This window comes from Devosia pacifica (assembly GCF_014652635.1).
GTDB lineage: Bacteria > Pseudomonadota > Alphaproteobacteria > Rhizobiales > Devosiaceae > Devosia > Devosia pacifica.
In genome coordinates this window covers 229,690-286,741 of record NZ_BMZE01000001.1, presented here as the reverse complement: position 1 = coordinate 286,741, position 57,052 = coordinate 229,690, and the positions used below count along the sequence as shown (strand labels likewise).

Below are 57,052 nucleotides of genomic sequence, written 5' to 3'. Positions count from 1 at the left end.
GGCTCGACCGCATACCACTGCCCTCATTGTAGCTGCTGGAAAGGGTGCGCGCGTCGACCCGTCCGAGGACGCGCTGCCGAAACAGTATCGGCAGCTGGCTGGCAAGGCGGTGCTGCAACGCTCGATCGAGGCGTTTCTGACGCTAGACTACGTCGACTCGGTAATGGTGGTGATCAATTCCGAGCATGTGCCGCTCTATAATGGTCTTCCAGTCAAACACTCGGGAAAATTGCTGCCCCCGGTGCACGGGGCGCAGACGCGACAGGAGTCAGTTCTGGCAGGTCTCGAAGCATTGGTGAAAATCGCGCCGGACCTGGTGCTGATCCACGATGCTGCCCGCCCCCTTGTCTCGCAGCAGGTTATTGGGGATGTCGTTGCGGGTCTCATCCGAGCACAAGGCTGTATTCCGGCTCTTCCCATAACCGAGACGGTCAAGCGTTCTCAAAACGGCGATGGAATCGATGCGACCGAGGACCGCCGTCAGCTTTTCACGGCGCAGACGCCACAAGGCTTCAAGTTCAAACAGATCCTCGCAGCACATCGTGACGCGTCTGCTATCGACCGCGCATTCACCGACGACGCGGAAATCGCCGAGTGGGCGGATATGCCTGTAAGCATGGTCACGGGTGACCGGGCCAACATGAAAATCACGCACCCCGAGGATTTTGTGCGGGCTGCGCAATTGCTGCGCGGAGAGGCTTTAATGGAAACGCATATTGGCAGCGGCTATGACGTCCACTCATTTGAGCCAGGGGACGCCGTGTGGCTGGCGGGTGTAAAAATTCCGCATCACGCCAAGCTCAATGGACACTCGGATGCGGATGTCGCCTTACACGCGCTCTGTGACGCGATTTATGGGGCACTCGGAGAAGGCGATATCGGTACGCATTTCCCGCCCAGCGATGCGCAGTGGAAGGGGGCTTCTTCCACCGTGTTTCTGGAGCATGCCTCAAAGCTGGTGGAGGCGCGCCGGGGCCGGATTGTCAATCTGGACGTGACAATCGTATGCGAGGCGCCGAAGATCAGCCCACACGTTCCCGAGATGCGAGAGGTGATCAGCCGCTCGTGTGGAATCGGGGCAAACCGCGTTGCGATAAAGGCAACCACAAACGAAAAGCTCGGCTTTGCTGGGCGCGAGGAGGGAATTTTCGCCATGGCCACTGCATCGATTGAACTGCCGAGACAGGACTGAACATGGCAAAAGCCGGTGAAGACAGGGCAAAAGCCATCATCGACAACCTGGCCAATCGCCAAATGACAATTGCTACAGCGGAAAGCTGTACCGGCGGATTGCTCGCCGTAGCGCTAACCGACGTGCCAGGCGCCTCGGCTGCCTATTACGGCAGCTACATCACCTACGCCAACAGTGCCAAATCGAAGATGATACGCGTGCCCGCCCGGTTGATACGCGACTATGGCGCGGTCTCGAACCAGGTAGCCCGGGCTATGGCTGACGGAGCCCGCAACGCTGCGCGGGTCGATTTCGCAGTGTCCGTCACGGGCGTCGCAGGTCCCGATGGCGGTACTGACAAGAAGCCGGTTGGGCTGGTTTATGTCGCCGTATCTTCGGAGTTGGCAACGGTTGTGATCGAGCACAAGTTCGGCACGTTGAGCCGCTCAGAAATCCGTCGCAAGAGCGTCGATGCCGCGCTCGAACTCGTCTGGCAAGTGTTGACTAGCAGTGAAGGAGACTGAAGTCGCTCACTTGCCGTAGCGCCGGTCCGCTTCTTCGACGAACGCGTTCATGATCTCTTCTTGCTTTGCTGCGAAGGCCGGCTCGGCGACCGCAGCAATGAAGGGGTTGGAAATCTTGAAATCGAGTTCGAACCGAACGCGCGTGCCCATTCCCTCCTTCTCAAAGCGCCAAACGCTATCAAGATAGGCGAAAGGACCATCTGTCGCTTTCGCGGTGATGGTATTGTCGTCCGTGTTTTTCGTGACGCGGCTGGTATAACCCTGCGTGATCGGGCCGAAGCTCAGCGTCATCGTTGCAAACCGCGCGTTCTCCTTTTCTGCCGGACGCACCTTCATCGATCGACAATTGGGAATGAATTCCGGGTACGACTCGAGGTCTGCAACAAGTTCGAGCATCTTTTCAGGAAGATGCGGGACGTGACGTTCAAAGTAGCGTTTCATCAGATGCCAAGTTTTGCCTTGCGAGCGGCGCGGAGTTGTTCGAAGTCCTCGCCGGCGTGATGCGAGGACCTGGTCAGCGGACTAGCCGAGACCATCAGAAAGCCTTTGGCACGCGCGACCGTGGCGTACGACTTGAACTGCTCGGGGGTGACGAAATCCATAACCGGATGATGCTTGCGCGTGGGCTGCAGGTACTGGCCAATGGTGATGAAGTCCACCTCCGCGCTGCGCAGATCATCCATCAATTGAAGGACTTCGTTTCGCTCCTCGCCAAGCCCGACCATGATGCCGGATTTGGTAAACATCCCCGGATCCAGCTCCTTGACCTTTTGCAGAAGGCGGATCGAGTGGAAGTAGCGGGCGCCCGGCCGAACCTTGAGATACTTCGACGGCACCGTCTCGAGATTGTGGTTGAACACATCGGGCTTCGCCGCGACGACGACTTCAAGCGCACCGTCCTTGCGCAGGAAGTCGGGTGTCAGGATCTCGATCGTTGTATTCGGGTTACGCGCACGGATGGCGAGGATCACGTCGGCGAAATGCTGAGCTCCGCCATCGGACAGATCATCGCGGTCAACCGAGGTTATCACGACATGCTGCAGCCCGAGCTTCTCGACCGCGTTGGCGACGTTGTCTGGTTCATTGGGATCCAGAGGGCCAGGAAGACCGGTGCGGACATTGCAGAAAGCACATGCGCGGGTGCAGATTTCTCCCATGATCATCATGGTGGCGTGCTTCTTTGACCAGCACTCGCCAATATTGGGACAACCCGCCTCTTCACATACGGTGACCAGAGAGTTGTCGCGGACGATCTTGCGCGTTTCCTGATAGATAGGAGACCCAGGCGCCTTAACGCGGATCCAATCCGGTTTCCGCTTGATCTCGTTATCCGCGCGATGTGCTTTTTCGGGATGACGCGGGCTGGTCGCCCGGCTTTCGATCAAAGTGACCACTCAACTCATCCTTGGAAACGGCCTAAATTCCGCTTCTTCATATAGGCATAAACGGCCTATTGCCCAAGGACTTCGCTGCAACCCTGCCCTACGCTTGGGGCAACGCCGCAAGATTTGGGAAGGCTCGAAAGCCTTCCCAATTATCCTCAGGATCGGCCGCGTATGGCTCTTACGATCCAGATCAGGAGGCAGGCGCCGACCACGGCGACGATAAGCTGGCCAATCCAGCCCCCAAGGGTATTTCCGAAGACGAACACCAGGATAGCGTTTGCGATCAACGCTCCCAAAATGCCCATGATGATGTTCATGAGCAGATTGTGGTCTGTCTTCATGATCTTCTCGGCGATCCAACCGGCAATCCCGCCGATGATGATCGCCCCAATCCAGCCTATTCCTTCCATGATCAGCCCTCATGTTAGATTATGGTGACTGATCAACGCCACAAACTGGCCTAAAGATGCGCAGACTATGGCAAAAATTACGCCAGAATCTCCTCGATTGAGACCCAATCGCCATTGCGCGAAGCCGACAGAATATTCGCCTGGACTAGTGCCAGGCTCTTCAGATTGTCCTTGCCCGAGCTGAACCGCGCCGGGCTCTTGCCGGTCTCGATAACGCGGGCGACAGTCGCCAAAGTGCCCTTGCGGTCGGTGTATGCCATGTCTTCGAGCTTCATCGGCTCGGGCTGCCCATCGAGAGGACGAAGCTCGACGATATCCGGGCGATCTCCCTCTGCCCGCGTGTCGCGCGAGGTCCACCAGATTTCGCCTTCGGCGCAATCCATCGTCCACTCGCCTGCCCACGGCGTATTCTTGCCGCTCGAAACCCATGATGCGCGGTAGCTGACTACGGTTCCGCTACTGAATTCAATCAGTGCCGCGCCCGTCGGATGATAGGCGAATGGGCTTCCTTCCGGATTCCACGTGCGGCACGAGACGCGCACCGGGTCGTCATTGAGCACCATCCGCATAAGGTCGAAATGGTGGATCGACATGTCCGCCAGGAGCGGGTCCGGCATATCCCAATAGCGATAGCCCTGCGTCGGCGCATGACGCCTGAAATCGATAGAAACCTGATTGATCGGACCGAATTTCTGCGTAGCCATCAGCTGCTGCACCGCTATGGGTGCCGGGTAGAAGCGGTAATTCTGGCTGACCATCAGTACACGCTGCTGAGACTCGGCAAGGGCAACGAGTTCCTTGGCTTCCGCAACGGTCGAGGCGAACGGCTTCTCGACAATCACGTTATAGCCGAGCTGCAAAGCCTGCTTCACAACAGGATAGTGCGCATCGGTGCGAAGCGTTGCGATCACGAGATCGGCGTCAACCGCCTTGTCGGCGTCTTCAAGGCTTTGAAAGCACATGCCTGCCGAGGCGCCGAGCTTGGTCTGGACGCGCTCGGTCGCTTCCGGATTGGCGTCGACATAAGCAACGATCTCGACTTCGGAAACAGCCGGGATGACTTCCTGGCTCCAATTGAAGCCCCAACCGCCGAGTCCGACCTGAATGGCTCTAACCATGCAACGTAATCCTGTGAATTCTAGATGTTGAGCGCGCGCCCGTAGGCATCCAGCACGCTTTCCTTCATCGTCTCGCTGAGCGTGGGGTGCGGGAAGATGGTGTGCATCAGCTCTTCTTCCGTCGTCTCAAGATTCATCGAGACGACAAAGCCCTGTATGAGCTCGGTGACTTCAGCGCCGATCATATGCGCGCCCAAAAGTTCGCCCGTCTTGGCATCGAAGATGGTTTTCACCAAGCCATCGGGCTCGCCAAGGGCAATGGCCTTACCATTGCCCACAAACGGGAACCGACCGATCTTCACGTCGCGGCCGAGCTCTTTGGCCTTCGCCTCGTTGAGGCCAACGCTGGCAATCTGTGGCTCGCAATAAGTGCAGCCCGGTACCTTCAACTTATCGAGCCCGTGTACTTTGTGCCCAGCCATTGCCTCGACGGTGATGACGGCTTCATGTTCGGCCTTGTGCGCAAGCATTGGCGCGCCAGCGACGTCGCCGATGGCCCAGATGCCATCGACGCTCGTGCGACCGTGCTCATCGATGACGATGGCACCGCGCTCGATCTTTACGCCAAGCTTGTCGAGGTTGAGGCCTTCAGTATTGCACTGAACCCCGATGGCAGAGATCAGTTTTTCGCCTTCGACCTTCTGGGTCTTGCCGTCCTTCGTCTCGACATGAGCCGTGACGCCGGATTTCGACTTGTCGACTTTCGTCACCTTGGCTTCGGTGAGAATCTTGATGCCGCGTTTTTCGAAGCGCTTGCGTGCCATCGCGGCGATCTCGGCATCCTCGACCGGCAGGATCTGCGGCAGCAATTCGATGATCGTGACCTCTGCGCCCATGGAGCGGTAAAACGAGGCAAATTCGACACCGATCGCGCCAGAGCCCATGACGACGACAGATTTCGGCATTGTTTCGGGCTTCATTGCCTCGAAATAGGTCCAAATCTGCTTTCCATCCGGCTCGATGCCCGGAAGCACGCGCGGACGCGCACCCGTCGCGATGATGATGTTCTTTGCCTTGTAGGTACCCTCGCCCAAGGTGTTCTTCGGCACCGGCCCCATTGGCTGCATCGGCTCCTTGGTGGGCTTGCCGACCTTGATCTCACCGGGCTTGGTGATCTGCGCTTCGCCCCAGATGATGTCGACCTTGTTCTTTTTCATAAGGAACTGGACGCCATTGTTCATCTGCGCGGCGATATCGCGCGAGCGTTTGACTACTCCCGAGATGTCGAAGCCGAATTTTTCGGCTGTGAGACCGTAATCCTTGGCGTGGTTCATGTGGCCATAGATCTCGGCAGAACGCAGCAATGCCTTTGTGGGAATACAGCCCCAGTTGGAGCAGATGCCAGCCATGTGCTCGCGTTCGACGATTGCGACCTTCATGCCAAGCTGTGCGCCGCGGATCGCGGCGATATAGCCGCCGGGACCGGCGCCGATGACGATGAGATCGTATTGATCAGCCATGTGGCCTCTCCGAACTGGTTGGGATGCGGCGGCTATAGCGCCAGCAGAGATTTTACGACCGGCACCAGGCCAGTGCCGATGGCGCGGGTGTTCTCCGCGTCGAGGTGCACACCATCGCGGGCATCGGCTGTCGCGACAGTGGCGGCGTTGAAATATCCGGCACCGGCCTCCATGGCGACACGACTGTAGTAGTGGTCGAACAGCTTTGCCTCATCCGCGCGGGGGGCAAACATAGCGTGCAGATCCGCATTGTCGGTTTCGACCGTTAGCGGCGGGGCGACGACAACAACCTGCGGCACAGGCTGGCCCGCGTCATAAGGATGCTGGCGCACGATCTGGATGAGACGCTTGATGCCCATCGCGGCGCCGAACGCGGTGCCATTGATGTAGATCTTCAGATCATTGGTGCCGAGCATGATGATCACCAGATCAAGCGGCTTGTGGCTGTCGAGAAGCGTCGGCAGCAAGCGGGCGCCATTGCGGTCCGCAAGGCTCGAATGATCATCGAAAACAGTGGTGCGCCCGCCCAGGCCTTCGGCAATCACCCGAGCAGACCCGCCAAGTGCGGCTTCGAGCGCAGTCGGCCAGCGATCTTCGTAGGCGTGACGCGGGCCATCCTTTATGGGGCTCGCGCCATAGGTCAGGCTATCGCCATAGGCCAGAATGGTCTTCATGGCTTGATCCTCACGCCAACATCATGACGGGATTTTCAATCAACCCGCGGAAGACGCCAAGCACCTCGGCACCCAGCGCGCCGTCGACCGAACGGTGGTCGCACGAGAGCGTGCAGGTCATGAACTGCCCGGTTTTGATCTCGCCTTTTTCCGCATAGACGCGCTCCTCACCGGCGCCAACCGCGAGGATCGTGCCGTGCGGCGGATTGATGACGGCGCCGAAATGCTTGATGCCGTACATGCCGAGATTGGACACCGAAGTCGCACCACCCTGGTATTCATGCGGCGCGAGCTTTTTCGAGCGGGCGCGGGACGCAAGATCCTTCACTTCATCCGAGATCTGGCGCAGGGTCTTGGTATCGCACGATTTCACCACCGGCGTGAACAGGCCACCGGGCACAGCCACGGCCACGGCCACGTCCGAGCGCTTGTGGTAAAGGATCGAGTCGCCGGCCCATGTTGCATTTGCCGCAGGGACACGCTGTAGCGCAACGGCCCAGGCCTTCATGATGAAGTCGTTGACCGACAGCTTGTATTCCGGCTTGCCGTCCTTGTTCTTCGGCGCCTGAGCGTTGATCTGTTCGCGCGCCTGCATCAGCTGGTCGATGCGGCAATCGATTGTGAGGTAGAAGTGTGGCACCGTCTGCTTGGACTCGGTCAGACGCGCAGCGACTGTCCGGCGCATGCCGTCGTTCGCTACCACTTCGTAGCTGCCCTCTTCGTAAAGGGCCATGACCTGGTCCTTCGACATACCTCCTGCGGCGGCTGCCGGTCCGGGTGCTGCACCCTTTGACGGTGCCGGCTTTGTCTCGAGCTTGCCGGATTTTACAGCCTCAACATCCGCCTTGATGACGCGTCCTTTCGGACCGGATCCGGGGATGGAGGCGATATCGACGCCAGCTTCTTTCGCAAGGCGACGAGCCAGGGGAGAGGAGAATACGCGTTTTTCGTCTCCCGACGCAGAGGGTGCAGACTTCTCCGGGGACGCAGCCTGCCCATTGGTGGTGGGCTGGCGCGACTCGCTCGGCTTTGCCGGCGGCTCGAAACCTTCGGGTTGTTCCGAGTTCGGCTCCTTGGGGCTGTCTTCCTTGGCGTCTTCCGGTTTCTCGCTGGAGCCTTTATCGGAAGACTTCTCCTCAGAGGCCTTTTTGCCGGCAGTGTCGCTCTCGCCTGAGCTTGCGATATCGCCTTCGCTCTCACCCTCCTGAAGCAGGACGGCAATCACGGCGTTGACCTTGACGTTCTCGGTGCCCTCGGCGACCGAAATCTTGCCGATAGTGCCTTCGTCGACGGCCTCGACTTCCATCGTGGCCTTATCGGTTTCGATCTCGGCAATGACGTCTCCAGCGGAGACCGTATCGCCTTCCTTGACGTGCCATTTCGCGAGCGTCCCCTCCTCCATCGTGGGAGAGAGCGCCGGCATGGTGATATCTATCGGCATGGCGAGGCTCCTTAGGACCGGTAGGTCACGGCGTTCACCGCCGCGATGACTTCATCGACGTTCGGCAGGGCCATTTTTTCGAGGTTCGCGGCGTAGGGCAACGGAACGTCCTTGCCGGTAACACGGGTAACCGGCGCATCGAGATAATCGAAGGCCTGTTCCATCAGGCGGGCAGCAATTTCGGAACCGACCGAACCCTGCGGCCAGCCCTCTTCCACCGTGACGCAGCGACCCGTCTTCTTGACGCTTTCCAGCACGGTGTCGAAATCCATCGGCCGGATGGTGCGTAAGTCGATCAGTTCGACATCAACACCGGCCGCGACCAGCTTTTCGGTAGCCTGCGTGGCGTAGCGCATACCCATCGAGAACGAGACAATGGTCACGTCCTTACCTTCGCGGGCGATCCGAGCCTTACCGATCGGCAGGACGAAATCGTCCATCTTCGGCACTTCACCGGAAGAGCCGTAGAGGATTTCGTTTTCGAGGAAGATCACAGGATTGGGATTGCGGATCGCGGCTTTCAGGAGCCCCTTCGCGTCGGCGGCGCTATATGGCGCAATGACGATCAGGCCAGGAACGTGGCTGTACCAGGCGGTGTAATCCTGGCTGTGCTGTGCACCAACACGTGCTGCAGCACCGTTCGGGCCGCGGAACACCATCGGTGCCGTGACCTGACCACCAGACATATAAAGCTGCTTGGCAGCAGAGTTGATGATCTGGTCGATCGCCTGCATGCCGAAATTCCAGGTCATGAACTCGACGATGGGCTTCAACCCTGCAAAGGCGGCGCCGACGCCCAGGCCAGCAAAACCATGCTCGGTAATGGGAGTATCGACAACGCGACGCGGACCGAATTCCTGCAGAAGGCCCTGCGTGATCTTGTAGGCGCCCTGATACTCGGCAACTTCCTCGCCCATGATGAAGACATCTTCATCGCGGCGCATTTCTTCAGCCATCGCTTCGTTCAGAGCCTGACGGACGGTCATCTCGACCATCTCGACATCGTCCGGCAGGTCAGGGTCTGCAGCCGGCTTGAACTTGGGCGCATCCGGTGTTGCCGCAGTCTTGGCACCGGGCTGCCCGGATTCTGCTTCGGCGCGGACGTCTTCCTCGTCCTTTTCCGCCTTCTCGCCATCCTCGCTCTTGTCAGCGTCCTCCCCTGCGTCCTGCTTCGGCGTCTCGTCGCCGGCTGGCGCCTCCTCACCCTCAGCCAGCACCAGAGCGATGGGGGTATTCACCTTCACGCCTTCGGTGCCTTCCTCAACCATGATCTCTTTCACAGTGCCGGAGTCTACCGATTCGACTTCCATAGTTGCCTTGTCGGTCTCGATCTCCGCCAGAACATCACCGGGGTTGACGCTATCGCCGACCTTTACCAACCACTTGGAAAGTTTGCCTTCTTCCATCGTTGGAGAAAGCGCAGGCATCAGAATATTTGGCATCAATGGTCTCCAAAGACGCTTAAGGGCACGGGTAGGCGCGCAATGCGCAGCCAATCCCCGAAATCAGTTGGCGATGGTGATGTCGGTCCATAGTTCGGACGCATCGGGCTCGGGCTCATTGGTCGCAAATTCGGCGGCTTCAGTGACGATCGCGCGAATTTCCTTCTCGATCTCCTTGAGCTCGTCCTCGGTCGCATACTTCTTCTCGATCAGGCGGGCTTTTACCTGCTCAATCGGATCGCGTTCCTGCCGGTACTGCGTGACTTCGTCCCGCGTGCGGTACTTAGCCGGATCGGACATCGAGTGGCCGCGATAGCGGTAGGTGAGCATTTCGATGATATAGGGGCCGTTCCCCTCGCGAGCGTGCTCGATGGCGCGCTTGGCGGCATCGAACGTCATGCGGACGTCCATCCCATCCACCTGCTCGCCCGGAATATCAAAGCTGAGGCCGCGCTGAGACAAATCGGTGGTCGCTGCCGACCGCTCAACCGATGTGCCCATGGCGTACTTGTTGTTCTCAATGATGTAGACAATCGGGAGCTTCCAGAGCTTGGCCATGTTGAAGCTCTCGTAGACCTGGCCCTGATTGGCAGCTCCGTCACCAAAGTAAGTAAGGCTGACGGTGTCTTCGCCGCGATATTTCGCTGCGAAGGCGAGACCGGTGCCAAGCGAAACCTGAGCGCCAACGATACCATTGCCGCCGTAGAACCGATGTTCGTTTGAGAACATGTGCATGGAGCCGCCCTTCCCCTTGGAAAGGCCGCCCTGCCGTCCGGTCAGCTCGGCCATCACCCCTTTCGGATCGAGGCCCATGGCCAGCATGTGCCCGTGATCGCGATAGCCGGTTATCTGTGCGTCTTCGCCCTTGCGGCTGGCTAGCGTAACACCGGCCACAACCGCTTCCTGACCAATATAGAGGTGGCAAAAGCCGCCGATCAGGCCCTGGCCGTACATCTGGCCGGCCTTCTCCTCAAACCGCCTCACAAGCAGCATGTCCCTGTAGACCTGCCTTTCCTGATCTTCTGTCAGTTCGGGCAGGTTGGACTGCGCCTTGGCCTTTGAGGCCGCCGCCTTACGCGCCATTAGTTACGCTCCATGTGCAATGGGCCGGAGTATGGAAATGAGTGTGGATTGGACACCCATATGCAGGTTAGCGCAAGCGTGGGGCCGTCCGCAACGTGGTGTTGCAGCCGCCAACGCCGCACAAGCCCTTGAAACTGCTATCTAGTTATCAGTTAACTGATCTCCGGATAATTCCTGTAGTGAACCGTATTTTGGTTCACCTGAGGATGGATCGACCATGACCAGCAGGTCGTCGGGGTGCGCCATGCTCAGCTGGGCGCGAGCCCCTTCATCGAGAATATCCGGGTCCAGCCTGTTGGCATCGAAAAGGGTTGCGCGATGGCGATAAGAATCGATCTCGGCTTGCAGGGCCGCGCTGCGTGCCTCCAGCGTCGCCATATCGATGACCATGTCCTCGCGGCTGTCGGTGCCAAACTGGCCATTGACTGCGGAATATCCGAGGTAACCGAGAAAGGCGATCATACCGGCTGTAAGGGCCAGATGGCGCCAGAATGGGGGGCGTTTGAGGCGGGTGGGCATATGCTACAACCTGCGTGGCAGATGCCCTACCCTACCCTTGAGCGGTTAACTTGCGGTTGCGCCCACGCTATCCCAAGGCTTCTGTCGCCGCGATCGCCGCGAGGTTGACGATGCCACGGCTTGTCGTCGATGGCGCAAGTATATGCGCTGGCGCGCTGGTGCCCATTAAGAGCGGCCCAACCGAAAGCCCGCCGTTCATTTCCTTCAGCAAGGTCATGGACAGGTTCGCAGCATCGAGATCCGGGAAGATCAGAAGGTTCGCCTCGCCGGTAAGCACGGAATCGGGAATGTAACGTTCACGAAGATCGTGGTTGAGCGCGACGTCACCCTGCATCTCACCCTCAACGACCAGATCCGGTGCGATCGTCTTCAGCTTCTGATAAGCCTCCCGCATCTTGAACGCGCTTTCGCCGTCGCGAGAACCAAAGTTCGAGTAGCTCAATAGAGCGATCTTGGCCTCGATGCTGAAGCGCTGCAGGTGGTCCCGAGCCTGAAGTGCGATCGCGACGATCTCGTCCGCACTCGGGTTCATGCTCACATAGGTGTCGGCGAGAAAGAATACGCCTTGCGGCAGGATGAGCATCGACATGGCGGACACATCCGTGACACCATTCTGCAGGCCAATGATTGAGCGAATGTCACGCACATGCTTGATGTAGCGGCCCTGCAGTCCGCAAATCAGCCCGTCGGCTTCGCCGCGCTTGACCGCCAGGGCGCCGATCACCGTGGTATTGGTCCGCACGATTGTGCGGGCGGTCTCCGGCGTAACCCCATCGCGACCAACCAGCGAGTGGAACAGCGAGACGTAGTCACGATAACGCGGATCGTCTTCGGGATTGATCACCTCGAAATCTTTGCCCGGTCTGAGTTTCAAGCCGAACCGCTCTATCCGCGATTCGATGACGCTGGGGCGGCCGATCAGGATCGGGCGTGCAATCTGCTCTTCCAAGAGAACCTGTGTGGCGCGCAGCACGCGCTCTTCTTCACCGTCGGCAAAGGCGATCCGCTTGTCCTTGCCACGTGCCATATCGATGATGGGCTTCATGACGAGGCCAGACCGGAAAACGAAACGCGTCAGGCTGTCTCGGTAGGCCGCAAGATCTTCGATGGGACGTTTCGCGACCCCGCTTTGCATCGCTGCTTCGGCGACTGCGGGGGCGATGCGCAGAATTAGCCGCTGGTCGAACGGATTCGGGATGATGTGTTCCGGCCCGTAAACGGCCGGCTCGCCGGTTGGCGAGACTTCAAGCCCCGGCTCGTGCGCAAGCTGGGCAATAGCGCGCACCGCCGCCAGCTTCATCTCCTCGTTGATCGTTGTTGCACCGACATCGAGAGCACCGCGGAAGATGAACGGGAAGCACAAGACATTGTTGACCTGATTCGGAAAATCGGACCGTCCGGTACACACCATGGCATCGGGACGCGTCTGCTTGGCCAGCTCGGGCATGATCTCCGGCACTGGATTGGCCAAGGCCAGAACCAGGGGCCGGTCTGCCATCTTCTGCAGCATTTCCGGCTTGAGCACTCCCGGTGCCGACAGCCCCAAGAAAATGTCCGCGTCATCGATAACTTCAGCAAGGGTTGTGGCATCGCTTTTCTGCGCGAACTGGCCGCGCCAGCGATCCCTCAGATCGGTGCGGTTCTCCGTGAGCAGCCCATCCTTGTCACCGACCCAGATGTTCTCCTGCTTCGCGCCGAGGGCGAGAAGGACGTTGAGGCATGCGATGGCAGCAGCACCAGCGCCAGAGGTGCAGATCTTGACGTCCTCGATGCGCTTGCCGGCGAGTTCCAGCCCGTTGAGAACCGCAGCCCCCACAATGATGGCGGTACCGTGCTGATCGTCGTGAAAGACGGGAATCGGCATGCGCGCCCGCAGGGCCTCTTCGATCTCGAAGCAGTCCGGCGCCCTGATGTCTTCAAGGTTGATGCCACCGAAGGTCGGCCAGAGCGGGGCGACCGATTCGATGAACTTGGCGGGGTTCGTTTCATCAATCTCGATATCGAACACATCGATGCCAGCGAATTTCTTGAAGAGCACCGCCTTGCCCTCCATCACCGGCTTCGAGGCGAGCGCGCCGATATTACCGAGGCCCAGAACCGCAGTGCCATTGGAGATGACGGCAACGAGATTGCCGCGGGAGGTGTAACGCGTGACAGCTTCGGGATTCTGGGCGATCTCTTCGCACGGCGCCGCAACGCCTGGGGAATAGGCGAGCGCCAGATCACGTTGGTTGCCGAGGGGCTTGGAAGGATTGACCTCAAGCTTGCCGGGCTTCGGGTATTCGTGAAAGTGCAGCGCAGCTTCTCGCAATGCCCGCGTCTGCTCGTTCATCTCGCTGGCCATGATCCCCTCCGGACTATCGTGGTCCGTTAGGTGCCACTATTTTCGGCGTGATGAAAGACCTTGCTTGTCAGGCGGCAGACATCTGCGGGCTATCATAGCCCGGCGTCGGAAGGGCTTTCGTCAGCTCCAGGAAAGCAGATGCTTTCAACGCGGGCGAGAACAGGAAGCCCTGTGCCTGGTAGACGCCGCGCGACCGCAGATAAAGCGCCTGCTCAGCGGTCTCGACGCCCTCTGCGACGATCTCGGTATCTAGATCTCGGGCCATGGTAATGAGCCCGTCGAGCACAGGCACCTGCGAGACGCCTGGTTTGATCATGTCGATGAACACGCGGTCGATCTTGATGATGTCGACGCCAAGAGTCGCCATGAACGCAAGGTTGGAGTGGCCGGTGCCGACATCATCCATCGCGAGGCGCGCGCCCAACGCGTGCAGCCCCGATATCACACTGGTGCTCTGCAGCGATTGCTGGATCGGCTGACGCTCGGTGATCTCAAAGACCAGCTGTCCATAGCGGATCGAGGAATTGCTGAAAATGGCCTGGACGTCGTCGACGATCGAGGCATCGCGGAAGTGCCCATCGAACAGGTTTATGGCAATTTTCATTTGCGGGCGCTGCTCGGCTACCTCGCCAAGGTCGGCCTTGACCTGCTCCATCAGCGAAAGAGTCATCGGCACAGCAAGGCCAGACGCTTCGGCCTGCTCAATAAACTGGCCCGGGGGGATGACTTGACCGTTGCGCCGGACCCAGCGGCAAAGCACTTCGCAGCCGAGCAATTCACCGGTGCGCAGATTGATCACTGGCTGGTAGTACGGCTTGATTTCACCACGAGAGATGGCGCGTTCGAGATTGAAGACGGGCGGTTGCGTGCTCCGCACGTATTGCAGCGACAGAAACAGGAACGCCGCGCACAGTAAGGCGGTGACGACCGTAAGGCCGACGTCGAGATCGCCATATTCTGCGCGCAGGTGCGGAAAGGACGCAGCAGCCTCGAGCGTAAGCGGCAATTCTTCGACGTATGCATTCGCCTTTACCGCGTCGCTGGACTCCATGATGGCCATGTCACCATAGCTGTTGACCTGCCGACCATCGGCGAGAACGAGGCGAATGGCGGTGGCGTCTTGCAGATCGCCGCCCAGCATAGCGAGGCTCTGGCGCAAAGACGGCACGAAAGCAGAGACGACACGGTCTGCGCCGACCGGCAGCGACAGTTTGAAGACCGGCCGCTCGTAGGTATCGATCATCACGAGCTGCAGCGACTCGGCGCGACCGGGCAGTGGAAAAGGCTCTGAAACAGGCGAATAGGTGAAGTCGCTCTGGAAGGCATCACAATAAAGAACACGATCTGCATTCTCGACCGTGATCTGCTTGAGGGCCACACTGCCCTGGACTTCACGCTGTGCCTGGTCAACGAATGTGGAGGTGCACAGGGAGGCGCCATCTGCGACCAGAGATTGCAGACTGTCGAGCACGCCAACCACATTGTCGTGGACGCTGGCGGCCAGCATATCGGCACGCTCCTGCAGCCGATTGGTCGAGCTGGTATGCACGTGGTTGTCGATCAGGACATCGACTGCAAGTATCGGCAGGAATGCCAGAATTGCGCTAACCAGCGTAAGAGTGTTGGAATAGCGAGAGTGCAAACGGAGCCGCCTGTGGTGCAGAAGCCTTTTGCCTGACTATGAGGTGTCAGGCATTAAGCTTCCGCAAACATTCCACAATTTCGACTGAGGCGCTGTCGCACGCGCCCGCTGTTTACTTCGACGGCGGATTGACGCGCAGGTGAAGCTCTCGCAACTGCTTGGGTGCCGGCTCCGAAGGTGCTCCCATCAACAGGTCTTCGGCCTGCTGGTTCATCGGGAACGGGGTGATCTCGCGCAGATTCTCAGCACCACAGAGAAGCATGATGATGCGATCGATGCCGAACGCGGCGCCACCATGCGGCGGCGCGCCGTACTGGAAGGCCCGGTAGAGACCGCCAAACTGGCTTTCCACATCCTCGCGGGAGAGACCAACGAGCTCGAAGGCACGCAGCATGGTCTCCGGCTCCTGATTACGTATCGAGCCCGACGCGATTTCGTAGCCATTGCAGACGGCATCATACTGATACGCCTTCAACGTCAGCGGGTCGGCGTTGTTCAGGGCCTCGAGGCCCCCTTGCGGCATGGAGAATGGATTGTGCGCGAAGTCGACGCGCTTTTCTTCTTCGTCCCACTCGTAGAACGGGAAATCGACAATCCAGCAGAGCTCGAAGCGATCCTTATCAACGAGGTCCAGTTCGGTGCCGGCGCGGGTGCGCGCCTCGCCGGCAAACCTGTAGAATTTGTCCGGACGCCCGCACACGAAGAAAACGGCATCGCCATCCGACAAGCCGAGTTGCTCACGGATTGCGGCGGTCCGCTCTTCGCCAATGTTCTTGGCAATTGGTCCGGAGCCCTGCCCTTCCTTGAAGAAGATGTAGCCAAGCCCCGGCTGCCCTTGCCCCTGCGCCCATGCATTCATCCGGTCGCAGAAAGCGCGGCTGCCGCCGGTCGGCGCCGGAATAGCCCAAACTTCGACTGCATCGTCAGCAGCGATCTGGTTTGCAAAAACCTTGAAACCCGAGCCGGCGAAATGCTCCGTTACGGGTTGCATCTCTATGGGGTTGCGCAAATCGGGCTTGTCCGAGCCGTACTTGCGGATCGCGGTTTCGTACGGGATACGCGGCCAATCCTTGGTGACCGGCTTGCCCTCGGCGAACTGCTCGAACACCTGGGTGATGACCGGCGTCATCGTGTCCCAAACGTCTTCCTGGGTAACAAAACTCATTTCCAGATCGAGTTGATAGAACTCGCCCGGCAGGCGATCAGCACGCGGATCCTCGTCGCGGAAACATGGCGCAATCTGGAAGTAACGGTCGAAACCGGCCACCATCAGCAATTGCTTGTATTGCTGCGGCGCCTGCGGGAGGGCAAAGAACTTGCCCGGGTGCAGACGGCTCGGTACCAGAAAATCGCGCGCGCCTTCCGGCGACGAGGCGGTCAGGATCGGCGTCGAATACTCGGCAAAGCCCGCAGTATTCATGAGCCGACGCATTTCGGCGACGATGCGGCTGCGCTTCGCGATGTTGGCGTGCAGCGTCTCGCGCCGTAAATCGAGGAAGCGATACCGCAAACGAACTTCTTCGGGATAGTCGGGCTCGCCGAATACCGGCAGCGGTAGTTCTTTCGCCGACGACAGCACCTCGATCTCGCGAATGAACACTTCGATCTCGCCGGTCGGCAGGTTGGAGTTTACCGCCTCGGGAGCACGTGGCTTCACCTCGCCATCAATCCTTACCACCCACTCGGAGCGGACCTTCTCGACGTCTGCGAAGGCTGCCGAGTCGGGATCAACGACGCATTGCGTCATTCCGTAATGATCGCGAAGGTCGATGAACAGAAGGCCGCCATGGTCGCGAACGCGATGAACCCAGCCGCTCAGGCGAACCGGATTGCCGGCGTCACTCGAACGCAGGGCGGCACAGGTGTGGGAGCGGTAGCGGTGCATTGTCATATCGGAACCAGATGAAAAAGGCCGGAATCTCGCGGCGGAAAAGCGCATGCAAGAGGCAGATTGTCAAGGAGAGCGTCCGACGGAGCCGGACGTCAGACGCTTTGACGGCCACAATCCGGCCAAGTTCCTTCTTGGCGGGGCAAGGCTCCCCCTGTTAGGTAGGATGAAAGAGCTCAAAAATACGGATAACTGCATGGACGTGATTACGTCACGGGAGGAACTGGCCGAATTTTGCGATCGGGCCCCGAGCCACGATTTCATGACGGTGGATACAGAGTTTCTGCGAGAAACCACCTACTGGCCAAAGCTGTGCCTTTTGCAGGCTGCGACAGTTGATGAAGCTGTGTTGATCGATCCTCTGGCGAAAGGGATGGATCTGACGCCGTTCTTCGAACTTCTTGAGTCTCCTTCGCTGGTGAAAGTGTTCCATGCCGCTCGCCAGGATATCGAGATCTTCGTCAAGCTGACCGGTAGGGTGCCGAAGAACATTTACGACACACAGATCGCCGCCAGCGTCTGTGGCTATGGCGACAGTGTCTCTTACGACAATCTCGTACGCTCGATCACAAAGGTGTCGCTCGACAAATCCTCACGTTTTACGGACTGGGCGGCACGCCCGCTCAGCGAGAAGCAGCGGCGCTATGCGCTTGCCGACGTTACGCATCTTCGCGACATATATCTTGCCCTTCGGGACAAGGTTCGTGACACGCGGCGCCAGGACTGGGTGGAAGACGAGATGTCGGTGCTGCGCAACATCGACACCTATGTTGTTCAGCCGGATCGCGCCTGGGAGCGGTTGAAGCTGAAGATCAACCGGCCGCGCGAACTTGCCGCGCTGAAGCGGCTGGCGGCATGGCGAGAGCGCCGAGCCCAGGAAATGGACCAACCCCGCAACCGCATCTTCAAAGATGATGTGCTGTATGAACTCGCGGTACAGCGTCCGCTTACGCCGGAAGACTTCGAAAAGCTCCGTGCGGTGCCCCGCGGCTTCGGACGGAGCGCGCAGGCGGCGGAGATCATGGCACTGCTTGGCCAAGTCGAGAGCCTTGGTAAGGATGAGCTGCCGCAACTGCCGGAGCGCTACCGCGGGCCTTCACCAAAGGGGGCCGTGGGAGACTTGGTCCGCGTGTTGCTGAAGGCAGTGGCCGAGCAGAACGATGTTGCGGCGCGCATTATCGCCACGTCCGATGACATCGATGCGCTGGTGCTTGACGACGATGCAGATGTGGCGGCCCTCCGGGGCTGGCGGCGGAGCCTGTTCGGCGAGAAAGCGCTCGCGATCAAGCACGGTAGAATTGGGTTGGCCGCGACGCCCGACGGAATTGTCGAAGTGCCACTCGATGGCAGCGAGAGCAGCGTCTAGTCGATTTTTATGGCGCACTCATCAATCCCGGCAACGCCGGCAAATTGGGTCAGGCGACCTTGCAGGTGGTCCCCTGCGAGGAACGCCAGGTCAGTCGGCAATGCCAGAACCAAAGTCTTGTCTTCAATCCTGATGTCTACGCGCGGCAATACCCCAGGCATCGCCGCTGACATCGGGTAGGCTACGCGATAGAGTGCGCCGATTAGCTTGGCACGCTTTTGTTCTTCGGCCGAGAGCAGCGCCAGAACCGCTGGCTGAACGTTCTTGTGCTTAATTCCCGCGTAGCGGACCGCCAGAATCTCTGACAGGAAGGCGCGGCCCTGGTGGTCGATTCCGGTCAAGGAACTGTACGCCACGGCATCGATGCTTTGCTCAGCGCGATAATCCGGATGCGCGCGCCAGCCTATGTCGGCGACGAGACATGCTACACGGCGCATGCGCCGCTGCGCTTCAGTCTCGCCAAATTCGGCCGCTGAGAAAAATTTCGAAGTGAACTCAAAAAGATCATGCGCATGCGCCGGCGACCGCGAGCGCAAGACCGACATTTCCTCGGCACCTTGCAACAGCGGATCGACTGTCTGCTCGCGCGGCTTCAAGTGCCCGTAGAGATAGCCCTCGCGAACACCAAGGGCTGAAAAGGAGACCTGCTCGAAGGCTCCTGCACGCAGGATTTCTCCGAGCACGGCAGCACCGTACGGCACGAGGTCTCTACGCGAGGACGAGGTGTAATCCGCCCCCGGATACGACTTGCCTTTGCTCGACTGCTTGACGATCTCGGCGCATAGATCGCGTATTTCACTTGCTGGTACGTGGTAGTTCTGAACCATGTGCAGCGGATAGTTGCCAAGGTTCTGATGAAGCTTCGCTAATGCGCGCCAGGTCCCGCCGATTGCGCAGAAAATCGGGCGCGCGCCGTTTGCACGGAGCAGAGACTTGTCCAGCCGCTCTGCAACGATAGATGCGGCCTTAACCGGCGAGCCGTCGCTATCGTCCTGAAGGCGGATGACACCAAGCTCAAACGTTTCGCCCTCTGTATCGACGCCACGGCTGATCTTCGCGAGTTCAAGGCTTCCGCCGCCAAGATCGCCCACTGTGCCATCAAAATTGGGGTCTCCCGCGACCACTCCGAGCGCCGCGAAGTGCGCTTCATCTTGGCCGGACAGCACAGTCACCGGCGTGCCCATGATCTCTTCGACGGCGGAGACAAACTCCTCGCGATTTGCCGCATCACGTACCGCCGAGGTGGCGAGGACGTAAACGCTGCCAACCCGCATCAGCTTGGTGACGAGTGCATATCTCTTGATCGCTGTGAGGGCGCGCTCGACATTCGCGTCGGCGAGCCGGCCATTGGCTGCCATGCCGCGACCGAGGGCGCACGCCGCCTTCTCGTTATAAAGAGGCGTCAGCGCACGCGCGTGCCGCTCGTAGACGACAAGGCGGACAGAGTTGGAGCCGATATCGAGAACCGCCACCGGGCGCGCGCCCTTAATGCGGCCCTGAGCGGTTGGATCGGCGTCAACGCCCCAGTACTGGTTCACGTTATACCTCGTCCACGTCTCTACTGCCGGCACTGCCGCGCCCGGACAGAGAGGGGTTCGTCATGAAATAATCATGCGCATTGAAAACATCCTCACCGTCCGCAACCCGGATGCGGTGCGAGCTACCATCCGGCAACACTTCCCAGCTCTGCTGGTTATCGCGCAGATACGCAACCAGGATCTTGTCGAGAATCTGCTTGTGCACCGTCCGGTTGAAGATGGGCACCATTACTTCAACCCGCCCATCGAGATTCCGCTGCATGATGTCGGCGGAGGAAATATACACCCGTGCCTTGCGCGATGGCATGGTTTCGCCATTGCCGAAGCAATAGATGCGAGAGTGTTCCAGGAAGCGGCCGACAATCGATTTTACCCGGATGTTGTCGGAAAAGCCTGGAATGCCGGGACGCAGACAGCAGATCCCACGCACGATCAGATCGATCTTTACGCCTTCCTGTCCGGCATCGTAGAGCGCGTCGATGATCTCGGGATCGACCAGCGAGTTCATCTTGAAGATGATGCCCGCCGGTTTGCCCTCTCGCGCGTAGTTCACCTCATTCTGGATGTTGTCCAGAATCGTCTGGCGCAGATTCACGGGTGATACGGCAACAGACTCGAGCTCGCTGGGACGGGCATAGCCGGTGATGAAGTTGAAAACCCGGGCGACGTCCCGGGTGATAATTGGGTCGATCGTGAAGTAGCTGAGATCCGTATAGATCTTGGCGGTGATCGGATGATAATTGCCGGTGCCGATATGGCAGTAGCTGACCAAGCGCCCTTTTTCGCGACGAACGACCTGGCTCAGCTTTGCGTGGGTCTTGAGCTCGATAAAGCCGAATACAACCTGGGCCCCTGCCCGTTCCAGATCCCGGGCCCAACGGATATTGGCCTCTTCATCGAAGCGTGCCTTGAGTTCGATCAGGCAGGTGACGGACTTGCCAGCTTCGGCCGCCGTGATGAGCGCCTTGACGATCGGGCTATCAGAGGAGGTGCGGTAAAGGGTCTGCTTGATCGCCACGACATCCGGATCGCGGGCCGCCTGCATGAGGAACTGTGCCACAACGTCGAAGCTCTCGAACGGGTGATGAACGAGGATGTCCTTGGCGCGGATAGCGGCGAAGCTATCTCCGTTATAGTCACGGATGCGCTCGGGAAAACGCGCGTGATGCGGGGTGAATTTGAGGTCCGGCCGCTCGATGCCGCAGATGGCTGATGCATCCGCAAGCCCGAGGAAACCCTCCACCTCGAATGTTTCCTCTGGCGTGACACCCAACTGTTCACTGATCTGACGCTTGAGGGCGCGCGGCATGGACTTTTCAAGTTCCAGACGGATGACCTGGCCACGACGGCGCTGGCGCAGCGCGCTTTCGAACTCCACGACAAGATCGGCCGCCTCGTCGTCGATCTCAATTTCACTATCGCGGATCAAGCGGAAGGCGCCAGAGCCAACAACCTCGTGACCCGGAAACATCTTGTGAAAGAATAGCTTAATCAGAGTGTCTATAGTGACGGTTTCACTACGCCCGTCACTGGCGAGAACACTCGGCAGGTTAATGAACCGATCGAGATTTGCCGGCAGACGCACCAGCGCTGTGAGCGAGGAATCTCCTGACGGCCGGCGCAACTCGAACGCCAGCGCCATGCCCAGATTGGGAATGAACGGGAACGGGTGGGCCGGATCGATAGCAATCGGGGTCAGGACCGGGAAGATCTCGTCACGAAACAGCTTGTCGAGATAGGCGATCTGCTCTTCGCCGAGATCGTTGGATTCATGAATGACGACGTTCTGCTCGAACAGCTCTTCGCGCAGAATCTGCCACTGCTCCTGCTGCTCGAGCTGCAGGTGCTGAGCGAGCGTTGAAATCTCTTCGAGCTGCTCTGCCGGGGTCAGGCCGTCAGCACTTTGCTTGCTGAGACCGGCGCGCAACTGCCCCATGAGCCCAGCCACGCGCACCATATAGAATTCATCGAGGTTGTTCGCCGAGATCGACACGAAGCGGAGCCGCTCCAGCAGCGGATGCGCCTCGTTGCTGGCTTCTTCAAGGACCCGAAGATTGAACTGCAGCCAGCTGGTTTCGCGATTGACGAAGCGCGCCGGGCTCTGGCGCAATGCAATGGCATCGGGCCCCGCGTCCTCGCCGTGGGTGATCTCTTGCATTTCATTCATCGTCTGTGTCCTCGGAGCTGCTGGCCGTCTCATCTCGCGCATGGCGACGTATCTCAAGAGCCTCAGCTGCGATCTTGCGGGTAATCGCCGTGCCGCGCTGCATCGCGAGACGGTCGATCAGTTCACACAAGGCTACAACCTCGGCACTCGAGCGTTCCATACGCGCCACCAGGTATGCAATTGTTTTTGCATCAACTTGAACCTGCCGGTCGCCGAACAACTTCACGAACATCTGTGACAGCTGGATGTCGTCCGTCTGGCGCAATTCTAGCGCTACGGCGAGACGGGCGCGTGAACGGACATCCTCGGTACTATAGGGCCAATGCTGGATTGGCGCTCGCGCGGTCAGCAGCAGCGGCCGATTGTCCCGCATGCTCTGGTTGAGCAGATGGAAAAGTGCGTCCTCCGCAATTGGGGCACGATCCACATCCTCGATGACCACGGGACGTGTTCCGCCTGAGCGCGCCAAGTCAGCCAACGCCCCCGGAGGCGCCACGATCGCGTCGGACAACTCAGTGAAGACACGGGCAAGATGCGACTTGCCGGATTTTTCTTCACCGAACAGCACGGTCAACGGCTCTGGCCAATGCGGGAAACTGGCAACGCGTTCATAGGCAAGGCTATTGCCCTCGCCGACGATAAAGTCGTCCGCGGCGAGTGAGGGCTGATGCGCGAAATCGAGGATCAGCTGATGACCCGGCGCCGAATTGGCGTCGAGAGTATCTCCGCGATCAGGATATCGATGCATCGTCACCGGTTTCATCCGAAGTTCCGAGATAGAGGCTGCTGGCTCTGTATTTGGCGATAGCGTACCGCACGAGGACGCCAACGATTGCAGCCAATGGAACCGCCAACAAGACGCCGATAAAGCCAAATACGAGGCCCGAAGCCAGAAGCGCGAACATCAGCCAGACAGGATTGATGTTGATGCTTGAGCCAACCAGCTTGGGATACAGCACATTACCCTCAAGGAACTGGCCGACCATATAGATGCCGAACACAACGGCGATCATTACCCAGTTTTCCCCGAATTGCACGATGGCCACAGCCATTGAGAGCACAAGGCCGATGGCGAACCCGACAAATGGAACAAAGCTGAAAAGGCCTGCAATGAGTCCGATCGCAAGGCCGAAGTTCAGCCCCGTCAATGTAAGGCTCGTCGCATAAAATGCCGCCAGAATCATGATCACGCTGCCCTGCCCGCGGATCACGCCGGCCATCGATTTATCGATGTCGCTCATGATTCTCTGAATTTCGTCGCGGTTCTGCCGGGGCATCAGGCTCTGCGCCCCGTGCATCATCTTTTGCCAGTCGAGCAGCATGTAGAATGCGACGACAGGGGTGAAGACGATAAAGCTGAAAACGCTGATCAGCGTCATACCGCTGGCGAGGATATCTGCCGTGAGGCTACCGAGCATGCCGACCAGATCGCCAAGCAGGTCGGCAATCGTGGTCTCGAGTTGCGCCGCACGATCTTCGCCCAACCAGTCCGTCAACTGCGGCGCCAACTCGCGTGCGAGTTCCTGCAAATTCGAGGCATAACCTGGAAGCCGCTGGACCAGGCCGCCGGCCTGCTGAGCGGCCAGTGGCACCAGCATTAGCAGCAGCCCACCGAGGATCGTCACGACGATCAGCAGCACAACCGCGGTTGCCCAACCGCGGCCAATATGGGCGCGCTGCACGAAGTTTACGACGGGATTGAGCAGATAGGCCAAGGCCGCACCTACCACGAACGGCAGCAGTATCCCGCGAAACAGCCAGAGCAGGCCGAGGAAGACGATGGAAATACCGATCCAGATGAGGACGTGGTTTCGCAGTGTCATCGGTCGGCCAACCCTTGCGTCGCCCTGGTGGAGAAGCTATCAGCGCTGTTAGCGGTCAGCTGCATAAAGTGCAAACACTTCTGTCCCCGCGTTCACGCAAGCCCTGCGAAAATCCGGTACTTTCTCGCCCATGTCCGATCATCGAAACCTGCCACCAAACGGTCTTTCGTACAAGCAGGCGGGCGTCGATATCGATGCCGGGAACGCGCTTGTAGACGCGATAAAGCCTGCGGTGAGATCGACGCGCCGACCAGGCGCAGACGGCGAAATAGGCGGGTTTGGCGGTTTGTTCGATCTGCGGGCGGCTGGGTACTCAGACCCGGTGCTGGTCGCCGCGAATGATGGCGTGGGCACCAAACTCAAGATCGCCATCGAGACCGGCAGGCACGATACCATCGGTCAGGATCTGGTGGCGATGTGCGTCAACGACCTGATTGTTCAGGGGGCGGAGCCACTGTTCTTTCTCGACTATCTTGCGACGGGCAAGCTCGATGTCGAGCAGGCAACGTCTGTTGTGGAGGGCATTGCGGAAGGCTGCCGGCAGGCAGGATGCGCGTTGATCGGCGGTGAGACAGCCGAAATGCCGGGCATGTACCAAGGCGGCGACTATGATCTGGCGGGATTTGCCGTTGGCGCAGCCGAGCGTGGCGCACTGTTGCCACGCCCGGACATCGGCGCCGGCGATACGCTGGTAGCAATCGCCTCATCCGGCGTTCATTCCAACGGGTATTCACTGGTTCGCAAGATCGTTGAGATGGCCGGTGCTGATTGGGCGGCACCTGCTCCATTCGATGAGACGCAATCTCTCGCCGAAGCACTGCTAACGCCGACCCGGATTTATGTCCGGCCACTGCTCGATGCCTTGAAGCGCGGACTCGGTATAAAGGCCCTCGCGCATATCACGGGCGGTGGGTTTATCGACAACATCCCACGCGTGCTGCCCGAAAGCCTTGCGGCAGATATCGACCTGTCTCTGATCAAGGTTCCAGAGGTGTTCGGCTGGCTGGCTCGATCCGGCGGGCTCGGTGAACGCGAGATGCTGCGTACTTTCAACTGCGGCGTCGGTATGCTTGTGGTGGTCGACGAGAGCGACGCTGACCCGCTGGTGGCCCACCTGACCGAGGCCGGCGAAACGGCCCGCGTGATCGGCAAGTTGACCGAGCGAGCTGGCGACCCGGTCACGTTTTCCGGGCAGCTTGGGCTGTAGATGCCGGGCGGGCGACTGATTATAATTTGCGGGCTGCCGGGCTCCGGCAAGACCACCCTCGCTCGACAATTGGCCGAACAACCCGACGTCGTGCGCTATAGCCCGGACGAGTGGATGGATGATCTGGCGCTAGACCTTTACGACGAGCCAAGGCGAGCAGCAATCGAGACGCTGCAATGGCAGCAGGCACAGCATGTGCTGACGCTTGGCGGTACCGCGGTGATTGAGTGGGGCACTTGGGCGCGATCCGAGCGCGACACACTCAGACAAGGTGCTCGAGCGCTTGGCGCTGCCGCAGAGCTGGTGTTTCTCGATGCGCCCGCAGATGAACTGTTCCGGCGGATCGCGCTTCGCGATGCCGAAACGCCGCCAATCACGCGAGACATGGTCGATTCCTGGCTCGAGGCGCTCGAACGCCCAACGGCGGAAGAACTGAGCCTGTTCGATCCACCTGAGGGGCCCACACCAGCATGACGACTGAGAAAAAGCGTGTTGCCGTTCTGATATCCGGACGTGGCTCAAACATGAAGGCGCTGATCGAGGCGGCGCGGTCGCCCGATTATCCTGCAGAGATCGTCGGTGTGCTGTCCAATAGAGCTGCCGCGCCCGGCCTGCAGCTGGCAGAGCAGGAAGGCATCGCGACGGCCTCGGTAGCACAAAGCCGCTTCCCCAGCCGCGACATGCTGGAAGATACGATGACGCAGATTCTCGAGAGCTGGGAGACGGACTATGTCTGCCTTGCTGGCTTCATGCGGATCCTCGGAGAGGACTTTGTCGAGCGGTGGGCCGGGCGCCTGATCAACATCCACCCCTCCCTGCTACCGGCCTACAAAGGGCTCGATACCCATGACCGGGCAATTGCGGATGGTGCAAAAGAGCACGGATGCTCCGTTCATTTCGTCACCCCCGGACTGGACGAAGGCCCCGTGATCGCCAAGGCGCGCGTGCCGGTACTACCGGATGATACTCCCGATATTCTGGCGGCGCGTGTCCTTGAGCAAGAGCACCTGATCTACCCGCTGGCACTACGCGACCTCATCGAAGGAAAAGTCGCCCTGCCAGAACGCTAAGCCTGAGCGCAGTAGAAATCGGGTCGCCCATTCACGTCATTGATGCGAGCTATCGCCAATTGCACTTCGACTCTGCCGACAGTGCGGCCTAAGCATTTGGCGTGCGTGAAAGGACGAGCCTCATGGGACTTCGAGACTGGTTGTGGATTCTCACCCTCGGGACCATCTGGGGCTGCTCTTTTATCTTCAACGCCATCCTGATCAGAGAACTCGGGCCGTTCTGGGTTTCGGCTTTCCGTGTCGGGATCGCCGGCTGCGGCTGCTGGGCGATACAGGGCGTACTGCGCAAACCGCTACCGCGAGATCCGAAACTGTGGCTCCAGCTGGGTCTTTTGGGCGCCCTGTCCTATGCATTGCCGTTCGGGCTCTACCCGCTGGCACAGGAGCATCTCGCGAGTGGTGTGGCCGCGATCATCAACGCGTTGACGCCAGTGATGACCGTTGTCGTCTCGCATTTCTGGATTGGTGGGGAGAAAGGCACGCGCTGGAAAGTGTTCGGCGTGGTCTTCGGGTTCAGCGGAGCCGCGATCCTGATGTCGCCTGCGCTGGCATCGGGCGGCAGTTCCAGTCTCTGGGCAATGGCGGCGTGTCTCTTGGCGACGCTCTGCTATGCCGTGGCGCTGAACGTGAACCGCAGCTTCAAGCACGTCGAACCAACCACCTTTGCGACGCTCGCGTTTACAGGGGCTTCTCTCGGCGCGGTGCCACTGGCGTTCATTTCCGAGGGTGTGCCGCATATTGCCCGGGCGGAGACTTGGGGCGCGGCGCTGCTGATCGGGCTGTTGTCGACAGCCTTCACCTTCCAGGTCATGTACCGCATCTTGCCGCGCGTCGGCGCCACAAATTTTGCTACGACGACATTGATCGCGCCTGTCTCGGCGATTGTCCTTGGATTTGTGTTTCTTGGCGAGCTCATCCAACCCGCCCATTTGATAGGGATGGTGGTGATCTTCATTGGCCTGTTGTTCATCGATGGCCGGCTGCCGACGTGGCTTGGTCTGCGGCGGCAGAAAGCAAGGGCGGCGAAGACCGCCGCCTAGCCCATCATTGATAGTCGCAGCGGTTCGCCGCTGCGCTTCGCTTATTCGAGTTCGAGCTTTGCTTTCAGGATATCGTTTACGGCCTTCGGGTTGGCCTTGCCGCCACTCTGCTTCATCACCTGTCCGACGAACCATCCCAGCAGGCCCGGCTTGGCCTTGACCTTCTCGACCTGATCGGGATTGGCGGCGATGATCTCATCGACAATGGTCTCGATGGCGCCGGTATCTGTGACCTGCTTCATGCCACGGGCTTCGACGATCTCGGCGGGATCGCCGCCTTCCGCCCAGACGATCTCGAACAGATCCTTGCCGATCTTGCCTGAAATTTCCCCGCGCGAGATCAGCTCGACAATGCCGCCGAGCTGCGCTGCGCTGACGGGGCTGGTCGAGACGTCGAGACCCTCCTTGTTCAGCCGGGCGAAAAACTCGTTGATCATCCAGTTTGCGGCGAGCTTGCCATCGCGGCCCTCGGCGACTTTCTCGTAAAAATCGGCGGACTCCCGCTCAAGGGTCAGCACCATCGCGTCGTACGGGGTGATGCCGTAGGTCTCGACGAACCGAGCTGCCTTCTCGTCGGGAAGCTCAGGCAGATTCTCCGCAAGCTCGGCGATGAAGGCATCGTCAAATTCCAGCGGCAGCAGGTCGGGATCGGGGAAGTAGCGATAATCGTGCGCTTCTTCCTTGGTCCGCATCGACCGGGTCTGGCCGGTCTTCGGATCGTAAAGCCGCGTTTCCTGATCGATGGCCCCACCGTCCTCGAGGATATCGATCTGCCGGCGCGCCTCGTATTCGATCGCCTGGCCGGCGAAACGCATGGAGTTGACGTTCTTGATCTCGCAACGGGTACCGAATTCGCCACCAGGCGCCCGCACGGAGACATTGATATCGGCACGCATGGAGCCCTGCTCCATATTGCCATCGCAAGTACCGAGGTAGCGCAGGATGGCACGCAGCTTCGACAGATAGGCTTTCGCCTCGTCCGACGAGCGCAGGTCCGGCTTCGAGACGATTTCCATCAGCGCGATGCCGGAGCGGTTGAGATCAACGAAGCTCATTGAGGGATGCAGATCGTGGATCGATTTGCCGGCGTCCTGCTCGAGATGCAGGCGCTCAATGCCGATTTCGACAATATCGCCATCAACCTCGAGCTGTACCTTGCCCTCGCCGACGATTGGATCCTTGTACTGGCTGATCTGATAGCCCTGCGGCAGATCCGGGTAGAAATAGTTCTTGCGGTCGAAGATCGAGCGCTTGTTGATCGCAGCCTTGAGACCCAGCCCGGTTCGAACGGCCTGGCGGACGCATTCCGCGTTGATCACAGGCAGCATGCCTGGCATGGCAGAATCGACGAAGGATACGTTCTCGTTGGCAGGCTTGCCGAACTCGGTGGACGAGCCCGAGAAGAGCTTGCTCTCGGATGTGACCTGAGCGTGCACTTCCATGCCAATGATAATCTCCCAATCCTGGGTAGAGCCCTTGATGAAGTTCTTGGGATTGGGCGTACGCGTGTCGATGAGAGTCATGCGCGGATTGGTCCTGACCGTATTGGCGGATGGTATTGGTGCCGGCAGGGCTGCGGCAGGTATTCAACTGCGAGATAGCGGTTTAGGAAAGAGCAGGCAAGACGCGCGACGCCTACTCTTCCTCTTCGTCAATGACACCTGTGAATGGCATCAGCCGCTTTTCCAGATGAATACTCATGAACGGTTGGTGCGCTGAAGGGCCTTCGGCGCGTAGAGCGAGAATTTGATAACCCTGGCGTTCGTAGAATCTCACGGCACGCACGTTGTCCGCAGGCGTTTCGAGGTGCACGCGGCGCGCACCTTCCAGTTCCAGCAGCGCCTCCATGCGGTGCAGCAATAGTGTGCCGATGCCCTGGCACTGCAACTCCGGCATAACGAACAGAAACGGAATGTACGAGCGGCCACGCGCTCGCGAACACCAGCCCACGGGAACGTCGTCGAGCTCCGCGACGATTATGCGGTCGAGGGTTTCAGCGACGATGTTCTCGAGACGCCTATGCTCGGCGGCCCGCATTCCGGGCCGTTCACGTTGCAGGGCGAGAATGCCGCTCTCCCAGGCATCATAAGCGATCTGCACCAATAGCGGCGCATCGCGACGTTCGGCGTTTCTGATCCCTATGAACGACATGGCGATCCCGGTCTCATTGTGCGCGTCGGCGCGCGGCGATGATTCCCTTCTCGTAATTGATGTTCCAATCGATCAGGGTCCGCCAGATAAGTTCTGCCTGATCCTCGTCGAGATCAAGTGCCAATGCGCGTGAGCGTTGTTTGGCGACAATCGCCTCGATACGCGTCTTGTCGTAGGCCTCGTGAGGGTCGCTCTTGATCTGGGCCATGCGCGTCACATAGCCGTGCCGTTCAGCGAAAAGGCTCAAAAGGGCTTGGTCGATCCGGTCGATTTCCGTGCGAACGTCTTCCTTGGTTTCGCACTGTTCAGGCAGTTTGGCAGCGGTCACGACAGCTCCTGCATATTGCTTAGGTTTGCTTGTTTGTTGCACTGCCAAACCCAGCAAGGCAACAGCCCGGTGCCTACTCTAAAGGAACCAAAGGACAGATCGGCGCGTTCGCGGACCGTATAGCTAGGAGTGTAGCATGAACCAATTCGATCGAGCCATTCGGGACATCAGCCACGGCAAGACCCCAAACCGGCGTCAACTGGAGAAACAGATCGCAACGCTCCAACGCGATCTCGAGAAAGTCAGCCGTGACTTTACGCGTACCGGCGAGCATCGCATCGACGAATGGTCTACAGAGGCTGCCGAATTTGCCGATGAGCTGCACCAACAGATCAACGCTATGGGCCGTGAACTATCGCGTTATGCTGATAAAACAGGGCGCGCCATCAAGAAAGACCCTGTGCCCGTGCTGGTAGGCGCAGGTGTGTTCGCGCTAATCGTGGCCATTCTGCTTGGGCGCAGATAGTCGCACCGGGTAGCGAACCCCTAAAACTTTGTTAAGATTGTCGGATCATTCTGTGAGGAACAGTGCACTGAGGATCCGACATGCCTTCACCTTTGAAAGTCCTGACGCGTAGCGTCGTTCTCGGCGTTGCGGCGCTTGCCGTTGCGGGGTGCAGCAGCTTCGGCTTTCCAACTCTCACCGCGCAGCGCAAGTCGGACAAAGAGTGTCTGATGCGCGCGATGTACTTCGAGTCCAATCGTTCGAGCGCGGACGGCATGCTGGCGGTGGGCACGGTGGTGATGAACAGGGTAGATGACCCGCGCTATCCAAACACGGTCTGTGGCGTCGTCGGCCAGCCTAATCAGTTCGCTAGCGGCGTGATGAGCCGGAAGATGACTGATTCTGGTGTGCTGCTGGCGGACCAGATGTCGGGACGCGTGCTACGTGGAGAGCGCCATCCGGGCGTGCGTGGGGCTCAGCATTTCCATACTGCAGGGCTCCGGTTCCCCTACAACAACATGCACTATGTGTTGGAAGCCGGCGGCAACGAGTTCTACGTCAAGCGTTAGCTCGCTTAGTCCGGCCGGATGTCGCTATAGTTCTTGGTAGCTGGCTTGCCGCGGAACGTGACCCAGAAGAAGTTCAGCGTATACGTGCCGGCTGTCCTGAAAACGCCTTCTTTTTCAAGGCGTCGCCCTGAGGTCTTCATCTTCAGCTTGAAAGTCCACTTGACCCCGCCGACCCGCGAGAGGCGGACCGCGACGTCTGTATCTTCGCCGAAAAACTCGATTGTGCGGTCATATCCGCCGACCGACACCCAGGCGGAGCGCCTGAAGATGAAATTGCCGCCTTGGATCACCGAGCCCACTCGGAGCACGAACCGGTTCATCAGATAGATCAGGTATGTCAGGCCATAGAACATGTTGACGAGGAACCGATTCCAGCCGGACATGTCGTAGTAGACATATGGGCCACTCAGCGCCACGAGCTTCGGGTCCCGCTCGAATTCGTCGAACACGGTGTCCAGCCACCCTTCCGGCACGATCGTATCGGAATCGATATTTGCCACGAGTTCTGCGGTCGATGCCTCGAGACCGGCATGACGTGCGTGCACGAGGCCTTTCTTGTGTTCATCGACGACCTGAATGCCGCTAAAGCTGCGCGCTATTTCGCCCGTTCGATCGGTAGAGGCGTTATTGACAACGACGACTTCCACATCGTCGCCTCGGCCTGACCGCTGAATTTCCGCAAGGACGGATTCAAGGCATTTGCCGACAAGGGCCTCTTCATTGTAGGCCGGAATCACGAATGCCAGTTTCATGCATGCTCCAAGAGTTGGCGCTCCTTATCTGGAGTAGGACCTGCGAGCAACTGACGGTGACGGTTTTCTGTCGTTTTCGCTAGCTGCAGCACAACCGATGGTTCCGATTGCCTGGACGTTGTGCAATTGGTGACGGGTCCAGATACCACGTTCGGATCGGTGCATGAACGATCATCAGCATGCCAGCGAAAAGCACGAGCGCCACGGCAATGCCCTCCAGAGGCTGCGAGCGCGCCTCCGCGTCCTCTATCACGGCCATTCGCGAGAGGCGTTGCGATTTCAGTTCGCGGTGCTGATTGTTGACCTCGCGATCATTGCGTTTTTCATCGCGACACCGCTGCTTCGTGGCGAACCTGCATTCCTTTGGTTCGATTATTCCGTTGCGGCGCTGCTGGCTCTCGACCTGACAGCGAGAGCCCTGGCCACATCGGACCTGATGCGATGGGCGCGGCAGCTGCCGGTTATCATCGACGTATTCATCCTGCTGACATTGTTGATGCCGACCTGGCTGGTGAACCTCGGATTCCTTCGGATCTTGCGGCTCTGGACGATCAGCAGAACGGGTTTCATCTGGCGCCCGCTGCGGAAGCGCAACCTTAGCCATCTGCGCGAACCGATACAGGCGGTGATCAACCTGTTGGTCTTCCTGTTCGTGGTGACCGGCTTCGTCTACACTTTTTTCGCGCGCCGCGATAACTCGATCGAGGGCTATATCGATGCCCTGTACTTCACGGTAGCGACCGTAACAACGACCGGCTTTGGTGACATCACGCTGCCCGGGACTTGGGGCAAGCTGACCTCGATCGTTGTGATGATCGTCGGCATCTCGCTGTTCGTCCGCCTCGCCCAATCGATCTTTCGCCCGAACAAGGTTCGCTTCCCCTGTCCGCAGTGCGGCCTGCAACGACATGATCAGGATGCTGTGCACTGCAAGGCGTGCGGGTACCTCCTCAACATCCCGGACGATACTGACTGATCAGTCGGCCTCGAGGTTATTGAGGTCTGTGAACAGTTCGACCTCCGGGGCTTGTGACCGGACGTCAACGCCTTCCTGTTCGAGTGCTTCGCGGACCGCCCGGGCAAGCTCGACGGCACCAGGGGTATCACCATGAAGACAGATGGAGCGGGCGCCGGAGGCGAGGACCTTGCCACTGTGAGAGACGATCTCACCTGCCTTTGCGAGGCGCAGGCACCGCTCCACGACTTCTTCGCGATCTTCGATGACAGCGCCCTCCGCATTGCGGGGTATCAACAATCCCTGGTCGGAATACGCGCGGTCCGCGTATGCCTCGCGGATCAACGGCATTCCCAGGGCCTTGGCCGCACGCACCTGCATGCTGTTGTCGAGAGCAAGCGTGGCCATGCGCGGGTCCATGCCGAGGGCAGTCGCGAAAAGCCCTATCGAAAGCGAGAGGTCCTCGCTGGCCTGATTTGCAAGGGCGCCATGAAGCTTCATGTACTCGAGCTTCACATCAAGTTCGGCAGCTATCCAGCGGATATGGATCAGCTGCGAGCGAACCTGGGACAGCAATTGATCCACCGGGAGAACGAGGCGAAACCGGCCAAAACGCTCGCGGTCGGCATAGCCTGGATGCGCGCCGACGCGGACGCCGTTTTCGCTGCATAGTTGCAAGACCTGGCGCATGCTGTCGGTATCGCCTGCGTGACCGCCGCAAGCGACCGACGCGCTCGTGACTATGTGCAAAAGATCCTCGTCGGTGCCGGCGCCTTCTCCGAGGTCGGCATTCAGATCAATACTCGGCATTCAGTATCCTCGACGCAGGAGCGTCTGCGCATGCTCAACAGTGATCGGAGAGAACATCACTTTTGTGCCAGGACGCAACTGCGCCAACCGGTCCTGATCGCTGCCGATGACCGTGGCGATACGCGGGTATCCGCCTGTCGGCTGGTGGTCACGCATCAGCACCGTCGGCGTGCCGTCGCCGAGGATCTGGATGTCGCCATCAACGATCGCGTCCGAAACGAGATTCAGGTTCGGTGCTGAGGCAAAGACGCCCGAGGGATCGCGCAATCTCATGCCCATCCGATCCATTTGAGATGTCATTTCAAAGGCTTCAGTGACGAACGCAGTTCGTACGTCCGGTGAGAACTGTTCGGCGTGCAGGCCCCAGATGACGCGGATCGGCCCATCCTCGACTTGTTGCGGCGCAATTCCGCGCTCCGTCTCAGCGGCACTACGGACTTCGAGTGCATCTCCAGCCGAGAGCTGAGCGCCACCTAACCCAATCCGGGAGTTGGTCGAAGCGCTATTGAGCACCCTGCCCATCTCGATGTTCCCATGGAACCGAACATAGCCGAAATTGCCCGTGGGGCCGGCTGTTATCGTTAGCCGATCTCCGGTCGCAAGATCGCAGGCGCCGGGCCACGCGATAGCCTTACCATTGACCGTGGCGGAGAATTCTCCGCCGGCCAGCCCGAGCGTACAGGCGCCGTCTTCGACTTCAAGCTCCAGACCTGCAGTAGTGAATTCAATTCCCACGGGCCCAGCTCCGCCAGTCATGTACGCAGCGGCTGAAAACGCCGATCGGTCCATTGGGCCCGATGCCCCGATTCCATGGGCAAGGTAACCAAAACGGCCGGCATCCTGAAGAGTGGCCAGAGCCCCCGCCCTGATGATGCGCAGTCGGGTCATTTGATAGCCTCAAAGACCAGGGTATCGCCTGGACGAATAGTGCTTGGCGGATCCTGCTCGGGGTGGAAGTTGCGGAATTCGGTATGGCCGATGACGTGCCATCCTGTTGGTATATCAGTCGCGGCAATCGCGGTCTGGCCCGCCGCAAATAATACGCTACCGGCCGCGACCTGCTGGCGCACTCGCGTTCGGCGGGGCACCCTCAGGGCCTCTGAATGGAAACCCGCATAGACGAATCCGGGCGCGAAGCCCGTGGCGAGTGCCTTGAGGGGCGCTGCATTGTGGGCGGTGATGAAGGCTGCGATGTCCAGTTCGACTGAAGCGGCGACTTCATTGAGATCGGGGCCATCGAAACGAACCGGGATTTTGTGCTGGTTCGCATTCAAAGCTCGCGCCGCGCGGCTTGTTTTCAGGCGTAACCCTATTTCGCCCGAAAGTCGCATGAAGGAGATCGCTTCGGGATCGTAGCGCAACAGCACAGATACAAGATTGGGTGCAGTTTCAAGCACGCCCGGTATCTCGCTGCTGTTCAGCAGTTGTGCGAACTCAATCGCTGCCGCGTTGGCCGATTGGGTGAGCCCCTCGGAAAAGCGCACCAGCAGATGCTGGTCTCCGAGCGGCAGGAGTCTTGCAGAAGGCCATGAGGGCGCGTCTCGCGAAGCGGGCAGATCGACGTTCACGCTTTTCTCCCTTCTGTTCTCCACCTCTGGCGGATTTGCATGGCCATGACAAGCAGATGGGCTTGCGGCCAAAGGCCCTGACGAGCAATGAATGCGCATGCCGAGCGCCCTGCCCCATCTCCCCATTGACGACGTGTTGCCACTGCTACGCGAGTGCCTCAGCAATAGTGGCAGAGCTGTGCTGGTCGCGCCGCCTGGAGCCGGCAAGACGACTCGCGTTCCGCTGGCGCTTCTTGGCGAAGCCTGGCGCGCCGATTCACGCGTCATTGTGCTTGAACCACGGCGGTTAGCCGCGCGGGGGGCGGCCCGGCAAATGGCGCAGCTGCTTGGGGAAACCGTTGGCGAAACAGTGGGATACCGTGTTCGGCTCGAAAGTCGTGTGAGCGCGAGAACACGGATTGAAGTGGTCACGGAAGGCGTGTTTACGCGCATGATCCTCGATGATCCGGAATTGCCGGGTGTAGCGGCTGTTCTGTTTGACGAGTTTCACGAACGCAGCCTTGATGCTGATCTGGGACTCGCTTTGGCGCTCGACACGCTGGCGCTGCGGGACGATCTTCGGGTTCTGGTGATGTCGGCCACGCTCGACGGAGCCAGGATCGCCGAGCGGATCGATGGCGCACAGGTGATCGAGGCGACAGGTCGGACTTTTCCGATCGAAACGAGATACCTTCCGCCAGAGCCGCAAAAACCTATTGAGCCACAAGTGGCGCGGGCGGTGCTGCAGGCGCTTGAAGAAGAATGGGGCTCTATCCTGGTCTTTCTGCCGGGACAGGCGGAGATCAGCCGCGTCTATGACGCCCTCCGCGGTCGTGTGGCCGATGACACTGATGTTCTCGCGCTGTTCGGGCGCATGGCAACCGCGGATCAAGATGCCGCAATTCGCTCCTCTCCCGCCGGTCGGCGAAAAGTTGTGCTAGCGACATCGATCGCGGAGACTTCCCTGACCATTCCTGACATACGCGTGGTTGTGGATTCCGGCCTTGCGCGGCGCCCATTGTTCGATCCTGCGACGGGCCTGACGCGACTGGTGACCCGCAAAGTCTCTCGCGCCTCAGCCGAACAGCGGCGCGGCCGCGCGGGTCGGACCGAACCTGGCGTGTGCTATCGGCTGTGGCCAGAGGGACAGACCGCAGGACTGCAACCGTTCGATCCGCCGGAAATTCTTCAGGCGGATCTGACCGGGATAGTACTCCAGCTCGCCTCGATCGGCGTGCGAGACCCTAATGCCTTGAGCTTTCTCGATCTGCCGCCAGCGAGCGCTTGGCAGGAAGCCGAGGCCTTGCTGGCCGCGCTCGATGCCCTGGATTCGGCTTCGCAGATTACTGCGAGAGGCCGTGAGATGGCCCGCCTGCCAATGCATCCGCGGCTTGCGCACATGGTGCTTGGTGCGAGAGAGGACAATGACGTGCGCACGGCGGCGACGCTTGGGGCATTGCTGACGGAACCGGGCGCTGGCGGCAACGATGTTGACATCGGCGTCAGGCTCGAAGTCCTGGCGCGCGACAACTCGCCCCGGGCCAAGTCGACACGCCAACTTGCGGAACAATGGTGCCGGCTGGCAGGCGCGGTCCCCGGTTCAGGCCTCGATCCGGGAGCGGCCGGATATCACTTAGCGCGCGCTTACCCCGATCGTGTCGCCCAATCGGCAGGTGCAAAAGGAAGGTTTCGGCTGGCGAATGGCCGGGCCGCGTCGCTCGAACCAACTCACGCGTTGGCGAACGAGGCATTTATCGTCGTGACCGATCTGGGAGGCGAGGCGAGCCGGAGCCGAATCCATTCTGCCGCCCGGCTGAACCTTGAAGAGATTGAGACGCTTTTCTCTCACCGGATCAAACAGGAAAGACGTCTGCATTTCGACAAGGCGGCCGCAGCCATCCGTGTGCGCAATGTGCGAACGCTTGGCGCGCTGGTGCTGAGCGAGACAACCGAGGCCCCGAAGCCGGAGGACCAAGTCGGGCAAGCGTTGGCAGCAGCCATTGCTGAAATCGGCATCCAGCGGCTGCCGTGGTCGCGCAACCAATTTGCCCTGCGTGATCGAGCCAGCTTTCTCGCAAGAGAGCTCGGCGCGCCGTGGCCCGACCTTTCAGACGCTGCACTTGCAGATAATGGTGCCGATTGGATCGTTGCGCATATTGGAACCTCCAGCAAGCTTTCGGACATTACCGCGGACATGCTCGAGTCGGCACTCTTCGAGCTGCTCCCGTGGGCGTTGCGCCAGCAGCTCGACACCATGTTGCCGAGCCATTTCGATGCGCCGTCCGGTTCGCGCTTGCCGATCGACTACGCGAACGAGAACGGACCTACACTTCAGGCACGACCACAGGAGCTTTTCGGCCTCGACCATCATCCGACCATTGCTGATGGCAGAATCGGCTTGCTGGTTGTGCTGTTGTCTCCTGCGCAGCGACCGATCCAGAGCACGCGAGATCTTCCCGGGTTCTGGCGGGGCTCCTGGCGGGAGGTGGCGCGTGAGCTCAAGGGCCGCTATCCCCGGCATTCGTGGCCAGATGATCCACTATCTGCCGAAGCGACAAGTCGTGCGAAACCACGCGGCCGCTGAGACTGGACACTACCGGGGCAAAACGCTAAACGGGCGCTGTGGGTAGGTGGCAGAGTGGTCGATTGCTCCGGTCTTGAAAACCGGCGAACGTGCAAGCGTTCCGGGGGTTCGAATCCCTCCCTACCCGCCACCAAGATCAGCGCACCTCGAGCGCCTTGAGCGTGGTAGCGACTGCGACGTTGAGCGGCGTGTGGGGCTCCTTGCCGAGAAACATCGCTAGCTTCTCGTTCGATAGCCGGATCGAATGCCGCCACAGATAGCGCATCTTGTAGATCTCTCGCGGCGTCTCCATGAAGAGGCCGGCGGCGCCGACGAGGCTCCAGGGAAAATGCTTGGTTCGCAAATCAGGGCGCCCCAACGCTCCTGCTATCGCGCGCGGCAAAGCGCGACCGTCCGGATCCCAGTGCCCGCCGAAGTGGAAGCGGGCGAACGTTTCAAGCTGGTCACGCCGGTCCAACAGTTGAGCCACCGTTTCACCGATATCCGGGAGATAGGCCCAGCTGTGTCCAATGCCCTCAGGCCCGGGATAGGTCACGGCCTTTAGCCGGCGACCTGGGGTGACCAAAGCCTGTGCAAACCAGTTGCTGCCTCGAGCCGGGCCGAAGAAATCACCGCATCGCAGGATCAGAACAGGGACCCCCTCGCGACTGGCGGCCTCGAGCCGGCTCTCCAGAGCTACGCGTATCCTGCCCTTTTCTGTGACAGGGTTTTGCGGCGAGTCTTCGCTCAGGTTCGGGAAGGCATCGAAGCCGTAGTTGTAGATCGTTCCGGGCAGAACGATACGCGCTCCGGTTTTTCTTGCCGCGGCGATCGTATTCTCGATCATCGGCACGACGAGGCTACCCCAGTTGCGATAGCCCGCCGGGTTGACTGCATGCACGATAATCTCGGCATCCTGGGCAGCAGCCGTGACGTCAGATGCGGACATCGCATCACCAGAACGCCACTCGATCCGGTCGTCCAAAGTCCGGGTTTCGCCCGCATCCCGGCGCGTCAAGGCGGCGACTTGCCAGCCGTGCTGCAGCAGAGCTTGTGCAACGGCATTCCCAACACCACCCGTTGCGCCGAGGATAAGGGCTTTACCAGTATTCATCTGTCATCTCCACGCTGATCTTGTGCGTGATATTCGGCGAGGATGAGGAGCAAAGGAATTGACGAACTTGTTGCAGCCGGTGATAGATTTTTTATGAGCTCAACCGACTGGAACCAACAAAGGGCTTTTCTCGCAGTGCTGGAAGAAGGCAGCTTGTCCGCAGCTGCCAGGCGGCTTGGGCTTGCCCAGGCGACGGTGCGATCGCAGGTCGAAGCGCTAGAGCATGCGTTGGGCACGGTACTGTTCACACGCTCCGCGCGCGGTTTGTTCCCCACAGAGCACGCCAAGTCGCTGGGTGACGCAGCGCGAGCCATGGGACGGGCGTCGGAAACGTTTGTCCGCACAGCGGCCTCGCGCCACGATCAGCCTGCCGGGGTCGTCCGGCTTTCGGTGTCCGATTTTGTTGGCGTTGAGGTGCTGCCGCCGATGCTCGCTTCTTTGCGGCAGCGCTTCCCCGAACTGATAATCGAGATCGTGCTTAGCAATCGTTCCGCCAACCTGCTTGAGCAGGAGGTCGACCTTGCAATTCGGATGCATCCGCCGCGTCAGGATGCATTGGTTACCAGAAAGGTGGGTGCGATCCCGATAGCTCTGTTCGCCCACCGAGACTATATCGCACGCCGGGGCGCGCCCGCGACGATCGAAGATCTGGTGACGCACGATCTGATCGGCTCCGACAAAGATCAGGCTTTTCTCGCAGTGTCGGAGGCGGTTTTCCCGATGGTAAAACGGGCCAACTACGTGGTGCGGACGGATAATCATCCCGCGCAGCTCGCGGCAGCGCGGGCTGGTCTCGGAATTGTCGCAGCTCAAAGGCCCGTCGGGCTAGCCGATAGCAACCTGGTGCCCGTCCTTCCCGACCTCGTCATCACGAAGCTTGAGACGTGGATCGTGACGCACGAGAACCTGCGGCATCTGCCACGCGTGCGGGCAGTCTTCGACATGCTGGTCGAGCAGTTTCAGAGGATGCTCAGCGAGAAGGATTAGCCGTATGGCTTCACCGGCAGAGTTCGATGCCTTTGATGGCACTCTCGTCCATCGGTCCTTCAATGCAATGCAGGACGACCTTTGAAGTACGACCGCTGAGAGCAAGTGCCACCGCGTGATGATTCCCATCGAGGATCAGGCTGTTTCCGTCGGACAGGCGATAGCACGGCAGCTCGAGACTTGCATTCGGCTGCCTTCGAAACTCGGTGGCGAAGGAGAGCACGGTACGGCGCTCGGCAGAGGGCATCCGATCGATCCGGCGCACCGCCTCGGCAACGGTCATATTGCGCACCCGTAGCCAGTGCAGAAAATGCGGATTGATGCGCCCAAGGCTTATCCGAAAGCACGTAAAGAGCCGCCCGATTTGATCGGGCGCCTCGACTATATCGACCGCAACCGGCCAGTTCTCAGCGACGAAGCGAGATTTGTTCAGTCCCGCTCTAATGTCAGGGAAGCGGAGGAGGAATTGCTCCGCTTCGTTCACCTTAAAGCGTTCCGTCAAGGCAGGAGGACGACCGAACCGGTGGTTTCCCGCGCCTCGAGGGCCCTATGCGCCTCGGCGGCCTCTTCCAGCCGGAACGTGTGGTTCACGTTGACCTTTATCGCCTCGGATTTCACGGCGTCAAAGAGCGCCGCTGCGCCCTCCAGCATGTCCTCGCGATTGGCGAAATAGGAGGCCGCGGTCGGGCGTGTGACATACAAAGAGCCCTTGCGCGCCAGAACCCCGAGATCGGGGATCGAGACAACACCGGAAGCATTGCCAAAAGACACCATCAGTCCGCGCGGGCGCAGGCAATCCAGTGAAGACTCAAAGGTATCCTTGCCAACGCCGTCATAGACGACGTCCACGCCTTTGCCGTCCGTCAGATCACGAACACGCTCGACGAAGTTCTCTTCGCGATAATTGATGACTTCATCGCACCCGTTCTCAAGGGCGAGTTCTGCCTTGTCGGCCGAGCCTACGGTACCGATGACACGAGCCCCGATTGCCTTTGCCCACTGGCATGCCAACAATCCGACGCCCCCGGCAGCGGCATGATAGAGGATGGTCTCGCCAGCTTTCAGCGGCCATGTCTTGAAGAGCAGGTAGTAGGCGGTCATGCCCTTGAGCATCATCGCCGCGACCTCTCGGTCATCGATCCCGTCGGGTACTGGAATGACCTTCTCTACCGGCAGCAGCCTGTCACGTGCATAGGCGCCTAGAGAGCCGTTGTAGGTAACTCTGTCACCGGGCTTGAAGCTCTCCACATCGGGACCGACGGCAGTAATGGTCCCGACGCCTTCGTTCCCTGCGACAAATGGTGTTTCAATGGGATACAGACCAGAACGCTGGTAAGTGTCGATAAAATTCAGGCCGATGGCAGTCTGAACGATGCGCACCTGCCCAGGGCCCGGTTCACCCACCGTGACTTCCGTGACCTTCAGGGCCTCGGGGCCTCCTTGATTTTCTACGACGACGGCAATGCTCATGACTTGGGCTTCCTCGGAGCGGACTTCGGGCGGGCCTGTGCCTTCCTCACCGGATTGGAGCGCGGCCTTGGCTTTGCGGTCTGAACCGATGCCACGTCCTCTTCGGAGACGCGGCTACCCGGAACAGCGGTTGCTGCGGCAAGCCGTTGCGGATCGGCATTGGCCATCCTGCGGCTCTTCGCAAATATGTTAACAGCTTCCACCAATACGGAAAACGCCATCGCAGAGTAGATGTAGCCCTTCGGGATATGGAAGCCGAGACCATCTGCTACCAAGGTCACGCCGATGAGAAGCAGGAAGGCTAGAGCCAGCATCTTGGTTGTCGGGTGCGCGGCCACGAACCGAGCGATCGGGCCAGAGGCGATGAACATTACGGCGACCGCCACGAGAACGGCGGCAATCATCACGATGACCTGGTCGGCAGGCACCATGCCAACTGCGGTGATGATCGAGTCGATCGAAAATACCATATCGATGATGACGATCTGCAGGATGATCGCCTGGAATGAGGCCTTGGCCTTTTCCGCGATGCTCACTTCATGCGGCTCTTCAATAGCCGCATGCATTTCGTGGGTTGCCTTGTAGATCAGGAAAAAGCCGCCGGCGATGAGGATGATATCTTTCCAGGAGAGATCGAACCCGGCGAAACTGATGACCGGATCCTCGAGCTGCACGATAACGGAGATAAGCAGGAGCAGAACGATGCGGAATACCAGCGCCAGCGCAATGCCGAGCTTGCGCGCCCGCTCGGCCTGTTCGGCCGGCAGCCGTGAGACCAGGACGGAGATGAAAACGATATTGTCGATACCGAGCACGATCTCCATGACGGTCAATGTCAAGAACGCGACCCAGACACTGGGGTCGACAAGCAATTCCATCATCACGCAATTCCTGCTGGCTTAAGAATGACGTAGACTCATAGTAGCAACAGCGGCCTTGTGAAAGACGCGACAAGCTGATCGCAGGGTCTCTGGTCGATTTTCGGTGTCGATGCTAACACCTAGGGCGCTGTATGGCCCAACCGACACGAGAGATGGGATGACCGACCGGACCGATGCCATAGTTGTAGGAGGCGGGCTGACTGGGCTTGCGGCGGCAATTGCGTTGGCCCGTGCCGGCCTGGACGTGATTCATGCCGCTCCTGGCGCCGCCAAGGATCAACGAACCTCGGCGCTGATGCAGCCGGTGGTCGACTATCTGGTTTACTCTGGCCTGATCGAGGATCCCGCGAGCCTCGGTTATCCCCTGCGCCGCATACGGATCATCGACGCCACAAATCGGCTGTTCCGAGCCCCGGAAAGCTTGTTCAAGGCCTCTGACATGGGGCTCGACGCCTTCGGGTGGAATTTCGCGAACAGCGCGCTCAACGAGGCCTTCTCGAAGGTTCGGGCGTCCCTGCCAAACCTTTCGGCTGTCGATAGTGCACTCGTTGACCTCAAGGCGCAGGAGTCCACCCATATTGCTGTTCTTGCCGACGAGCGTGAGATAGAGGCGCCGCTTATCGTTGGCGCAGATGGCAAGCGGTCGTTTGTGCGTAGACATGTGGAAGGCTTCGTTTCTCGCGAGCGGCAGTTTGAACAGTCCGCATTGGTTTGCGATCTGGAGCTGCAGAAGCCGCTCAACGCCACATCCGTGGAGTTTCACTATCCCAATGGTCCATTCACGCTCGTCCCGGCAGAAGAGAATCGGGCGAATCTCGTCTGGATCGACAGACAGGATGTGTTGCAGCACATCATCGCGCGACCGGACGCCGAGATGATCGAGGCTTTGGCGCAGAAATCCCAAAGGCTGTTTGGCGATATCAAGATGGCGACGAAGCCTGCCGTTTTCCCTTTGAACATTCTATCCGTTCGGCCCCTCGGACGCCGCGGCGTGGTGCTTGTGGGAGAGAGCGGGCATGCGTTTCCACCGATTGGCGCGCAGGGACTGAACCTTGGCCTTCGCGACGTGGAAGCGCTTGCAGAGGTGGTAAAAAACGCTGATCGTTCTGATTCAAACTGGGGCCAGGAGGTGAGCGATGCTTATGCCGTTCGTCGGGCCACAGATGTTACCAGAACCGGCGGCATGGTCGACGCACTGTTTCGCTCTCTCCTTTCCGAACATCTGCCAGCACAGATGCTGCGGGCCGGCGGGCTCTGGGGCCTCAACGCCCTGCCCGCGTTGCGAAAGCAGGCAATGTCCATCGGCATGGGCCGGCAATAAAAAAGGGGCGCTGACGCGCCCCTCACTGATGCTGTCGATGCAGCCAGATTACTGCGCCGTCTCCTCGGCGCCAGAATCCGTACTCTCTTCTGAAGCCCCTTCCGCGGGCTCGGCATCCGTATCGAGCTGGCGACGGAGCTGCTCGGCACGGTCCTGAAGCACCTGCTCAAGCGCGTTACCGCCTGTCGACTCCTGGCGGAACTCGTCAAAGGTGAGCGCAGCATCGCCATCATAGGTGGCGGTAAAGCCGCTCAGGTCGATCTCAATCGTGAGATCCTCGTTCTGACGGTTCTTCGCCGTGAGCTTCAGGGCTGCACCACGCTTGAGCGAATTCACGTAGGCCTCGTTGATAACGAGCTGGGTCGCGCATGACGTCGGATCGCAGAGCATATAGGGCACGCGGATCGGTTCGGCGCCATCGATCTGCCAGGTAAGCCCGAACGGCAGCAGCACGCCTAGTGGAACGGCAGCAACTGCCAGCAGGCGGCTCTCCTGGCCCGGGTCGTCACGCAGCAGGAACGAGCCAAGGAACTGACCATTGGCCAGAACCACCTGACGCATGATGCACGCTTCCTGCCCATCCGGCAGCGGATCGCATACCTTCAACCAGTTCTGCGAGGGAAGTTCGGCGCTGGTGATACCCTGCGTCGCCGCTGTGGTATCAGGTTGCTGCTGCTCGCTCGTCGCGGGCGCTTCCTCGGTCGTCTCGGTCTCTTGGGCGAGAACCGTCATGGACGACAGCGCAAAGGTGGCGGCGGCAAGACCAGCGAGAAGTGAGTTTCTGAGCTTCATGCAAAATCCTTGGCTTGTTTGCAATCGCAACGGGGCGGCGTTCTCCCCCGCATTCTTGGGTGACCTTGAAGTGCTGAATTCGGGCAATAGCATGACGACCAAGCATTACGGAACCCTGTCGGGCGGGCCGAACCATGCAAATTGTCTTATATGGTTGTTCCGGTTCGTTAACGCCAAATACTTACTGCTCCGCCGCTTTCGCCATGCGCGAAAGAATAGCGGCCGCACCTTTCAGTCTCGCATCGGCGTTGGGCCAGTTGCGCGCGAACACAATCTTCTGATCTGGTTTTATACGGGCCTGCTGTCCCGGGTCCGCTACAATCTGCACCAAGGCACCCGGGTTCGGGAACTCATTGTTGCGTAGAGTAACGACAGCGCCCTTGGGCCCAGCGTCGACCTTTTCGACATTTGCCTTGCGACAGAGCGACTTGACCAGAATGACCTTCAGAAGTGCCTCAACCTCTTCAGGAAGTGGACCGAACCGGTCGATGAGCTCAGCGCCGGCGGCATCGATCTCCTCGGCTTCCTTGAGATCACCCAGCTGCCTGTAGAGCTGCATCCGCACGGTCAAATCCGGCACATAGTGCTCGGGGATCATCACAGGCATGCCAAGAGATATTTGCGGGCTCCATTCTGAGTTGTCGACATATTCTTCCTCGCCGGACCGTAGGGAGGCCACGGCCTCTTCCAGCATGGATTGGTAGAGCTCGTAGCCAACCTCGCGAATATGTCCCGATTGTTCCTCGCCCAGCAGATTGCCAGCGCCGCGGATATCGAGGTCGTGGCTGGCCAATTGGAAGCCCGCGCCCAGCGTTTCGAGAGACTGAAGGACCCCTAGGCGACGCTCCGCAGTATCCGTCAGCTTGCGGTCCGGGGGCACTGTAAACAGAGCGTAGGCGCGCTGCTTGGAGCGTCCGATGCGGCCACGGATCTGATAAAGCTGCGCGAGACCGAAATGGTCGGCGCGATGAACGATCAGGGTGTTCGCATTGGGAATGTCGAGACCGGACTCGACGATGGTGGTGGCGACGAGGACGTCGAACTGCCCATCATAGAAGGCGTTCATGATGTCATCGAGTTCGCCGGGCGCCATTTGGCCGTTAGCAACGACGAATGACACCTCGGGAACCTGTTGTTTAAGGAAATCAGCGATTTCCGGCTGATCCTTGATGCGCGGCACGACATAAAACGCCTGCCCGCCGCGATATTTCTCGCGTAGCAGCGCCTCGCGGACGCTGAGCGGATCGAAGGGCGATATGAACGTGCGCACAGCCAGGCGATCGACCGGCGGCGTCGCCAGCAACGACAAGTCGCGAACACCTGTCAGGGCCAGTTGTAGTGTACGCGGGATTGGCGTCGCGGTCAGCGTCAGCACATGCACATTGGCCTTGAGCTCCTTAAGCCGCTCCTTGTGGCCCACGCCGAAATGCTGCTCTTCATCGATGATCAGCAGCCCCAGATCCTTGAACTTGATCGATTTCGCCAGCAGGGCGTGGGTACCGACGACAATATCGACCTGCCCCTCGGCAAGACCCTGGCGTGTAGCCTTCATTTCGGCGCTGCCGACGAGACGCGAGGCCTGGCGCACGCGCACCGGCAGGCCGGCAAAACGCTCGGCAAATGTCTTGTAGTGCTGACGGGCAAGAAGTGTCGTCGGCACCACCACGGCCACCTGCTTGCCCGAAAGGGCAACGGCAAAGGCAGCCCGAAGCGCGACTTCGGTCTTGCCGAAGCCGACATCGCCGCAAACCAGCCGATCCATCGCCTTGCCGGATGACAAATCATCAAACACTGCCTCGATGGCGGCCATCTGGTCTTCAGTTTCCTCGAACGGGAATAGCGCAGCGAACTCGTCGTAGCTGCCGGCGTGAAGGTCCATCCGGTCGGCAGAGCTCAACTGACGTGCCGCGGCAATCGTGATCAGCTGCTCCGCCATTTCGCGGATGCGCTGCTTGAGACGGCTTTTCTTAGCCTGCCAGGCACCGCCGCCCAGTTTGTCGAGTTGGGCGCCCGTGTCTTCGGAGCCATAGCGCGAAAGCAGCTCGATGTTTTCGACGGGCAGGTAGAGCTTTGTATCGCCGGCGTATTCGAGCTCAACACATTCGTGTGGGGCGCCCCCCGCCTCGATAACACGCAATCCGATAAATCGGCCGATACCGTGATCGACATGAACGACCAGATCGCCGGCAGCGAGACTGGCGGCTTCTGTCAGCGCATCGCTGGCCTTGCGACGGCGTTGCGGGCGCAGAATGCGCTCACCCAGAATGTCCTGTTCAGACAGGACGAGCATCTCGTCGGTGACGAACCCGCTATCGAGGCCGAGCACAACAAGAGATGTGGTGTTCGGGCTTGTGGAGGCGGCGTCGCGCCAGTTTTCCGCCATGCGTGGGTTGGTCAGGCCATGGTCCTTGAGCACCTGGGCCATACGGTCCCGCGTGCCTTCGCTCCAGCAGGCAATGATGCCGCGGCGTCCCGCTTTGCGCTCGGCCGTAAGGCGGTCGACGACCGCGGCGAAGAGGTTGGTATCCTGCGCTTGCCTCTCGGCTGCGAAGCTCGGAGCCAGGTGCCCGCCAGCATCGACCGTGTCCCGCGTATCTGGCGCCTGAAAGGCCGAAAGCTGTATGACGCTAGCGCCGGCCAGAGCATATGGGTGCTGGTCGACAGCATAGAGCTGATCCGGTGGTACGGGTTTATAAGGGGCGCCGGCTCCAGCGACCTGAGGCTGCTGACGGGCTTCCTCGCGCGCCTGATAATAGTCGACGATCTGCCGGCGCCGTTCGCCAAAGGCTTCGGCGGCCTGGTCATCGAACACATATGGAGCGTCACCCACGTAGGCCGACAGGTCCTCGAGGTGCTCATAAAAGAACGGCAACCAGTTCTCGGCGCCAGCATAGCGTGAACCGGCGCTGATGGCGGCGTAGAGCGGGTCATCTGCGGTGTTTCCGCCGAAGCTGCGCGTATAGTTCTGGCGAAAGCGGCGGATGCTGTCGGCGGTCAGCATCACTTCGCTCATCGGCACCAGTTCGATCCGCTTCAGCGTGCCCGTGGTACGCTGTGTGTCAGGATCGAAGGTGCGGATGGTTTCCAGTTGCGAGCCAAAGAAGTCGAACCGGACAGGAGCCTCGGCACTAGCCGGATAGAGATCGACAAGTCCGCCGCGAACCGCGAACTCGCCGGATTCGCGCACTGTCGGAACCCGAAGATAGCCGTTGTCGCTGGCCCAGGTGATCAGCTTATCGCTTTCGACCATACGACCACTCGCGGCGGAAAAGCTCATCCGCTGCACGTCTTCACGCGGCGGCAGCTTCTGGATGAGCGCGTTGACCGCGGTCAGAACGATCGCGCCGCTGGTCTGGTTTTCGGCGAGGCTCGCCAAGGTCCGCATGCGGGCAGCTGTAGTAACGCTGTTCGGCGACACCCTGTCGTACGGTAGGCTGTCCCAGGCCGGCAAAGTGAGGATTGGATGACCGGGTAGCATCTGCTGCAGTATGTCCGCGAGCCGCTGCATCCGCCGGCCGTCGCGCGCCACGAAGACGATACTGACCGGATCCTCTGGAGCCGCCTTCAGGCGATCCTCCACAAGGCCCGCAAGAACCATCGGCTGCATGCCATCCGGCACATGCGCAATCGTGCGTGTCGGCTTCTCGACGATCTGCTCGTTCATGACTGCAACCGTTGCTGCTGATGTCGGACGATTCGCGCAAACAGCGGCGCATCAATGCGCTCAGGCAGTGTGTCTGCCCCCGTCACCCAGCGCAGAAGGTCCGCATCCAGTTCGTCAAGTAGCGCTTCGAACGCGTCCAGTTCCGCAGCGTCCATATTCGGTCCCTCAGCGTCCGCGAAGGAGCCAAGTACCAGATCCATTTCCCGGATACCGCGGTGCCAAGCACGATAGCGCGCACGTTTTCTGCGCATAGCAATCGGCTCACCGGCCGTTTCTGCAACTGCCATGATTTCGGTCTGCCTATGTTTGTGGCGGCCTGTTTACGCCGATTGTTGGCGATTGTCAGCAGCAAGCCCGGAATTGGACAGTGACGCCTGCAACGCTAAAAGCAGACAGGATCTCAGGGACCATCGAATCGTGCCACGCCCGCAGACACTCGACCCGCTGTTTCGTTCGCTTCAGTCTTTCAAGGGAGTAGGACCGCAACTGCACAGCCTGCTGCGTCGTCTTCTCGCCCCTGGAGAGGGTCAGGAGGCGATGGCGCTCGACCTGCTGATGCACATGCCAACGGCGACGATCGACCGCCGGCGGCGCGTCAGCGTGATCGATGCCACACTCAATCAGACGGTGACGCTCGATCTGCACATAGATCGTCATCAGCCATCGCCGCCTGGAAAAGCGCAGGCGCCGTATCGCGTTCACGCCCACGATGACACCGGCGATATACAACTCGTCTATTTCCGGGTTCAGGGCGATTGGCTGACGAAATTGCTGCCGGTCGGCGAACGACGGCTGGTTTCCGGGGACATCGGCATCTTCAATGGTGAAAAGCAGATCATGCACCCGGACTATGTGGCAGCGCCAGACGATCCGGATGCACTTCCGAGCGTCGAACCTGTCTATCCGCTTACTCATGGGCTGAAGTCCAAAGCTCTCTACAAGCTCGTCCAGCAGGTGGTCACCCAGTTACCCGACCTTACTGAATGGATGCCCAAAGCGACGCGCGAGCATCACCGATGGCCAACCTTTGCCGAGGCGATGCGGCACGTTCATCAGCCGGAGGATCCGAGCGATGCCGAGCTTTGGGGCCCTGCCCGCAATCGTCTCGCCTATGACGAGTATCTTGCAGGCCAACTGGCGCTGCTGATCGTTCGGGCCACGATGGGATCAACCCGCGGGGTGGCGCGTCAGGCCACGGGACACATCACGGAGAGGCTTGAAGCCGCTCTGCCATTCTCGCTTACTGATGGCCAGAAGCATGCGCTTGCAGATATTCACGCCGACCTCGCGTCCGAGAATCGCATGTCTCGCTTGCTGCAGGGCGATGTCGGCTCGGGCAAGACCGTTGTGGCGCTGATGGCCATGGCGCACGTTGCCGAGACTGGCGCGCAATCGGCCTTGATGGCTCCCACCGAAATCCTGGCCGCCCAGCACTTCAGAACGCTCAAGCCGCTATGTGATGCCGTCGGGCTTGATATCGCCCTGCTCACCGGCAAGATGACCGCAAAGGAACGGCGTAGCATCGCAGCCAGCATCGCCGATGGCAGCATAGCGATCGCTGTGGGCACCCACGCCTTGTTCCAGAACGACATTGCCTTCAAGGATCTGGGGCTTACAGTCGTCGACGAGCAACATCGGTTTGGCGTGCATCAGCGTCTGGCGCTGTCCGACAAGGGCAAGCACAGCGATCTCCTTGTGATGACCGCGACACCCATCCCGCGCACTTTGGTGCTGACGCATTTCGGCGACATGGAGGTTTCGACGCTTCGCGACAAACCCAAGGGCCGGCAGCCAATCGATACAGCCGTGCTCTCGATCGGTGAGTACGACCGGGTGCTGAACCGGCTGCAAGCCCGCCTTGCCGAAGGCGCCCAGGCCTATTGGGTTTGCCCGCTTGTCGAGGAGAGCGAGACACTCGAGACAATGTCGGCCGAAGAGCGGTTTGGACACCTGCAGAAAGTCTTCGGCGATTCCGTCGGGCTCGTGCATGGGCGCATGGCGGCGAGCGCAAAGCAGACTGTAATGGATCGCTTCAAGTCGGGCGAAATCAAGCTTCTGGCCGCGACGACAGTGATCGAAGTCGGGGTCGATGTACCGAATGCCTCGATCATCATCATCGAGCATGCGGAACGCTTTGGGCTATCGCAACTGCACCAGCTGCGCGGCCGCGTAGGACGCGGTTCAACACGCTCAGCCTGCCTCATGCTTTATGAGGAGCCGCTGAGCGAAACCGCCAAGGCGCGGCTCGAGACTATCCGACAGACCGAAGACGGCTTCGAAATTGCCGAACGCGATCTGGAGCTGCGCGGCCAGGGCGATCTGCTGGGCACCCGACAGTCCGGTATGCCTGGCTACCGTCTGGCGGTCCCCGACGTCCATCGGCATCTTCTGGAATGGGCGCATCAGGATGCCATCGAAATCCTCAGTCGGAATCCGGGGCTTACAGGCACCGAAGGCGAGGCCGTTCGCACCCTGCTCTACCTGTTCCGCAAGGACCTTGCGATTCCCCTGCTTCGCGCCGGCTGAGCCATTATTCCACCGTCACCGACTTGGCGAGATTCCTCGGCTGGTCGACGTCAGTCCCCATAGCCACTGCAGTATGGTAGGCAAGCAGCTGCACGGGGATGGTTGCAACGATCGGCGCGACGAAGCTCGACACCTGCGGGATGCGTATGATTTCCGCAACATCCTTGCCCGCGGCATTGGCGCCGACTTCGTCGGTGATCAGGATGATGCGGCCGCCCCGTGCGGCCACTTCCTGCATGTTCGAAAGAGTCTTGTCGACGAGTTCGTCCGATGGCGCGACGACGATGACCGGCATGTCTTCGTCAATAAGAGCGATCGGCCCGTGTTTCAGTTCGCCGGCTGGATAGCCCTCGGCGTGTATGTAGGAGATTTCCTTGAGCTTGAGCGCGCCTTCCATTGCAATCGGGAACATTTGGCCGCGCCCGAGATAGAGGACGTCCTTGGCGCGCGACAGATGGCGTGCGATCTCCATGATCTGCGTTTCCGCGCGAAGCGCCTCCGAAACGGCGCTCGGGAGGCCGACGAGGGCGTGTACGAGCTGCCGCTCAGCTTCTGGCGTCAGCACACCACGAGCGCGTCCCGCAGCTACGGCCAGTCCCGCAAGCGCGGTCAGCTGGGCGGTGAATGCCTTGGTCGAGGCGACGCCGATTTCCGGCCCGCATAATATTGGAAACACGACATCCGACTCTCGGGCGATCGTCGATTCCAAGGTGTTGATCAAAGAGGCGATATGCTGGTCCTGTGACGCACAGTATCGCAGAGCAGCGAGCGTATCGGCGGTCTCGCCAGACTGCGAGATGAACAGCGATAGCCCGTTCGGCATCAAGGGCGGTTCGCGATAGCGGAACTCCGAGGCGACATCGATGTCGACTGGCAGGCGCGCGTAGCGCTCGAACCAGTATTTGGCGACGCAGCCAGCATAGTAGGCCGTGCCGCAGGCGCTGATCGTCAGCCGGGGCAGGCTTGCAAAGTCGAACGGCAGACCCTCCCGCAGCGCGGCGGTTTCACTCGCCATGTCCACATAGTGACTGAGCGTGTGTGAGATTGTCTCCGGCTGTTCATCGATCTCCTTGGCCATGAAGTGCCGGTGATTGCCCTTGTCCACCAGCAGTGCAGACGCCTGCGAGGTTTCAACAGGCCTTTTCACCACTTCGCCTGACGCGTCGCGAATGATGACCCCGTCATGTGTTATGATCGCCCAGTCACCGTCCTCCAGGTAACTGAGACGCGCGGTGAACGGCGCCAGCGCCATGGCATCCGAGCCGAGATAGATTTCGTTTTCACCATAGCCGACGGCAAGCGGCGCCCCGCGACGCGCCGCAATCAGCAGGCCGGGATGGTCATGAAACATCAGTGCCAATGCAAACGCGCCATGCAGGTGTTCCAGCGTATTGGCAACGGCCTGTTCCGGAGTTGCACCACGGGCCAGTTCGCGGGTTACCCATAGGGCAACGACTTCTGTATCGGTCTGGGTCTGCGGCAGGTATCCGTCTTGCGCAAGGTCCGCCAAAAGGGCGCGAAAGTTCTCGATAATTCCATTGTGGACGACGGCCACGGCATCAGTGGCATGGGGATGGGCATTCGACTCGGTGGGGGCGCCGTGGGTTGCCCAGCGCGTATGGCCGATACCGATAGTGCCTTCGAGTGGTTCTTCGACCAGGCGCTTGGCAAGATTGTGCAGCTTGCCCTCGGCACGCCGTCGGGCAATCGCCATGCCCTCGAGGGTTGCAACGCCAGCGCTGTCATAGCCGCGATACTCGAGCCGCCTCAGCGCCTCGACCAAACGATCCGCTACGGGTTCTGATCCGAGGATGCCAACGATGCCGCACATAGGCTAGCCCCTGCTCTTTTCGGCTTTGGCCTTCGCGGCCCGTTCAAAAATGGTCTTGGCGCGACCGGATTTATTGACCTGCCCAGCCCGAGCAAGTGCCAGCGCATCGGCGTCGACCGGCTTGGTGATGACGCTGCCCGCTGCCACCAGCGCGCCGGCGCCGACGGAAACAGGGGCAATCAATGAGGTGTTGGAGCCAATGAAGGCGCCCGCCCCGACTTTGGTCTGGTGCTTGTTGTAGCCATCGTAGTTGACGGTGATAGCGCCGGCTCCAACATTGACGCCATCTCCAAGCGACGCGTCGCCGATATAGCTGAGATGGCTGACCTTGGTTCCCCGGCCAATCTCTGCCTTCTTGATCTCGACGAAATTGCCGATCTTCGCGTCTGCGCCAATCTGCGCTGCTGGCCGCAGCCGGGCGAACGGCCCCACCGAAGCCCCGCGTCCCACACTCGCTCCCTCGATATGTGAGAAGGCATGGATGGTTGCGCCCTGCTCTATCGTGACCCCCGTCCCGAAATAGACGCTCGGCTCGATCACCACGTCATTTTCGATTTCGGTATCGTAAGCGAAGTAGACCGTGTCCGGATCGATCAGCGTCACCCCGCGATGCATCATTTCTGACCGGATGCGCTTTTGAAAAAGCCCTTCAGCACGGGCCAGCTGGATCCGATCGTTCACCCCCATTACATCGACCTCGGGGGCAATACCGTAGCCGACGCGATACCCGGCGGCGTTTGCAAGTTCAACCAGATCGGTAACGTAAAACTCGTTCTGCGCGTTATCGCTGCCAACCTTGTCGATCAGCGCGCGAAAGACTTCGGCGCGGAATGCCAGGATGCAGGCATTGCACAGACCGACCTTCTTTTCTTCCTCGCTGGCATCGCGCTGCTCGCGAATGGCCAGCAAGCTGTCGCCGTCCGTCAGCAGGCGTCCATAGCCGGTGGGATCATCAGGTTCGAAGCCGAGGATTGCCGCATCCATACCGGCATCGAGCCGATCGAGAACAGTCTGAAAGTTTTCGGCGCGCAGCAGCGGATGATCGGCATAGACCACAGCAACATAGCCCTGCGCGTGTTCCCAAAGCGGGCGCGCCTGCGCTGCAGCGTGTGCCGTGCCCTTACGCTCAAGCTGCTCAAAGAAGGTCGCGTCCGGATCGGCGGATCGGACAGCATCGCGAACATCCCCGTGGCCCGGACCGGTTATCACAGCAACGTCGCGAGAACCGGCGGCCCTGGCGGCCCCGACGACGTGGCTAACGATTGGCAGGCCGGCGACCTCATGCAGCACCTTGGGCTTTTGCGAGCGCATGCGCTTGCCCTCTCCGGCTGCCAGTACGATGGACACCAGTTCTGCCATGTCTGCCCGTCTCCCGTGGTTTCGGCATTGCTTGTAAACACTATTATTACGCAGAACGGTTGGCGAACCGATAACAGAGACGGCAAAGTTCTTTCGGACCCGCACTTGATTCGCGGGCTCAGGGGGCAAGATCTTTGGCGAAGGCATCTGACGAGTTTCGGCAAGCCGATGTGATGGCGTGGGGGCTGATCGCCCTCGGGTCCTGTGTGCTCGCAGTGCTGTCAGCCAATGTCGCGGCGCTGTTGCCGGCGAGTGCCTTGCAGACCATGCACGCGGCTCGCCTGCAGACCAGCAGCGTCGAACAAATGTCGCGACGCCTCAGATCGCTGGAGGTGACGACACAAGAACTGGCCCAGCAGAATACGACGCTTCGGGCACAGCTTGATATGCAGACCCGCGATGGCGACACCGCGCGGCGGCGGATCGGGGCGCTCGAGAGCAGCCTGCCGGGGCTGTTGTCGGGCGACGACGGAATCGATCGGTCGCTCGCTACAGCTTCCATAGATTCCGGTGAGACGGAGCCGGCTCAAGGGGGCTCTGTACGCGTCGAATACCGCGCGCTTCCAGAAGCCGGGCAAGCTGATGTGAACACTCTGCAACCGCTGCCCGAACCGCTTAATGCGGGTGCCGAGATTGCGGAAACCACTTTTGCGGTAGCGCTCGGGCCAAGCATTACCGAGGCTCAAGCGCCCGCAGCATGGGCGAACTATGCGTACCGGCTGGAACCGATTCTCGGTTCGTTGCAGCCGCTGCTTGCCGGCAGCAGTACAGGAGAGCTCAAACGAATTATCGCCGGCCCGCTCGCTGATGCCGGAGCCGCAGCCGAAATGTGCCTGCGCCTGGAGCGCGAATCTGTCAGCTGCCAGCCGGTGCCGTACAGAGGCGCGCCGCTGCCGGAACCGGCAAGCTAGCGCGCCCTGCCTTTATTGTTGACACAAGGGGCGCAGTCAGTATGGTCCGCGCACCCAAAGGAGCGCCGGTAGCTCAGTGGTAGAGCATTCGACTTTTAATCGAATGGTCGTGGGTTCGACCCCCACCCGGCGTACCATTAATTTCTTAGATAAATCAGTAATTTAGTAGAGCCTATGGCCTCAGGTTCCAGCACTTCCATGCGGCATGAGGCATTACCAAATTTCCCAGTTTTACAGGCTTTGCAAAAGCTTGCGGCAATGTGACTGCCGCAAATCTGCCGCATGGAAAAAGACCGCCCCAACGAGAGGAGCGGCCTTTTGTGGTGAAACTGTTGTGCAAGTCGGGCTAAAGCACATCCTCTGCAATCGCGCCGTCGATGGCCTTTATCGCTTGCTGATAGCCCACTAGCTGGGTGCAGAGATTGTCCAGGTCCTCTTGCAAGCCGTCATGCTTGCCGTCTCGAGCCTCAATGAGCGCGTAAGTCGCCGCTATGCCGGCAACACAATGATTGCGCAGCTTGGTGACAGTTGTGCGTGCCGCCTGAAGTTCGGTAGTGCCAACTAGTCCCATTAAGCCGCCCTCCCCACGCTAACACGCGCCAACCGATTTGCAGCCGCAACCGTGACCAACATGTCTGCGGCGCCCTCGAGGCCCGGAAATCCAGGCGCACGCACCAAGTGCACCGGAACAATCGTCATCGCCTGATCACTGTTTAACTGACCGCGGTAGTAAATCAGTGGTCGCATGTTGTCATTCATGGCGCGCTTGCTCCCTCAGATATGGGCAGCATCATTGCTGCCGATAATCTATCAATAAGGCGACTCAATTTAGCTTGGCAAGCAAAAAATGCATTATGCGTAAATAAGTATAATATACTTTTCTATGCTCTACTATGATTACTTATGTTACCGAATTTTACCGGAGCTTACCCGACTGCCAGGCCGACAAAACCGCCGCCTCGAGGTCGCGCCAAGTCTCGGACTCCCGACTCAAGCTAATGCCGCACGATCCGCGGCCGGGCATGACCACGTGCAAGATGCTCTCATTGTCTCGCCTTATTGCCCCGTGCCATATCGTCCAGTCACCGACTCGGGCTTTCCAGCGTGCGACGACTCCAACCTCGGAGTCGCTTGCGCAGTGCCAGACTTTGTGGATTTGGATTGCGTCACTCATATAAGCGAAGCCCTGCCAGCAACGCCGAAACCGCGCGCCGGACCACTTCACCGGCTCGAGCATCGATCGCCCATTGAGTGACGCCGACGCCCTCCACGGTCTCGCTACGCACGAACACATTCGTGGTGCTGAGGTCGCGCAGCTGTTGCGTGCCCAGGATCACCGCCTGCTTAGCTTCGGCTGGCACGTCATTGGCGGCATATCCTGCGACATACTCAACGCGAACTGCGTCCGGCCCGGCTGCGGCCGATGGCCAGCACTTTCCGGGCTGGAGGTAAACCGCGTTTCCTACCATGCGGTAAGTCTCGTCTGAAACGGTGGCCTCGTTGCCGTCTGGGTCGGTGTACTTGATCGACGTGATCGAAATTACCGGCCCGCATGGCAAGTGAAGCGGATTGCAGAACCGAGTCAGGTTCGCTTGCAGTGTCTGTTGTCCCAGCGACCGGCCCAGCCAACCGGACGGCGCCGCGATGGAGTTTGTGACAGCCGCAATGATTGCCGCGTCTGCAGCCGTGCCGCCCTGGATATCTTCGGGCACGACAAAGGGTTCGGGTGGCGTGACCACCTCGACAGAATGGAAAGACATGTTGGATTCCTGCTGGAGCAGAACAAAGAGTGAATAATGGGGATTTCTGGCTATCCCAGCAGCCTACTGCGAGCATAAATTTTCGTTAGCTGCCGAAATTCGTACCCCTCATAGAAAGCAGTTCCAACGAGCGCTAGAGCCGCTGAATTTTCTGTTTTTTGCATGGGGAAAGCGTTCGGCAGAGACGCGATTCAATTCGGCATGGGCTATTATAGACGCATGGGAAGTTTCCGACCCACTGCACCAATCGCTGATACGCCGCGGCGTACGGTGCGCCGGGGCCAAGGCGGGGGGCTAAGTCGCCCGTCCGGAGACAAAAGAACATGGTTGTATGTTCTCTTCCCAAGGGTGTGCACGTACGTGAGTACACGCGCATCCGGCACGGGCGACTTGAGGTCGTCTGCGAGCACTGCAGAAGCTATCCTAAGCGGTAGCGTTCTGTAGTACGGCGGTCCCGCTGACTTTCGACAGGACGCGGGGCCGCTGCTCTTTCTAAGCCTCATTATGCAGAATGAATAGACTTGACGGTACATTTTGTAACGCCGCGCGTGACAAGGTGATCACAAAGTTAAGCGTGATTCTGCCTGTTCTCCGCCCGCCGCTGCTGCCGATTGCCGTGCTGCAGCTTCACCGCATGGCGCGCCAAGTGCGCATAGTGGCTGCGGTTTAACTCTGTCCAAAGCCAAGCGCCAAGCGCCTCAATATCGCGAAACCTGCCCAGTTCACGACCAGTGGCACGAGATACCACTTGCTCGCTCGGATCATCAGGTATGATCAAATCAGCGGAGCGGGTTTCAGCATCGACCAGAATAAACGCCGTTTCCTGCCCAGGTGCCCAATCGTCAACGTAGAACTCGACGCCGTTCACGCGCTCGAGGAGCACAGCGGCCTTGGCAAGTTCAGGCTCCAGGGAAGGATCTAGCTTGTGCTCTTCGCCCAGTCGCTCGAGGGCGTTCAATAGCTGTGGCCAGCCTTTGGGTCGTTCGCTGGTGGTGGTGACTACG

General features: G+C 59.8%; 50 protein-coding genes, 2 tRNA genes and 1 pseudogene (2 of these 53 running past the window's edge). 17 read left to right on the top strand and 36 right to left on the bottom strand.

The window, feature by feature from the left end; genetic code table 11:
• On the top strand, positions 1-1,192 hold the 3' portion of the coding sequence (locus tag IE127_RS01355) for a bifunctional 2-C-methyl-D-erythritol 4-phosphate cytidylyltransferase/2-C-methyl-D-erythritol 2,4-cyclodiphosphate synthase (RefSeq protein ID WP_189422657.1). Its footprint begins 2 nt before the window's first position; the window shows 1,192 of its 1,194 coding nt (coding positions 3-1,194); its start codon straddles the left edge of the window (only 1 of its three bases is visible, at position 1); its stop codon occupies positions 1,190-1,192.
• A gap of 2 nt (positions 1,193-1,194) precedes the next feature.
• Positions 1,195-1,695 (top strand): CinA family protein, encoded by a 501-nt coding sequence (locus tag IE127_RS01350; protein WP_189422655.1) that lies wholly within the window; start codon positions 1,195-1,197, stop codon positions 1,693-1,695.
• A gap of 6 nt (positions 1,696-1,701) precedes the next feature.
• Here IE127_RS01350 and IE127_RS01345 read toward each other — a convergent pair whose 3' ends face one another.
• From IE127_RS01345 to aspS, 13 genes are all read right to left on the bottom strand, one after another.
• Positions 1,702-2,136 (bottom strand): type II toxin-antitoxin system RatA family toxin, encoded by a 435-nt coding sequence (locus tag IE127_RS01345; protein WP_189422654.1) that lies wholly within the window; start codon positions 2,134-2,136, stop codon positions 1,702-1,704.
• The gene (gene lipA, locus IE127_RS01340) at positions 2,136-3,089 is read right to left on the bottom strand and encodes a lipoyl synthase (RefSeq protein ID WP_189422652.1); all 954 of its coding nucleotides are present in this window, start codon (positions 3,087-3,089) and stop codon (positions 2,136-2,138) included. Before lipA ends, IE127_RS01345 begins: the two co-directional genes overlap by 1 nt.
• A gap of 146 nt (positions 3,090-3,235) precedes the next feature.
• Positions 3,236-3,490 carry a GlsB/YeaQ/YmgE family stress response membrane protein gene (locus IE127_RS01335; protein ID WP_189422649.1) on the bottom strand — a complete coding sequence of 85 codons (255 nt, stop codon included), beginning with the start codon at positions 3,488-3,490 and terminating at the stop codon, positions 3,236-3,238.
• A gap of 77 nt (positions 3,491-3,567) precedes the next feature.
• Positions 3,568-4,608: a Gfo/Idh/MocA family protein gene (locus IE127_RS01330; protein ID WP_189422647.1), complete on the bottom strand. Its 1,041-nt coding sequence runs from the start codon at positions 4,606-4,608 to the stop codon at positions 3,568-3,570.
• A gap of 20 nt (positions 4,609-4,628) precedes the next feature.
• Positions 4,629-6,068, bottom strand: coding sequence for a dihydrolipoyl dehydrogenase (lpdA, locus tag IE127_RS01325; protein WP_189422645.1), 1,440 nt, complete (start codon positions 6,066-6,068; stop codon positions 4,629-4,631).
• Positions 6,069-6,100: 32 nt separating this feature from the next.
• Positions 6,101-6,742 carry an SGNH/GDSL hydrolase family protein gene (locus tag IE127_RS01320; RefSeq protein WP_189422643.1) on the bottom strand — a complete coding sequence of 214 codons (642 nt, stop codon included), beginning with the start codon at positions 6,740-6,742 and terminating at the stop codon, positions 6,101-6,103.
• A gap of 10 nt (positions 6,743-6,752) precedes the next feature.
• The gene (locus IE127_RS01315; protein WP_189422641.1) at positions 6,753-8,183 is read right to left on the bottom strand and encodes a pyruvate dehydrogenase complex dihydrolipoamide acetyltransferase; all 1,431 of its coding nucleotides are present in this window, start codon (positions 8,181-8,183) and stop codon (positions 6,753-6,755) included.
• An 11-nt stretch (positions 8,184-8,194) separates the two neighbouring features.
• Entirely contained in the window at positions 8,195-9,625 is a 1,431-nt protein-coding gene (locus IE127_RS01310; protein WP_189422639.1) for a pyruvate dehydrogenase complex E1 component subunit beta, read from the bottom strand.
• 63 nt (positions 9,626-9,688) lie between these two features.
• On the bottom strand, positions 9,689-10,708 hold the full coding sequence (gene pdhA / locus IE127_RS01305) for a pyruvate dehydrogenase (acetyl-transferring) E1 component subunit alpha (protein ID WP_189422637.1): 1,020 nt from the start codon (positions 10,706-10,708) through the stop codon (positions 9,689-9,691).
• 141 nt (positions 10,709-10,849) lie between these two features.
• The gene (locus tag IE127_RS01300; RefSeq protein ID WP_189422635.1) at positions 10,850-11,227 is read right to left on the bottom strand and encodes an FtsB family cell division protein; all 378 of its coding nucleotides are present in this window, start codon (positions 11,225-11,227) and stop codon (positions 10,850-10,852) included.
• Between the two features lie 67 nt (positions 11,228-11,294).
• The gene (locus IE127_RS01295) at positions 11,295-13,571 is read right to left on the bottom strand and encodes an NADP-dependent malic enzyme (protein ID WP_280516627.1); all 2,277 of its coding nucleotides are present in this window, start codon (positions 13,569-13,571) and stop codon (positions 11,295-11,297) included.
• A gap of 67 nt (positions 13,572-13,638) precedes the next feature.
• On the bottom strand, positions 13,639-15,213 hold the full coding sequence (locus tag IE127_RS01290) for an EAL domain-containing protein (RefSeq protein ID WP_189422633.1): 1,575 nt from the start codon (positions 15,211-15,213) through the stop codon (positions 13,639-13,641).
• Between the two features lie 112 nt (positions 15,214-15,325).
• The gene (gene aspS / locus IE127_RS01285; RefSeq protein WP_189422632.1) at positions 15,326-17,098 is read right to left on the bottom strand and encodes an aspartate--tRNA ligase; all 1,773 of its coding nucleotides are present in this window, start codon (positions 17,096-17,098) and stop codon (positions 15,326-15,328) included.
• 199 nt (positions 17,099-17,297) lie between these two features.
• On the opposite strand from aspS, the gene rnd reads away from it, so the two are divergent.
• Positions 17,298-18,467 (top strand): ribonuclease D, encoded by a 1,170-nt coding sequence (gene rnd, locus IE127_RS01280; protein ID WP_189422630.1) that lies wholly within the window; start codon positions 17,298-17,300, stop codon positions 18,465-18,467.
• Here the strand turns inward: rnd and IE127_RS01275 are convergent.
• From IE127_RS01275 to IE127_RS01260, 4 genes are read right to left on the bottom strand one after another with little or no spacing between them, the layout of a single operon-like run.
• Positions 18,464-20,005 (bottom strand): Ppx/GppA phosphatase family protein, encoded by a 1,542-nt coding sequence (locus IE127_RS01275; protein WP_189422628.1) that lies wholly within the window; start codon positions 20,003-20,005, stop codon positions 18,464-18,466. The two genes, rnd and IE127_RS01275, sit on opposite strands and share 4 nt — an antisense overlap.
• Position 20,006: 1 nt before the next feature.
• Complete coding sequence (locus tag IE127_RS01270) at positions 20,007-22,172, bottom strand: RNA degradosome polyphosphate kinase (RefSeq protein WP_244639854.1); 2,166 nt, start codon at positions 22,170-22,172, stop codon at positions 20,007-20,009.
• Positions 22,165-22,926, bottom strand: a complete 762-nt coding sequence (locus tag IE127_RS01265) for a P-loop NTPase family protein (protein WP_189422626.1) — start codon at positions 22,924-22,926, stop codon at positions 22,165-22,167. The genes IE127_RS01270 and IE127_RS01265 overlap by 8 nt, the downstream gene beginning before the upstream one ends.
• Positions 22,904-23,995 (bottom strand): AI-2E family transporter, encoded by a 1,092-nt coding sequence (locus IE127_RS01260; protein ID WP_189422624.1) that lies wholly within the window; start codon positions 23,993-23,995, stop codon positions 22,904-22,906. Before IE127_RS01260 ends, IE127_RS01265 begins: the two co-directional genes overlap by 23 nt.
• Positions 23,996-24,125: 130 nt before the next feature.
• Between IE127_RS01260 and purM the strand changes: the two genes are divergently transcribed.
• The 4 genes from purM to IE127_RS01240 all read left to right on the top strand — a co-directional run bounded on the left by purM (position 24,126) and on the right by IE127_RS01240 (position 27,312).
• On the top strand, positions 24,126-25,202 hold the full coding sequence (purM, locus tag IE127_RS01255; protein ID WP_189422622.1) for a phosphoribosylformylglycinamidine cyclo-ligase: 1,077 nt from the start codon (positions 24,126-24,128) through the stop codon (positions 25,200-25,202).
• Entirely contained in the window at positions 25,203-25,676 is a 474-nt protein-coding gene (locus IE127_RS01250) for a P-loop nucleotide/nucleoside kinase family protein (protein ID WP_189422620.1), read from the top strand.
• Positions 25,673-26,272 carry a phosphoribosylglycinamide formyltransferase gene (gene purN / locus IE127_RS01245; RefSeq protein ID WP_189422618.1) on the top strand — a complete coding sequence of 200 codons (600 nt, stop codon included), beginning with the start codon at positions 25,673-25,675 and terminating at the stop codon, positions 26,270-26,272. The genes IE127_RS01250 and purN overlap by 4 nt, the downstream gene beginning before the upstream one ends.
• A 122-nt stretch (positions 26,273-26,394) precedes the next feature.
• Positions 26,395-27,312: a DMT family transporter gene (locus tag IE127_RS01240; protein WP_189422616.1), complete on the top strand. Its 918-nt coding sequence runs from the start codon at positions 26,395-26,397 to the stop codon at positions 27,310-27,312.
• Positions 27,313-27,353: 41 nt separating this feature from the next.
• Here the strand turns inward: IE127_RS01240 and gatB are convergent, their stop codons facing one another.
• The 3 genes from gatB to IE127_RS01225 all read right to left on the bottom strand — a co-directional run bounded on the left by gatB (position 27,354) and on the right by IE127_RS01225 (position 29,791).
• Positions 27,354-28,835 carry an Asp-tRNA(Asn)/Glu-tRNA(Gln) amidotransferase subunit GatB gene (gene gatB / locus IE127_RS01235; RefSeq protein WP_189422614.1) on the bottom strand — a complete coding sequence of 494 codons (1,482 nt, stop codon included), beginning with the start codon at positions 28,833-28,835 and terminating at the stop codon, positions 27,354-27,356.
• A gap of 112 nt (positions 28,836-28,947) precedes the next feature.
• Positions 28,948-29,463, bottom strand: coding sequence for a GNAT family N-acetyltransferase (locus IE127_RS01230; RefSeq protein WP_189422612.1), 516 nt, complete (start codon positions 29,461-29,463; stop codon positions 28,948-28,950).
• Between the two features lie 13 nt (positions 29,464-29,476).
• Positions 29,477-29,791, bottom strand: a complete 315-nt coding sequence (locus tag IE127_RS01225; protein ID WP_189422611.1) for a chorismate mutase — start codon at positions 29,789-29,791, stop codon at positions 29,477-29,479.
• Positions 29,792-29,927: 136 nt separating this feature from the next.
• Here IE127_RS01225 and IE127_RS01220 point away from each other — a divergent pair, with 136 nt between their 5' ends.
• Together IE127_RS01220 and IE127_RS01215 are read left to right on the top strand one after the other, a co-directional pair.
• Entirely contained in the window at positions 29,928-30,257 is a 330-nt protein-coding gene (locus IE127_RS01220; RefSeq protein ID WP_189422610.1) for an SEC61-beta family protein, read from the top strand.
• Positions 30,258-30,451: 194 nt separating this feature from the next.
• Positions 30,452-30,802: pseudogene (locus IE127_RS01215) on the top strand (cell wall hydrolase); the annotation flags it as partial.
• Positions 30,803-30,810: 8 nt separating this feature from the next.
• Here the strand turns inward: IE127_RS01215 and IE127_RS01210 are convergent.
• Positions 30,811-31,557 carry a glycosyltransferase family 2 protein gene (locus tag IE127_RS01210; protein WP_189422608.1) on the bottom strand — a complete coding sequence of 249 codons (747 nt, stop codon included), beginning with the start codon at positions 31,555-31,557 and terminating at the stop codon, positions 30,811-30,813.
• Positions 31,558-31,720: 163 nt separating this feature from the next.
• Here IE127_RS01210 and IE127_RS01205 point away from each other — a divergent pair, with 163 nt between their 5' ends.
• The gene (locus IE127_RS01205; RefSeq protein WP_189422607.1) at positions 31,721-32,533 is read left to right on the top strand and encodes a potassium channel family protein; all 813 of its coding nucleotides are present in this window, start codon (positions 31,721-31,723) and stop codon (positions 32,531-32,533) included.
• On the opposite strand, the gene IE127_RS01200 is transcribed toward IE127_RS01205, so the two are convergent.
• The 3 genes from IE127_RS01200 to IE127_RS01190 are packed head-to-tail and all read right to left on the bottom strand — an operon-like array spanning position 32,534 to position 34,989.
• Entirely contained in the window at positions 32,534-33,322 is a 789-nt protein-coding gene (locus IE127_RS01200) for a LamB/YcsF family protein (RefSeq protein ID WP_189422606.1), read from the bottom strand.
• The gene (locus IE127_RS01195) at positions 33,323-34,210 is read right to left on the bottom strand and encodes a 5-oxoprolinase subunit C family protein (RefSeq protein ID WP_189422605.1); all 888 of its coding nucleotides are present in this window, start codon (positions 34,208-34,210) and stop codon (positions 33,323-33,325) included.
• On the bottom strand, positions 34,207-34,989 hold the full coding sequence (locus IE127_RS01190; RefSeq protein ID WP_210310397.1) for a 5-oxoprolinase subunit B family protein: 783 nt from the start codon (positions 34,987-34,989) through the stop codon (positions 34,207-34,209). Before IE127_RS01190 ends, IE127_RS01195 begins: the two co-directional genes overlap by 4 nt.
• Between IE127_RS01190 and hrpB the strand changes: the two genes are divergently transcribed.
• Positions 34,982-37,453, top strand: coding sequence for an ATP-dependent helicase HrpB (gene hrpB, locus IE127_RS01185; protein WP_308430286.1), 2,472 nt, complete (start codon positions 34,982-34,984; stop codon positions 37,451-37,453). The genes IE127_RS01190 and hrpB overlap by 8 nt on opposite strands.
• A gap of 40 nt (positions 37,454-37,493) precedes the next feature.
• Positions 37,494-37,583 (top strand) — tRNA-Ser (locus IE127_RS01180).
• Positions 37,584-37,589: 6 nt separating this feature from the next.
• Here IE127_RS01180 and IE127_RS01175 read toward each other — a convergent pair.
• Complete coding sequence (locus IE127_RS01175) at positions 37,590-38,546, bottom strand: NAD-dependent epimerase/dehydratase family protein (RefSeq protein WP_189422601.1); 957 nt, start codon at positions 38,544-38,546, stop codon at positions 37,590-37,592.
• A 93-nt stretch (positions 38,547-38,639) separates the two neighbouring features.
• Between IE127_RS01175 and IE127_RS01170 the strand changes: the two genes are divergently transcribed.
• Positions 38,640-39,533, top strand: coding sequence for a LysR family transcriptional regulator (locus IE127_RS01170; protein ID WP_189422599.1), 894 nt, complete (start codon positions 38,640-38,642; stop codon positions 39,531-39,533).
• Positions 39,534-39,543: 10 nt separating this feature from the next.
• On the opposite strand, the gene IE127_RS01165 is transcribed toward IE127_RS01170, so the two are convergent.
• Genes IE127_RS01165 through IE127_RS01155 form a run of 3 tightly spaced genes read right to left on the bottom strand, consistent with a single transcriptional unit; the run spans position 39,544 to position 41,884 of the window.
• Positions 39,544-40,017: a hypothetical protein gene (locus IE127_RS01165; RefSeq protein WP_189422597.1), complete on the bottom strand. Its 474-nt coding sequence runs from the start codon at positions 40,015-40,017 to the stop codon at positions 39,544-39,546.
• 14 nt (positions 40,018-40,031) lie between these two features.
• Positions 40,032-41,003, bottom strand: coding sequence for a quinone oxidoreductase family protein (locus tag IE127_RS01160; RefSeq protein ID WP_189422595.1), 972 nt, complete (start codon positions 41,001-41,003; stop codon positions 40,032-40,034).
• The gene (locus tag IE127_RS01155) at positions 41,000-41,884 is read right to left on the bottom strand and encodes a TerC family protein (RefSeq protein WP_189422594.1); all 885 of its coding nucleotides are present in this window, start codon (positions 41,882-41,884) and stop codon (positions 41,000-41,002) included. Before IE127_RS01155 ends, IE127_RS01160 begins: the two co-directional genes overlap by 4 nt.
• Before the next feature lie 157 nt (positions 41,885-42,041).
• Between IE127_RS01155 and IE127_RS01150 the strand changes: the two genes are divergently transcribed.
• A complete protein-coding gene (locus IE127_RS01150; protein ID WP_189422593.1) occupies positions 42,042-43,205 on the top strand; it encodes an FAD-dependent monooxygenase in 1,164 nt (387 codons plus the stop codon).
• A gap of 48 nt (positions 43,206-43,253) precedes the next feature.
• Here the strand turns inward: IE127_RS01150 and IE127_RS01145 are convergent, their stop codons facing one another.
• The 3 genes from IE127_RS01145 to IE127_RS01135 all read right to left on the bottom strand — a co-directional run bounded on the left by IE127_RS01145 (position 43,254) and on the right by IE127_RS01135 (position 47,948).
• Entirely contained in the window at positions 43,254-43,997 is a 744-nt protein-coding gene (locus tag IE127_RS01145; protein ID WP_189422592.1) for an invasion associated locus B family protein, read from the bottom strand.
• 181 nt (positions 43,998-44,178) lie between these two features.
• Positions 44,179-47,661, bottom strand: coding sequence for a transcription-repair coupling factor (gene mfd / locus IE127_RS01140; RefSeq protein WP_189422591.1), 3,483 nt, complete (start codon positions 47,659-47,661; stop codon positions 44,179-44,181).
• Positions 47,658-47,948 (bottom strand): FAD assembly factor SdhE, encoded by a 291-nt coding sequence (locus tag IE127_RS01135; protein ID WP_189422590.1) that lies wholly within the window; start codon positions 47,946-47,948, stop codon positions 47,658-47,660. Before IE127_RS01135 ends, mfd begins: the two co-directional genes overlap by 4 nt.
• 130 nt (positions 47,949-48,078) lie before the next feature.
• Between IE127_RS01135 and recG the strand changes: the two genes are divergently transcribed.
• Positions 48,079-50,187, top strand: coding sequence for an ATP-dependent DNA helicase RecG (gene recG / locus IE127_RS01130; RefSeq protein ID WP_244639849.1), 2,109 nt, complete (start codon positions 48,079-48,081; stop codon positions 50,185-50,187).
• 4 nt (positions 50,188-50,191) lie between these two features.
• Here recG and glmS read toward each other — a convergent pair whose 3' ends face one another.
• A complete protein-coding gene (glmS, locus tag IE127_RS01125) occupies positions 50,192-52,018 on the bottom strand; it encodes a glutamine--fructose-6-phosphate transaminase (isomerizing) (protein ID WP_189422588.1) in 1,827 nt (608 codons plus the stop codon).
• A gap of 3 nt (positions 52,019-52,021) precedes the next feature.
• The gene (gene glmU / locus IE127_RS01120; protein WP_189422587.1) at positions 52,022-53,377 is read right to left on the bottom strand and encodes a bifunctional UDP-N-acetylglucosamine diphosphorylase/glucosamine-1-phosphate N-acetyltransferase GlmU; all 1,356 of its coding nucleotides are present in this window, start codon (positions 53,375-53,377) and stop codon (positions 52,022-52,024) included.
• Positions 53,378-53,511: 134 nt separating this feature from the next.
• On the opposite strand from glmU, the gene IE127_RS01115 reads away from it, so the two are divergent.
• Both IE127_RS01115 and IE127_RS01110 read left to right on the top strand, forming a co-directional pair.
• Entirely contained in the window at positions 53,512-54,288 is a 777-nt protein-coding gene (locus IE127_RS01115) for a hypothetical protein (RefSeq protein ID WP_189422585.1), read from the top strand.
• Between the two features lie 62 nt (positions 54,289-54,350).
• Positions 54,351-54,425, top strand: a tRNA-Lys gene (locus IE127_RS01110).
• Between the two features lie 209 nt (positions 54,426-54,634).
• On the opposite strand, the gene IE127_RS01105 is transcribed toward IE127_RS01110, so the two are convergent.
• From IE127_RS01105 to IE127_RS01095, 3 genes are all read right to left on the bottom strand, one after another.
• The gene (locus tag IE127_RS01105; protein WP_189422583.1) at positions 54,635-54,859 is read right to left on the bottom strand and encodes a hypothetical protein; all 225 of its coding nucleotides are present in this window, start codon (positions 54,857-54,859) and stop codon (positions 54,635-54,637) included.
• Positions 54,860-55,454: 595 nt separating this feature from the next.
• Positions 55,455-56,048, bottom strand: coding sequence for a head-tail connector protein (locus tag IE127_RS01100; RefSeq protein ID WP_189422581.1), 594 nt, complete (start codon positions 56,046-56,048; stop codon positions 55,455-55,457).
• Positions 56,049-56,616: 568 nt separating this feature from the next.
• Positions 56,617-57,052: the 3' portion of a hypothetical protein gene (locus tag IE127_RS01095; protein ID WP_189422579.1), read on the bottom strand. 53 nt of this gene lie beyond the right edge of the window; 436 of the gene's 489 nt are visible here — the last part of the coding sequence; the start codon falls outside the window, past its right edge; its stop codon occupies positions 56,617-56,619.

What these genes read in the sequence shown, in the direction of transcription:
- IE127_RS01345 (WP_189422654.1), bottom strand. Translation starts at nt 2,136, where the DNA reads ATGAAACGCTACTTTGAACGTCACGTCCCGCATCTTCCTGAAAAGATG.
- IE127_RS01220 (WP_189422610.1), top strand. Translation starts at nt 29,928, where the DNA reads ATGAACCAATTCGATCGAGCCATTCGGGACATCAGCCACGGCAAGACC.
- IE127_RS01295 (WP_280516627.1), bottom strand. Translation starts at nt 13,571, where the DNA reads ATGGCCAGCGAGATGAACGAGCAGACGCGGGCATTGCGAGAAGCTGCG.
- IE127_RS01270 (WP_244639854.1), bottom strand. Translation starts at nt 22,172, where the DNA reads ATGAATGAAATGCAAGAGATCACCCACGGCGAGGACGCGGGGCCCGAT.
- gatB (WP_189422614.1), bottom strand. Translation starts at nt 28,835, where the DNA reads ATGACTCTCATCGACACGCGTACGCCCAATCCCAAGAACTTCATCAAG.
- IE127_RS01190 (WP_210310397.1), bottom strand. Translation starts at nt 34,989, where the DNA reads ATGCGCATTCATTGCTCGTCAGGGCCTTTGGCCGCAAGCCCATCTGCT.
- IE127_RS01315 (WP_189422641.1), bottom strand. Translation starts at nt 8,183, where the DNA reads ATGCCGATAGATATCACCATGCCGGCGCTCTCTCCCACGATGGAGGAG.
- IE127_RS01155 (WP_189422594.1), bottom strand. Translation starts at nt 41,884, where the DNA reads ATGATGGAATTGCTTGTCGACCCCAGTGTCTGGGTCGCGTTCTTGACA.
- aspS (WP_189422632.1), bottom strand. Translation starts at nt 17,098, where the DNA reads ATGCACCGCTACCGCTCCCACACCTGTGCCGCCCTGCGTTCGAGTGAC.
- IE127_RS01195 (WP_189422605.1), bottom strand. Translation starts at nt 34,210, where the DNA reads ATGACCCGACTGCGCATCATCAGGGCGGGGGCTCTGGCCACTCTTCAG.
- IE127_RS01205 (WP_189422607.1), top strand. Translation starts at nt 31,721, where the DNA reads ATGAACGATCATCAGCATGCCAGCGAAAAGCACGAGCGCCACGGCAAT.
- IE127_RS01200 (WP_189422606.1), bottom strand. Translation starts at nt 33,322, where the DNA reads ATGCCGAGTATTGATCTGAATGCCGACCTCGGAGAAGGCGCCGGCACC.
- IE127_RS01330 (WP_189422647.1), bottom strand. Translation starts at nt 4,608, where the DNA reads ATGGTTAGAGCCATTCAGGTCGGACTCGGCGGTTGGGGCTTCAATTGG.
- pdhA (WP_189422637.1), bottom strand. Translation starts at nt 10,708, where the DNA reads ATGGCGCGTAAGGCGGCGGCCTCAAAGGCCAAGGCGCAGTCCAACCTG.
- IE127_RS01230 (WP_189422612.1), bottom strand. Translation starts at nt 29,463, where the DNA reads ATGTCGTTCATAGGGATCAGAAACGCCGAACGTCGCGATGCGCCGCTA.
- rnd (WP_189422630.1), top strand. Translation starts at nt 17,298, where the DNA reads ATGGACGTGATTACGTCACGGGAGGAACTGGCCGAATTTTGCGATCGG.
- IE127_RS01310 (WP_189422639.1), bottom strand. Translation starts at nt 9,625, where the DNA reads ATGCCAAATATTCTGATGCCTGCGCTTTCTCCAACGATGGAAGAAGGC.
- IE127_RS01170 (WP_189422599.1), top strand. Translation starts at nt 38,640, where the DNA reads ATGAGCTCAACCGACTGGAACCAACAAAGGGCTTTTCTCGCAGTGCTG.
- IE127_RS01135 (WP_189422590.1), bottom strand. Translation starts at nt 47,948, where the DNA reads ATGGCAGTTGCAGAAACGGCCGGTGAGCCGATTGCTATGCGCAGAAAA.
- mfd (WP_189422591.1), bottom strand. Translation starts at nt 47,661, where the DNA reads ATGAACGAGCAGATCGTCGAGAAGCCGACACGCACGATTGCGCATGTG.
- IE127_RS01175 (WP_189422601.1), bottom strand. Translation starts at nt 38,546, where the DNA reads ATGAATACTGGTAAAGCCCTTATCCTCGGCGCAACGGGTGGTGTTGGG.
- IE127_RS01240 (WP_189422616.1), top strand. Translation starts at nt 26,395, where the DNA reads ATGGGACTTCGAGACTGGTTGTGGATTCTCACCCTCGGGACCATCTGG.
- IE127_RS01100 (WP_189422581.1), bottom strand. Translation starts at nt 56,048, where the DNA reads ATGTCTTTCCATTCTGTCGAGGTGGTCACGCCACCCGAACCCTTTGTC.
- IE127_RS01260 (WP_189422624.1), bottom strand. Translation starts at nt 23,995, where the DNA reads ATGACACTGCGAAACCACGTCCTCATCTGGATCGGTATTTCCATCGTC.
- hrpB (WP_308430286.1), top strand. Translation starts at nt 34,982, where the DNA reads ATGCGCATGCCGAGCGCCCTGCCCCATCTCCCCATTGACGACGTGTTG.
- IE127_RS01350 (WP_189422655.1), top strand. Translation starts at nt 1,195, where the DNA reads ATGGCAAAAGCCGGTGAAGACAGGGCAAAAGCCATCATCGACAACCTG.
- glmU (WP_189422587.1), bottom strand. Translation starts at nt 53,377, where the DNA reads ATGGCAGAACTGGTGTCCATCGTACTGGCAGCCGGAGAGGGCAAGCGC.
- glmS (WP_189422588.1), bottom strand. Translation starts at nt 52,018, where the DNA reads ATGTGCGGCATCGTTGGCATCCTCGGATCAGAACCCGTAGCGGATCGT.
- IE127_RS01320 (WP_189422643.1), bottom strand. Translation starts at nt 6,742, where the DNA reads ATGAAGACCATTCTGGCCTATGGCGATAGCCTGACCTATGGCGCGAGC.
- IE127_RS01250 (WP_189422620.1), top strand. Translation starts at nt 25,203, where the DNA reads ATGCCGGGCGGGCGACTGATTATAATTTGCGGGCTGCCGGGCTCCGGC.
- IE127_RS01145 (WP_189422592.1), bottom strand. Translation starts at nt 43,997, where the DNA reads ATGAAGCTCAGAAACTCACTTCTCGCTGGTCTTGCCGCCGCCACCTTT.
- IE127_RS01105 (WP_189422583.1), bottom strand. Translation starts at nt 54,859, where the DNA reads ATGGGACTAGTTGGCACTACCGAACTTCAGGCGGCACGCACAACTGTC.
- lpdA (WP_189422645.1), bottom strand. Translation starts at nt 6,068, where the DNA reads ATGGCTGATCAATACGATCTCATCGTCATCGGCGCCGGTCCCGGCGGC.
- IE127_RS01210 (WP_189422608.1), bottom strand. Translation starts at nt 31,557, where the DNA reads ATGAAACTGGCATTCGTGATTCCGGCCTACAATGAAGAGGCCCTTGTC.
- IE127_RS01335 (WP_189422649.1), bottom strand. Translation starts at nt 3,490, where the DNA reads ATGGAAGGAATAGGCTGGATTGGGGCGATCATCATCGGCGGGATTGCC.
- purN (WP_189422618.1), top strand. Translation starts at nt 25,673, where the DNA reads ATGACGACTGAGAAAAAGCGTGTTGCCGTTCTGATATCCGGACGTGGC.
- purM (WP_189422622.1), top strand. Translation starts at nt 24,126, where the DNA reads ATGTCCGATCATCGAAACCTGCCACCAAACGGTCTTTCGTACAAGCAG.
- IE127_RS01300 (WP_189422635.1), bottom strand. Translation starts at nt 11,227, where the DNA reads ATGCCCACCCGCCTCAAACGCCCCCCATTCTGGCGCCATCTGGCCCTT.
- IE127_RS01150 (WP_189422593.1), top strand. Translation starts at nt 42,042, where the DNA reads ATGACCGACCGGACCGATGCCATAGTTGTAGGAGGCGGGCTGACTGGG.
- IE127_RS01160 (WP_189422595.1), bottom strand. Translation starts at nt 41,003, where the DNA reads ATGAGCATTGCCGTCGTCGTAGAAAATCAAGGAGGCCCCGAGGCCCTG.